A 57671-nucleotide genomic window follows, 5' to 3' on the forward strand; every position below is an offset into this window, starting at 1 on the left:
TCAGCAGCAACACATACCCCGTAGCAGCTGGCGAAGCCTGCGTCCGGCTGCGCAGCAGTCGTAAATCCTGAGGGCGCGGTGAGTCTGACGCACCGCATTGTCTGACTTTACGACTGCTGCGCAGCCGGACGCAGGCTTCGCCAGCTGCTACGGATCGCGTCACGGCTTAACTGACTGGCATTAGCCCTTTGAGGCGCCTTTTTTATGCTGGATACCTGCAGTCCGGGCTGACGTCTTCGCGAGCCTGCTCCGGGCGGCGTTCCGACGAAGGGGGCCTAAAACTTGTAACCCAGGCCGACCATGTAGATGAACGGGTCCACGTTCACATCAACCTTGGCACGGGTGCCTGGCGCTACCGCATTGTTTTCCACGGTCGCGGTGGTATCGATGTCGATGTAACGCACTTGGGCATTGAGCATGATGTTGTCGGTGATCATGTAATCGGCACCGACTTGAAACGCCATGCCCCAAGAGTTATCGGCCTTGAAGTTGCTGAAGCCGTTGGACTGGGCCTCGCTGCTGAGCTGTTCGTCGTAGATCCAAGTGTAGTTGATACCGGCACCGAGATATGGCTGGAACACGGATTTATGGTCGAGCGGGTAGTACACAACGCTGAGGGTTGGCGGCAGGTGTTTCAGGGTACCGAGTCTGCCGTTGGCCGCGGCCAGGGATGTGTCTTTGAGATTCACGTTATGCTCGAACGGCGTGGCTGCGAGTAGCTCGATTCCCCAGTTGTTGTTGAGCATGTAAGCGAAGTTCAAACCCAGTTGCGTATCGCTGTTCATGGTGGCCTTGCCACCCAGGTTGGCTCCCGCCAACGGGCCTTGGTCGACCTTGACGCTGGAGCTGTCGGCTTTCGGGTTGACGGTGATTGCACCGGCCCGAACGATGATGTCGCCGGCTTCGTGGGCGTGTGCGAGCGGGGCTGCGAGCGCGAGGGCAAACAGCGAAGCGCTGAGCAATGACTTGTGCATGAGGGCTCCAAAAGGACGTTAAAAATGGTTGATGTCCAATGGTACGGAGCCGTCTGATACGGCCTTTTGACTCAGCTCAATGAAAGGGTGTTGGCCTTGGTTTTTGTGGTGGCCTTGAGGGACTATTCGCGAGCAGGCTCGCTCCCACAGGGGGTCGCATTTCAACTGTGGGAGCGAGCCTGCTCGCGAAGACTATCTTGCAAACACCCTTTGACTCGCGGATTCACTCCGGCAATTCATACACATAAATCTTCTGTGCCTCCATCTGATACCCGGCATCCGCCAACTCGCTGGTCGACGCCTTGACCTGCAACGCACCCTCGACCCAGTACGGCTGATACAGCTCATCCAGCTTCACGCCGACTGGGCTTTTCACATGCACGATCTGGTTGGACGGCGGTGGCGGTACGTGGATGCAGGCACCGAAGTACGGCACCAGCAGAAAGTCGGTGGTGCGGCCCTCTTCACTGACTTCCAGCGGCACGATGTAGCCCGGCAAGCGAATGTGCTGGCCGTCGAGGGCTTTCACCACCGGAGCATTCGGCAGGGCTTGCCTGGCCGCTGGCGCCGACTCTGCAGACAGCGCGCTGCTCATCTGCGACAGGTCGTGTAGCGGCGTCATGTTCGGTACTTCTGCCGGTGCGTCCGGCGGGATCATTTCCGACCAGGTCAGGTCTTTTGGCTGGGCCGCCCACGAGGGCAGGGCGACCAGCATCAACAGCGCAAGCAGAGCGCAGGGCATCATTAGCGTCCTCATAGTCGGATCGACAGGCCGTCGGCCAGGGATTGGCGATAGGCGCGCCAGGCCGGCACGCTGCCCATCAACAGCGCGGCGATCAGGATGCCGCCGAGCAGCGTCCATTCATATTCACTTGGCCACGCCAGCGGCAAGTACAAGCCGTAATTGGCCTGTACGTAACCCTGTGCCGCGGCGATGCACAGGTAGAGCAACCCCACACCGGCAATCACGCCAGACAAGGCCAGGGCAAATGCTTCCAGCACCAGCAGTGTCGCAATGTGCCACGGCCGGGCGCCTACCGAACGCAGAATCGCCATCTCGCGGCGTCGTTCGTTGAGGCTGGTGAGGATCGCCGTGAGCATACCGATCAACCCGGTCAGCACTACGAACAGCGACACCACAAACAAGGCCTTTTCCGCCGTGCTCATTAAACTCCACAGCTCTTGCAGTGCCACGCCCGGCAGGATCGCCAGCATCGGTTCACCGCGGAATTCGTTGATCTCGCGTTGCACCGCGAAGGTCGAAATCTTGTTGTTGAGGCCAAGCATGAACGCCGTGATCGCTTGCGGCGTCAGGTCCATGTTGCGCGCCTGATCGGCACTGATCCGACCTTCGCCCCGGGCCGGCACGCCGTTGTGCCAATCGATGTGAATGGCCTCCATGCCGCCGAGGCTGATGTGCAGCGTGCGGTCCACCGGGGTGCCGGTGCGTTTGAGAATGCCCACCACGGTGAACGGTTTGTCGTCGTGCTTGACCAGGCTAATCGCTGCGACGCCGTGGGCCAGCACCAACTTGTCGCCAAGCTTGTAGTGCAACGCGTCCGCCACTTCGGCGCCAAGCACCACTTCGAACGGGTCGGTGGCGAAGGCACGGCCGTCGGCCAGCTCCAAGTGTTGCTGATGTCCGTACTGATAGTGCTCGAAGTACGCCTCGGTGGTGCCCATCACTCGATAACCGCGATGTGAATCGCCGAGGGACATCGGGATCGCCCACTTCACTTTCGGGTTGTTGGCAAAGTGTTCGAAGCTGTCCCAGCGAATGTTGTTGGTGGCGTTGCCGATGCGGAACACCGAGTACAGCAACAGGTTGACCGAGCCGGAGCGTGCGCCAACGATCAAGTCGGTGCCGCTGATGGTGCTGGCGAAACTGGCTTTGGCTTCGGTGCGCACCCGCTCAACGGCCAGCAGCAGACAGACCGACAGGGCGATGGCGAACGCGGTGAGGATCGCGGTGAAGCGGCGGTTAGCCAGGCTGGCCAGGGCTAGTCGAAACAAATACATCTCAAACCTCGGACGGGGTGGCGGCGCGATTGAGTTCGGCCAGCGACAGGTTGCGATCGAACAGCGGCGCGAGGCTCTGGTCATGGCTGACAAACAACAGACTCGATCCGGCTTCGCGGCATTCGGCGAACAGCAAGCGAATGAAATTTTCGCGGGCGTCGTAATCCAGGGCTGAGGTCGGTTCGTCGGCGATCACCAGTTCAGGCTGTCCGATCAACGCGCGGGCAGCGGCCACCCGTTGCTGCTGGCCGATGGACAGCGAGTCGGCGCGACGGCTGAGGATGCTTTCATCCTTCAAGCCCAGGTGCGCGAGCAGGGTCGCCGCCGCCTGATCGACGCTGCCGTGGCGCTGGATCGCCCGCTCAGCGCGCAATTTGGAGAAGTGGCAGGGCAGCTCGACGTTTTCGCGCACCGAAAGAAACGGCAGCAAGTTGAACTGCTGAAAGATGTAGCCGGTGTGGTCGACGCGGAAGCGGTCGCGGGCACCGGCACCGAGTTCGGTCAGTTCCTGGCCGAGCAGCCGAATGCTGCCGCGATCGGGTTTCTGCACGCCACCGAGCAGGCCGAGCAGGGTGGTCTTGCCGCTGCCGCTGGGACCTTTGAGGAACAGGGTTTCACCCGGTTCCAGGCGAAACGCCGGGATGTCCAGCAGCGGAGGGTGACCGGGCCAACTGAAGCCCAGGTCGGACAGTTCGATGAGTGCTTGGGTCATGTGAAACCGGTCAGGTTGGTGATTAACCCTGTGGGAGCGAGCCTGCTCGCGAAGGGGATGCCAGCCTCAACATCTATGTCGACTGTCGGACCGCTTTCGCGAGCAGGCTCGCTCCCACAGTGGATCTTCAGTGAATTCAGAATTTCAGGGCGGCAGCCTTGGCGGTCACTTCGACGCCTTGCTGGCCGCTCGGGCTGATCAGTTGTACCTGAATTTTCTGGGTTGCCGGAAAGGTATTGAAAATCGTCGTCAGATCCAGGGTTTTCAGCGCGCCGGGTGCCGAGCAGCTGAACTGGTAATGCGCGTGAATCTCGCTGTGGTCATGGTGATGTTCGTCCTTGGCATCTTCGTCATGGTCATCATCGGCGTCGGGCTTGTCACCGAACAGCGGGCTATTCAGTTCCTGTGCGGCGACCACGCAACCCGCGGCTTTGGGCAGATTGAACAGGGTCAGCGGTTTTTCCAGCTGGGCACGGGCGGCGGCGACTTTGGCTTTGTCAGGGGCAGTGGTAGCGGCGTGTTCGAAACCGACGAGGTTCATGGCCGGGCTTTCCAGTTCCAGCTCCAGGGTCTGGCCGTCCAGTGCTGCGTTCAAGCGACCGACGCCATGTTCGTGGGCGCCGAGGCTGCCGTGCTCATGATCATGTTCATCGGCAGCGTGGACGATGGCCAGCGGCAACAAGGCGAACGGCAGAGCGAGAAGCAGACGGCGCATGGCAAGTCTCCGGAAGTAAAATGAAGAAATTGTTATGTAATCTTATAACGTAAGTGCGAGGAGTTTGACCGTCTGCTTGGCGTTGCGCAAGTCGCATGGGAGCATGTCAGTCAGAAAAGTGCAGGGGCGGACTCATGTTGCGTATACGCGGAAGCATCGGCGATTGGCCGGTGGATTTGACGCTGGAAATGGATGACGGCGACTGGGCACGGCTCGGCGCACAGTTGCAGGTGGTGAAGGACGAAGCCGTTGCGTCGTCGGCGAAACCGGTGAATCAGGATGATGCGCAGTGGCAGATCGCAAAGGATTTGCTGCGCAAGGCCGGGCAATTGAGTGGGCCGGATTTGCTGGAGCAGCTTGAAGGACTGACCGGCAGCGCGGCGTCGGGCAAACGCTTGCTGGTGCGTTTGCGCCATAGCGCTGATGTGAAAGTGGTAAGTGGCGGAGATACACCGATCTACCGCTGGTTGTAGGAGCGAGCTTGCTCGCGATGGACGTCAGAGCACCGCAGTCTTTCAGACACACCGCGTTATCGTTGACGTTTTTCGCGAGCGAGCTCGCTCCTACAGGGTGGCGATTAGTACAACGCAGCGAACAACTTGCGACGGTACGTGGTCACCAGCGGGTGATCGTTGCCCAGCAACTCGAACACCTGCAGCAAGGTCTTGTGCGGCAGGCCTTCGCTGTAGCTGCGATTGCGGATGAACAGCTTGAGCAACGCATCCAGCGCCGCCTCGTACTGCTGGCGGGCCAACTGCTGAATCGCCAGTTGATACACGGCCTCATCGTCCTGCGGATTTTTCGCCAGGCGTGCTTTCAGGTCCGCTGCATCCGGCAGGTCCTTGGCCTGGCCGAGGAACTGGATCTGCGCCTTGGCGCCGGCAAGTGCAGCTTTGTGTTCGTCACTCTTTACCGCGTCGAGCACGGTTTGCGCCTCACCCAGTTCGCCACGCTCAGTCAGGCAACGGGCGTAGAGGATTAATGCCTTGGCGTTGGTGTTGTCTTCGCCCAGCAGCACTTTGAGCACCGCTTCGGCGTCGGCAAAACGACTGTCGTCGAACAGCGCCTGGGCTTGCTCGAACGGGTCGGCCGCCGACGGTGGCGGCATTTGTACGTGAGGCTCAAGCAGTGCGCGCACGGCCGACTCCGGTTGCGCACCGGCAAAACCATCGACGGGCTGGCCGTCTTTGAACAGCACCACGGTCGGCAGGCTGCGAATACCAAAACGGGCGACGATGTCTTGTTCAAGATCGCAGTTGACCTTGGCCAGCAGCAACTCGCCCTGATAGCTCTCGGCAATGGTCTGCAGCATCGGCATCAGCACTTTGCACGGCGCACACCATTCGGCCCAGAAGTCCACCAGTACCGGTTTGTGGAAAGAGTTCTCGATCACCGACTGGTCGAAATCGGCAGTCGTGGCGTCGAAGATGTACGGCGTTTCCTGACTCATGAGGGATCTCGTAAAAGCGTGAATGGGGCAACTATACGGCTTGGTGGGGGGCTGCTGAAAGCGGGTGTCTATCGGGACATGCGTAGTAGGCGGGGACGCTTTCGCGGGCAAGCCTCGCTCCTACAGGGTGGGTGTCGATTTCGAAATCAACGCGGACCTGTAGGAGCGAGGCTTGCCCGCGAAGCTTTTAGCCGCGCCGGGCATGGTAGAAACTCACATGCCGAAACTCGTCGGGCTCGGCCAGATCCGGCAGGGTCATCGCTTCCAGCATCTCGATGCGTTGATACAACGGATGGCGAAAATCCCTCACCCGTGAATCAGCCACCAGGGCCTCTCGACCGCGATTCAAAAACTCATCGAGTAATGGCAGATTCGCCCGGTCATAGAGCACATCAGCCACCAGAATCAGGTCAAACCGATTCGCTTCGGCAAAGAAATCCGTCGAGTAGCTGAGGTCTACGCCATTGAGTTGTGCATTGGCCCGACAGGCGGCAATCGCCAGCGGGTCCAGGTCGCAGGCCACCACTTCCAGCGCCCCTGCCTTCACCGCTGCAATCCCCGCGACCCCGGAACCGGCGCCAAAATCCAGCACGCGTTTGCCTTGGACCCACTCGGGAAATGCCGCCAGATAACGGGCAACCGCCAAACCGCTGGCCCAGCAGAAACTCCAGTACGGCGGTTCATGCAGAATCCGCCGGGTTTCCTCGGGACTGAACGCGCGGTCCATATTGTCGCCGTCGATCAGCCACAGCTTCAGATCGGTATCGGGCAATGCAACGGGGACAAGCTGCGCATCACCGAGCAGTTCACTTAACGCCTGTTGCAGGTCGAGCGGTGCCGTCATGGTGCTTTGACGAATTGCAGTTGGCCCAGCGCCTGCGTGGTTGGCTGGGAGATGGTCCGCGACGGCAGATGCAAGATCAACTGACCGGACTGGCTGGCGCGACCACGCAATTCAACACGGCTGCCTACCGGGAACGAATCCGGGTTAAAGCGCAGATGGAACGGCAGGATTTGATTGGTGCCGATCAGGCTGGAGCTGGCCAGCAATTGTTGCGGGCGACCCTTTTCGTCGATCACCAGCAGCGCCAGCTCGACTTCGGCGCCGGTCGGTACGCCTTGCAGGGTGCCGCTCAACTCACGCTGATAGGCGGGCAGCGGACCGAGGTCGGCCGCCTCCCTGGCTTTCTTCTGTGCCTGTTGTGACGCGGGGCCTGGCGTTGGCGGCTGGGGCTTGGGCGCGCTGCTGCCACAGGCCACCAGCAGGCTGAAAACACTGAGCAAAACGAGCGGTCTTAGGGGCATTTGCGGCTCCAGCGAGGAGAAATCCATGATCAGGCTTAATATAGCGCGTCTGTATACCGCAAACCCTATAGCTTGTCTTGCCACCGGGATGCGCTACCATGGCCCTCCCTTTTTTTGTTGCCTGCCACCATGCACTGTCCCTTCTGCGGTGCCAACGACACCAAGGTCATTGACTCGCGTCTGGTCGCCGAGGGCGAACAGGTGCGCCGCCGGCGTGAATGCCTGGCCTGCGGCGAGCGTTTTACGACGTTCGAGACTGCTGAACTGGTGTTGCCGCGCCTGATAAAAACCGACGGCAGCCGTCAGCCGTTCGACGAAGAAAAACTCCGCGCCGGCATGCAGCGTGCGCTGGAGAAGCGCCCGGTGAGTGTCGAGCGCCTCGAATCGTCGCTGGTGCACATCAAACACAAGCTGCGCGCCACCGGCGAGCGTGAGGTCAAATCCCTCGTGGTCGGTGAACTGGTGATGGCCGAGTTGCAAAAGCTCGACGAAGTCGCCTATATCCGTTTCGCTTCGGTGTATCGCCGCTTCCAGGACCTCAATGAGTTCCGCGAAGAGATCGATCGCCTGGCCCGTGAACCGGTGAAAGAATGACCACGTCCCCAGAACAAGCGATCCTCGACGCCCATTACATGGCCCACGCCCTGGAACTGGCGCGCAAAGGTCATTACACGACGCACCCCAACCCTCGGGTGGGCTGCGTGATCGTGCGTGACGGGCAGATTGTCGGCGAGGGCTGGCATGTGCGTACCGGTGAACCCCACGCCGAAGTCCATGCCCTGCGCGCCGCTGGCGACAAGGCCCGGGGTGCCACCGCTTACGTCACCCTCGAACCTTGCAGCCACCACGGCCGCACGCCGCCTTGCGCCGATGCGCTGGTGAATGCCGGTGTGGCACGCGTGGTTGCCGCCATGCAGGACCCGAACCCTTCGGTTGCCGGTCGTGGCATGCAGCGTCTGGCCCAGGCCGGCATCGCCATTGAAAGCGGTGTGCTGGAAGGCGAGGCGCGCAAGTTGAACGAAGGCTTCCTCAAACGCATGGAACACGGTTTGCCGTTCGTACGGGTCAAGCTGGCCATGAGCCTTGACGGTCGCACGGCGATGGAAAGCGGTGAGAGCCAATGGATCACCGGCCCGGCTGCGCGCTCGGCGGTACAACGCCTGCGCGCCCAGGCCAGCGTGGTGCTGACGGGCGCCGACACGGTGTTGGCGGACAATGCCCGGCTGACCGTGCGCGCCGATGAGCTTGGCCTGGATGCCGAGCAAACGGCGTTGGCCATGAGCCGTCCGCCGCTACGCGTGCTGATCGATGGCCGCTTGCGAGTGCCATTGGATGCTCCGTTCTTCAAGGCCGGCCCGGCGTTGGTCGCCACTTGCATGGCGATCGAAGAGCAATACGCCAACGGCCCGGAATGCCTGATCGTGGCCGGCGACGATGGCTTGGTTGACCTGCGCAAGTTGCTGGTCGAACTGGCCAGTCGCGGGGTCAACGAAGTGCTGGTCGAGGCCGGTCCGCGACTGGCGGGCGCGTTTGCCCAGCAAGGTCTGGTGGATGAATTCCAGATTTTCATCGCGGGCAAGTTCCTCGGTTCTACAGCACGGCCGCTGCTGGACTGGCCGCTCGCGCAAATGAAGGACGCACCCGAGCTCAAAATCATCGAAATTCGCGCGGTTGGCGATGATTGGCGAGTCATTGCCATTCCTGTGCCATCAGCGAGCGTATAATTCCTGGCCGCAGCCTAGCGACGGCTTTGTTCTCGAGGAGGACTCCATGTTTACCGGCATCATCGAATCCATCGGCAGTATTCGTGCATTGACCCCCAAAGGCGGAGATGTGCGGGTACACGTAGAAACCGGCAAGCTCGATTTGAGCGACGTCAAGCTGGGCGACAGCATCGCGGTCAACGGCGTCTGCCTGACGGCGGTTGAACTGCCGGGCAACGGCTTTGCGGCGGACGTCAGTCGCGAAACACTCGATTGCACCGCGATGAATGACCTGAAAAGCGGCAGCCCGGTGAATCTGGAAAAAGCCCTGACCCCGACCACTCGTCTCGGCGGGCATCTGGTCAGCGGTCACGTCGACGGCGTAGGCGAAGTGGTTGCCCGTACCGAAAACGCGCGTGCCGTGGAATTCCGCATCCGCGCACCGAAAGAGCTGGCCAAATACATCGCCCATAAAGGCTCGATCACCGTCGACGGTACCAGCCTGACCGTGAACGTCGTTGATGGCGCCGAATTCTTGCTGACGATCATTCCGCACACCTTGAGCGAAACCATCATGGCGTCGTACCAGCCAGGTCGCCGGGTGAATCTGGAAGTCGACTTGCTGGCCCGTTATCTGGAGCGCCTGTTGCTGGGCGACAAGGCGGCCGAGTCCACGGCCGGCAGCACCATTACCGAAAGCTTTCTGGCCCAAAACGGCTACCTCAAATCCTGAAGCTCAAATTTCGAAAGAAGGGGGGTGCCTTGTGGCGCTCAATAGCATCGAAGAACTGGTTGAAGACATCCGCCAAGGCAAGATGGTCATCCTCATGGATGACGAAGACCGCGAGAACGAAGGCGACCTGATCATGGCCGCCGAGTGCTGCCAGCCTGAACACATCAACTTCATGGCCAAGCACGCCCGTGGCCTGATCTGCATGCCGATGAGCCGCGAGCGCTGCGAACTGCTGAAGCTGCCATTGATGGCGCCACGCAACGGTTCCGGTTTCGGCACCAAGTTCACCGTGTCCATCGAAGCCGCTACCGGCGTGACCACCGGCATCTCTGCCGCCGACCGTGCGCGCACCGTGCAGGCGGCTGCGGCAAAAGACGCCAAGGCTGAAGACATCGTCAGCCCCGGCCACATCTTCCCGCTGATGGCACAGGCTGGCGGCACTCTGGCGCGGGCCGGCCACACCGAAGCGGCGTGCGACCTGGCGCGCATGGCCGGTTTCGAGCCAAGTGGCGTGATCTGCGAAGTGATGAACGACGACGGCACCATGTCCCGTCGCGCGGAATTGGAAACTTTCGCGGCCGAACACAACATCAAGATCGGCACCATCGCCGACCTGATTCACTACCGGATGATCCACGAACGTACCGTTCAGCGGATTGCCGAGCAGCCACTGGACAGCGAACTGGGCCAATTCAACCTGGTGACCTATCGTGATTCCGTGGAAGGCGACGTGCACATGGCCCTGACCCTGGGCACCGTGTGCGCCGAAGAACCGACGCTGGTTCGGGTGCATAACATGGACCCGCTGCGTGACCTGCTGATGGTCAAGCAACCGGGTCGCTGGAGCCTGCGGGCCGCCATGGCCGCGGTTGCCGAGGCCGGCAGCGGTGTGGTGCTGTTACTCGGTCATCCGCTCGATGGCGACGTGTTGTTGGCACACATCCGTGAAACCGCCGACCAGGCTACCGTGAAAAAACCGACCACCTACAGCATCGTCGGTGCCGGTTCGCAGATCCTACGGGACCTGGGCGTACGCAAAATGCGCTTGATGAGTGCGCCAATGAAATTTAATGCGATATCCGGTTTCGATCTGGAAGTTGTAGAATACGTGCCCTCCGAATAAGGCCTAAGCAGTCCGGTCCTTGATTCGCGGCTAACAAATCACTGAGGGACGCGTAGAAAATGCGTCCCGGCTCTTTAAGAGATCTAACGAATGACCCTGAAGACCATCGAAGGTACCTTCATCGCCCCTAAAGGCCGCTACGCTTTGGTAGTAGGCCGTTTCAACAGCTTCGTCGTTGAAAGCCTGGTCAGCGGTGCAGTTGATGCCCTGGTTCGCCATGGCGTGAGCGAAAGCGACATCACCATCATCCGTGCGCCTGGCGCCTTCGAAATCCCGCTGGTTGCGCAAAAAGTCGCTCAGAAGGGCGAGTACGCGGCAATCATCGCGTTGGGCGCGGTCATTCGTGGCGGTACTCCGCACTTCGAATACGTGGCTGGCGAGTGCACCAAGGGCCTGGCCCAGGTGTCCATGGAGTTTGGCGTACCGGTCGCTTTCGGCGTCCTGACCGTTGACTCCATCGAGCAAGCCATCGAACGTTCCGGCACCAAGGCCGGTAACAAAGGTGCTGAAGCTGCCCTGTCCGCTCTGGAAATGGTCAGCCTGCTGGCGCAGTTGGAGGCCAAGTGATTAGCGACGATAGCGATCGTTTCAACCCGCGCGATCCGAAACCTGCGGACGCTGGCAAGCCATCCAAGAGCGTCAAGCGTCGCGAAGCGCGTCAGCTCGCGACTCAGGCGCTGTACCAATGGCACATGGCCAAAACTTCGCTGAACGAGATCGAAGCGCAGTTCCGGGTCGATAACGATTTCAGTGATGTCGATGCCGCCTACTTCCACGACATCCTGCACGGTGTACCCGCGCACAAGACCGAGATCGATACTGCGCTCGCTCCGTGCCTGGACATCACCATTGATGAGCTCGATCCGGTTGAGCTGGCCGTTCTGCGCCTGTCCACCTGGGAGCTGATCAAGCGGGTCGATGTGCCGTACCGCGTTGTGATCAACGAAGGGATCGAGCTGGCCAAGGTCTACGGTTCCACCGATGGCCACAAGTTCGTCAACGGCGTACTCGACAAGCTGGCCCCGCGCCTGCGTGAAGCTGAAGTGAAGGCGTTCAAGCGCTAACCTGCGCTTGAATTTGCGATGGGCGAGTTTGAGCTGATCCGCAACTTCTTCGCCGCCGCGCCTTGTGCGCAAGGCGGCGAGGGCGTTGCCCTGGGGATCGGCGACGACTGCGCCTTGCTGGCTGTTCCCACTGGGGAGCAGTTGGCAATTTCCACCGACACCCTCGTGGCCGGTGTGCATTTCGCAGATCCCTGCGACCCGTTTCTGCTCGGTCAGCGTTCGCTGGCCGTGGCCGTCAGCGATTTGGCTGCGATGGGCGCCACCCCCGTTGCCTTTACCCTTGCCCTGACCTTGCCGACGGTGACCGCCGATTGGCTGGACGCCTACGCCCGTGGTTTGAATGTCATGGCGCGCAGTTGTGGCGTGGCACTGGTCGGCGGCGACACCACCCGCGGGCCGTTGAGCCTGACGATGACGGTGTTCGGACGCGTGCCGGCCGGTCAGGCATTGAGGCGAAGTGGCGCGCAGCCGGGCGATTTACTGTGTGTCGGTGGCGAACTGGGCAATGCCGCCGGCGCCTTGCCGCTGGTACTGGGTCAACGGACCGCTGATGACGCCATCGGCGATCCGCTGCTGCGCCATTACTGGTCGCCACAACCGCAACTGGCCCTCGGTCAGGCGTTGCGCGGCAAGGCCACCTCAGCACTCGATATTTCCGACGGGCTACTGGCCGATTGCGGGCATATTGCGCTCGCGTCGAAGGTCGGCATTCAGGTCGAGCGGAGTAAGCTACCAATATCGCGGGCATTAGTGGCCTTCCTCGGTCAGGCAGGCGCCGAAGACGCCGCCCTGAGCGGTGGCGACGATTACGTGCTGGCCTTCACCTTGCCGCCCGTCGAATTGCCCCGGTTTCTGGCGGATGGCTGGCCGATCCATGTGGTCGGTCGTGTGGTGACGGGGCAGGGTGTTGTGCTACTGGATGCCGACGGACAAGACATCACCCCGCAAACCCGGGGCTACCAACATTTTCGGGAGACACCGTGACAGATCATCCCAAACAGGTTCCGGCGGAATTCGTACCGCCGTCGGTCTGGCGCAATCCATGGCATTTCCTGGCGTTCGGCTTCGGCTCGGGCACCTTGCCAAAAGCACCCGGCACCTGGGGGTCGCTGGTGGCGCTACCCTTTATCCCGTTGTGGCAGATGTTGCCCGACTGGGGCTATTGGCTGATGCTCGGCATCACCATGCTGTTTGGTTTCTGGTTGTGCGGCAAAGTCGCTGACGATTTGAAGGTGCACGATCACGAAGGCATCGTCTGGGATGAAATGGTCGGAATGTGGATCACCCTGTGGCTGGTGCCGGAAGGATGGTACTGGTTGCTGGTGGGGTTCCTGATGTTCCGTTTCTTTGACATCCTCAAGCCGTGGCCGATTCGCTGGATCGACCGGCATGTGCATGGCGGCGTCGGGATCATGCTCGATGACGTATTGGCCGGGGTGTTTGCGTGGTTGGCGATGCAAGGGCTGGTCAGGCTCTTCGCCTGAGGCTGAGCAGAGAGGACGAGGGATGGCTCGGCGCTGGTCTGCGGAGATGGTTTTCGCGATGCTTTGCGCCCCGCAAACCCTGGGTATCTATCGACTGGCCTGGGTTCGCGGCTATAAGTACCAGGCTTATCTGCCCAACGTGCACCGCTACAACGAAGTTGTACGGCATACGGGAATTCTGTCGATGCTGACCCACAACCACGCCGACTACTACATCGATGCACTGACTGAAGTGGATTACATCGTCAGCCGGGCCAAGGCTCGCGCGCTGGAAGCAACCGTATCCGTTCGATTCGAACTGAACACGAGCCTTGTAGCAGCTGGCGAAGCCTGCGTTCGGCGGCGGAGCCGTCGTAAATTCCAGACCCTGTGGTATATCAAACTGACCGGGTCGGCAGGTTTCACGACGGCTTCGCCGCCGAACGCAGGCTTCGCCAGTTGCTACACGGCGTGCGTAGACTGGGGGTTGGGCAACAGTGATCTAACTTTTTGATCGTTATGCCCCATAATTCAGCCTAAGCGTCTGTAGGAACGTGCTGTTACAATGCCGCGTCTGCGAATCTCCAGTACTTATTGATCAGGAGCACACCGGTGCCTGTCGTTTTTGTCGCCGCTTCCAAGCTGCCAACGCCTTTTGCGCAATTCACCATGCACGGCTTTCTCGATGAAGAAAACGGGCGTGAGCACGTTGTACTGAGCCTGGGTGAGTTCGGCGATGGTGCTCCGGTGCTCGGCCGGTTGCATTCCGAATGCCTGACCGGCGACGCCTTGTTCAGTCAGCGTTGCGACTGCGGCTCGCAACTTGAGGCCGCCTTGCAGGCCATCGCCCGCGAAGGTCGTGGCGTGTTGCTCTACCTGCGTCAGGAAGGCCGTGGCATTGGCCTGCTGAACAAGATCCGCGCCTATGAATTGCAGGACGGCGGCGCCGACACCGTTGAAGCCAACGAGCGTCTGGGCTTTGCCGCCGATCAGCGCGACTACGCCATGTGCCTGCCGATGCTTGAGCATCTGGGCGTGAAATCCCTGCGCCTGATGACCAACAACCCACGCAAGGTCAAAGCCTTGACCGACATGGGCATCGTGGTCGCCGAGCGCGTGCCGCTGCACACCGGCCACAACCCGCACAACAAACTCTATCTGGCGACCAAGGCCAGCAAGCTCGACCACATGATGGGTAACGAGCACCAGGGCGAGGTAGACCGGGCGTGACCCGCGGTCAAGTGCGGCGACGACTGTCGGTCAACTGGTGGCAATACCTGGCGCTGGCCTTGTTGCCGCTGTTTGTGATCAACGGCGTATTTGGCCAGAGCGAGGCGTTTCTGCCGGTGCTGGCGATGCCGTTGTTCATCGCGGGTGTGGCCTCAATGTTTGTCAGCCTGAAATTTTTTGGCGGCTACAAACACGCGCTGATCGCCACCCAGAAAGCGCTTGATACCCCTGAAGAACCCGCCGCCTGGATTACGCTGGCCAGTAAGCGTCGCACCGCGTTCCTCGCTGCCGCGTTGCCAGCCTGGATCGGGGCATTGGCAGTCTTTGTCGGTCTTGAAGCCGTGCCACTGGTGCTGCTGTCGCTGTCGACTACTGTGCTGTTCTACCTCTACCGTATCCCGCGTCAACTCGGCTGATGCGCCCCGTTTGGCTGGCGGGTTTGCTGCTGGCCGTCAGCGGCTCGGCCTTGGCGGTTGAACGTGTCGTCAGCCTCGCGCCGTCTCTGTCTGAAATCGTTGTCGAACTGGGTTCAGCCGACCTGCTGGTGGGCGTGCTGGATGCCGGTGAGCGTCCTGCCGCGCTCAGTGAGCTTCCCTCGGTTGGCCGCTACGGTCAGTTGGACATGGAACGGTTGCTCAGCTTGAAGCCCGATTTACTGCTGCTCTGGCCCGGCAGCGTTGGCCCGGCGCAACGTGACCAGCTCAAGCGATTGAACATTCCCACCTACGTTGCCGAACCCGGCAACCTCGAACAACTCACTGTGCAGATTGAGGCCATTGCCACGCAGCTCGGGCGACCCGAACGTGGCGTGTCATTGGCAGCGCAGCTGCGGCATCGACTCGAATCACTGCGCCAGCGCTATCGTCGGGATGAGCCGGTACGGGTGTTTTATCAGGTTTGGGATCGGCCGCTGTACACCGTCGGTGGCGGACAGATCATCAGCGACGCGCTCGACGTGTGCGGCGCGCGCAATGTATTTGCCGACCTGACGTTGCCGGCGCCGCAGGTCAGCGTTGAGGCGGTCTTGCAGCGCAATCCCGAGCTCATCCTGGCCAGTGATCAGGCGCAGCTTGATGCCTGGAAGGCCTGGCCGCAGGTCACTGCGGTGGCGCAAGGGCAATTGTTGTTGGTGACAGACAAAGGCCTGGAGCGGCCGAGTGGGCAGATGATCGAAGCCACGGCCACGTTGTGCCACGTCATCGCGCCCAGTCGTTGAGACCGAGGTGTGGCCATCGCGAGCAAGCTCGCTCCCACAGGGTATTCGTGCCGCTCATAGATCCAATGTGGGAGCGAGCTTGCTCGCGATGAGGCCGTCCCAAACACTACAAATCTCAGGTCAGAGCTCCGGCGTCCAGGTCACCCCAAACATCCACGCCCGACCTTCCTCTCGATATCCATACTGACTGCCTTCATGGCTATACAACGCCCGGCTGTAGCCTTTATCCAACAGGTTGTCGAGCTTCAGCTCAAGCTTGATTTCACGGTTGAGCTCCCAGCTACTGCGCAACCCCAACAAGGCGTAGCCAGCCAATGACTGTTGATTGTTCAAGTCGTCATAACTGCTGCTGACCGCTTGCCAACTGGCGCCGAGGCCCAGGCGATCAAACTGTCGATCCAGATCCAGGCTTAGTGTCCGCCGTGCACGACGGGCGAGGGTATGGCCGGTATCGAGATCACGCGGGTCGATGATCGCTATGCCAAGGTTACTCTGCCAGCCGAACAACTCCTGCTTCAACGCTGCTTCGAAACCATTGATGCGTGCCGACGCCACGTTCTGCGGGCGGGAGTTGCTGCCGAAAATAATCGCGTCTTCCAGGTTCGTGCGATACAGCGACGTTTCCAGTCGGCTGCTGTCAGTCAACTGACTGCGCCATTGCAGCTCGTAGCTTTTCGAGGTTTCAGGCTTGAGGTCCGGGTTACTGAAATCCGGGTAGTACAGGTCGTTGAAAATCGGCGCTCGGAAGCCTTCGCTGTACGTCAGCAATACATCGTTGTCCGGGTTCAACGGCAGGGTAAAGGTGCCGCTCCAGCTGTTCTGGCCGCCAAACTGCTGGTTCTGGTCGCGGCGCAGGCCCAGTTCTGTGGAGAAGCTGTCCGCCTGGTAGCGATGCTGAACAAACACCGCGCGGTTCCAGCGACTGTCCTCGTCAAACGGCGTGCTGCTGTTGATTCGGTCTTCGTACCAATCGCCGCCAAGCAGCAGGCTATTGCGCGCATTGAGCGTCAGGTCGTTCTGCCAGTTCACCGAGTCGCGGTACGTGTTGAACACGCTGCGTTCGTCGCTGAGTTTGTCGAGGGTCTTTTCGCGGTTTTCGCTGTGGCCGAATTCGACACGGGTTTTCCAGAGGTCATTCACCCGTGCATCGACGTAGCTGCTGGCGCTGCTCACATCGAATTCGCTGTAAGGCTGTTGCTGGACCGACTCGAACGTGTCTGGGTCGAAGCGGCCGAACGGATTGTCGAACGCGCTTTTGCCGCGGTTATCCAGTAGGTTGGCGCCGATTTCGATGTCATCGGTGAGGGCGTGGCTCAGGCTGACACTCAACGATTTGTTGCGGTACTCGTCGTGATCGCCGTCGCTTGGGTACGACTCATGAGTGCGATTGATGCCAGCGGTTTCATCGAGGCTGGTGCCGAGGTTGAAGCGGGTTTTATCGTCGCCACCGGACAATCCGAGGCTGCGCTCCCAGGTCTGATTGCTGCCAAAACCCACGTGCATTCGCGAATGCAGGCCTGCCTCGTCGCCACGTCGGGTGAAGATCTGGATCACCCCGCCAATTGCATCGCTGCCATAAATCACCGAGCGGGAGCCGCGCAGCACTTCTACGCGCTCGACCTGTTCGATGTTGATGTGTTGCAGGTTGCTGTCGCCGGAGGTCGAGTTGCCGATCCGTTGACCGTCCACCAGCACCAGGCTCTGCGCCGAATTGGTGCCGCGAATATAAATCCCGGGCAGGCTGCCGCGCCCGCCGGTTTGTGCGACTTGCACGCCCGGCACCCGCCGCAACAAATCCGTGACGCTGTTCGGTTGCAGGCGATCGATGTCGTTGCGGGTGAACACGGTGTTGGCGGCGCTGCTGTCATTGCGTGCTTCGACCTGGCGGTTGGCGCTGATCAGCACGTCGGGCAGTTTCAGGGCCTGGTCGCGTTCGAAGGTGTCGGCCAGGAGCTGACCGGCTGGCAGCAGGGTCAGCGTCAGGGCGAGAGGGGAGAGTTTCATCGGGCAGTCCGCGAACACAATTTGAAGGGCACAAAAACTACTGTGGGAGCGAGCCTGCTCGCGAAGACGGTGTGTCAGTCAACGACGATGTTGACTGTCAGTCCGCTATCGCGAGCAGGCTCGCTCCCACAGGGTGTTGCGTTTAGATGTTCAGCAGTTGCAGGCGTTGGCGAACCGAAGCCTCGATCCCGGCCTCGTCCAGTCCACACTCGGCGAGCATTTGCGCAGGCTTGGCGTGCTCGACGTAAATATCCGGCAAGCCCAGGTGCATCACCGACTTGAGGATGTTCTCGCGGGCGAGGAACTCGCTGACCGCGCCACCGGCGCCGCCCATGATTGCGTTCTCTTCGATGGTCACCAATAGCTCGTGGTTGCCGGCGATTTCACGAACCAGTGCTTCATCAAGCGGTTTGACGAAGCGCATGTCGACCACGGTGGCATCCAGCGTCTCGGCGACTTTCAGCGCCTCGGCCAGTTGCACACCGAATACCAGCAGGGCGACTTTGCTGCCCTGGCGGCGAATCACGCCTTTACCTATTTCGATCGGTTGCAGGTCTTTCTCGATCGTTGCGTTCGGGCCGGTGCCGCGCGGATAGCGCACTGCCGCCGGGCCGTTATACAGGTGACCGGTGGTGAGCATCTTGCGCAGTTCGTTTTCGTCGCTCGGGGTCATCACCAGCATGCCGGGGATGCACCGCAGGAAGGACAGGTCGAAGCTGCCCGCGTGCGTCGGGCCGTCTTCGCCCACCAGACCGGCGCGGTCGATGGCGAACAGCACGTCGAGGTTTTGCACCGCCACATCATGCACAAGCTGGTCGTAACCGCGTTGCAGGAACGTCGAGTAGATCGCCACCACCGGTTTCGCGCCTTCGCAGGCCATGCCGGCAGCGAAGGTCACCGCGTGTTGCTCGGCAATCGCTACGTCAAAATAGCGCAGCGGGAAACGCTCGCTGAAGGCCACCAGATCGGAGCCTTCTTTCATCGCCGGAGTGATCCCGACCAGGCGCGGATCAGCGGCGGCCATGTCACACAACCATTCGCCGAACACACCGGAATACTTTGGCCCACCGGCTTTCTTCGGCGCGGCGGCCGGAGCGTCCAGCGGTTCGAGTTTGGTGATGGCGTGGTAACCGATCGGGTCGACTTCCGCCGGGGCGAAGCCTTTGCCTTTCTTGGTGACGATATGCAGGAACTGCGGGCCTTTCAGATCGCGCATGTTGCGCAGGGTGGCGATCAGCGTCGGTAAGTCATGGCCATCGATCGGGCCGATGTAATTCCAGCCCAACTCTTCGAACAGCGTGCCGGGAACCAGCATGCCTTTTGCGTATTCTTCGGTGCGACGGGCAATTTCCCAGGCGCCTGGCAGGCGCGACAGGACCTTTTTGCTGCCTTCGCGCATGCTCGCGTAGGTGCGGCTGGAAAGGATTTTCGCCAGGTAGTTCGACAGCCCGCCGACGTTGTGCGAGATCGACATGTCATTGTCGTTGAGGATCACCAGCATGTTGGCGTTCACTTCCGGCGCGTGGTTCAGCGCCTCGAACGCCATGCCGGCGGTCAGCGCGCCGTCGCCAATCACCGCGATGGCCTTGCGATCACTGTTCTGCAGGCGGGAGGCAATCGCCATGCCCAGCGCGGCGCTGATCGATGTGCTGGAATGACCGACGCCAAAGGTGTCGTACTCGCTCTCGGAACGACGCGGGAAGGCAGCAACGCCGTCCTTCTGGCGCAGGGTGCTCATGCGCGCGCGACGGCCGGTGAGGATTTTGTGCGGATAGGCCTGATGACCCACGTCCCACACCAGCCGGTCGTCCGGGGTGTCGAAGACGTAATGCAACGCGATGGTCAGCTCGATGACGCCCAGGCCGGCACCGAAATGCCCGCCGGTCTGACCGACCGTGTAGAGCAACTCCAGGCGCAACTCATCGGCCAGGGTTTCCAGCTCGGCTTCGCCTAACCGGCGCAGGCCGTCCGGCGTGTTGGCACGGTCGAGCAGGGGCGTGGTCGGGCGCTTGCGGGGAATCTCATGAAACGTCGTGGGCATCAGGCGAATCGTTATAGGTATAAAAGATGCGGCAGTTTACCTGATGCATCGCCCCCTGCCCACGCGTTGGTTTTAAGTTGGCTGATACGCCGTCAGCTACGGCGTTCGACGATATAACGGGCGAGATCGCGCAAGGGCTCCGCTGCCGCGTCAAACGGTCGCAGCGCATGCAGGGCCTGATCGCGCAGTTCCAAAGCGTAAGCCTTGGCCGCGTCGAGGCCGAGCAGGGCCGGGTAAGTCGGCTTGTCGCGAGCGATATCGGCGCCCTGGCGCTTACCGAGCGTCTCGGTATCGCTCTCAACGTCGAGAATATCGTCCTGCACCTGAAACGCCAGACCAATGGCCTGTGCATACATCTGCAAAGACTTCAGCTCGTCTTTGTCGGCACGGCCGCTGGCCAATGCGCCGAGTTTGACGCTGACCTCAATCAGCGCGCCGGTCTTGTGCCGATGCATGGTTTCCAGGGCTTTCTGATCGAGCTTCAGCCCCACGGAGCCAAGGTCAATGGCTTGCCCGCCGACCATGCCGGCCGGCCCCGCCGCCAACGCCAGCGCGCTAACCATCTGCAGACGGATTTCAGCGTCCGACAAACTGAAGCGCGGGTCGAGGAGGGCGCTGAAAGCCAGGCTCTGCAAGCCGTCACCGGCCAGAATTGCGCAGGCTTCATCGTATTTCTTGTGCGTTGTCGGCTGGCCGCGACGCAGATCGTCATCGTCCATCGCTGGCAAATCGTCGTGCACCAGGGAGTAAGCGTGAATCAGCTCCACCGCGCAGGCGGCGCCGTTAGCTTGTTCAGCCTTGCCACCCAGCGCTTCGCACGCCGCATAGGCCAGCAGCGGGCGCACACGCTTGCCGCCGTTCATCACGCTGTAGCGCATGGCTTCATACAGCCGCGCCAGCTCAGGGCTCGGTGCGTTGAACAGGGTTTCCAGGGCCGCGTTGACCCGGGCCTGGCTGATCGCCGAATACGCTGCAATCATTCTGGCTGATCCGCGTCGAAGGGTTCCTCGGCCAGCTCGCCATCACGCTCAAGCAGCACTTGAACCTTCTGCTCGGCCTGGGCCAGCGCCGCCTGGCAATCGCGGGTCAGACCGATGCCTTGCTCGAAAGCCGTCAGCGAGTCTTCCAGCGACAATTCGCCGTTCTCCAGTCGCTCCACCAGCGTTTGCAGGTCAGCGAGAGATTGTTCGAAATCCAGTGCAGCTTTTTTGCGGGCCATGGCGGCTATTTCCGGTTGACGTTAAACCGGCGCGACACTAGCAGACATAGGGGGGTGGGGCAAATGGAGGGGGCTTGTTTCCATCGGGTCAGGTCCCGTTGCTGTCCAAATAATTGACCTGATATCGGGTGCTGCGGTCAGCTCCAGACAGCCAGGCGGTATCCGGCTCTTTTTGTCGGCCGAATGTGTGAGCTATTCGGCTCACCGTCCAGTAACTCGTCAGTGCGCCCAGCGATTCAGAAGAAACGGCCGGCCATCCATCAGTCACTCTGATCCGCTGTGGACAGCACCTCATTGATCTTCCAGCAGTCATTGTTCTTGACCAGCAGCACATCAACGATCTGCGTCGTATCGGGTGTATTGCCCAACGTGACCTGCTCCCTGGCAGAGGCTCCCTGCGTAAGCGGCTCACTTACCTTGATTTGGGTGAGCCATTCTTCCATATAGTCTTGAGCCTTGATGAAATAGTCCTCTTCCAGCCCATCCGGGCTGGCTATCTGCTTTTTGATCTTGCCGATCAGATCGTCCGAAACGTACTGCTTCATCTGCGCAATATCATCGGTCAGCGGGTCTTTTTCATCGCTGAAGCTTTGCAGGTACCAGTTATAGAACGCTTCGGCCGCGGGTTTGGGAGAGCTGGCGCAGTCGGCGAAAGCAGCGGTGTGATGAAAAACCACGGCGGCGAGCAGCAGGGGGAGCAATTTTTTCATGGTTGTGACCTTGCAGAGGCGATGGTTTCGGGCGATGCGCAGGGCAGCCGTCGAGCCTGTTCAGGCACCCGATAGGTTGGGCGTTTTGGGGACGGGCGGTCAAGGGACCGCTCATGGACTGACACGGGGACAATCCACTGCCGCGTGTTGACATTGGGCTGACTTTTCGATCGTCAATAAAATGGCGCAATATTAAATATTACCGTTTGTCCGCAATGTTGGGTTTTGGCGATAACAAATTATTGACACTGGCAGTCCGACATCATCACAATTGCGCGCCGTTGCCGAGGTCGTAAGAGAGTCTGGGAATGGTGATCGGCGGAGAAAGTAATGTCTGGTCTTTTTCCCGCTGGTCAATATTGCTTTGAAAGGCCGCTCCCTCAGCATCACAGGGGCTGCCTGGCAGTGCGACATCCTGTTTTTGCTGACTAAGTCTGACACTGAGCCTGGCTCCGAGTGTTTGTATCAGTCGTCAACAATATGACTCCCTTGCAAGGCTATACCAGAGGGGAGGTGTTGATCGTGCCGCATCCGGTTCGCAGGGAAGGGAGCTACATTTGAGTCAGGTCACCTTAGCCATCCGCCATTTGCGTGATGAGCAGGTTCTGTTGCGTGAAGGCGGGCTTTATTGGGTGGCCGTGGATCAGGCGAGCGATTCTGCCGCGCTGGTGGTCCAGTGTCTGGCAGCGATGCCGGCCAATGCGCGAGCGACGTTGGTGTGCTGCGGGCATTCGAGTCAGGACCTGGCCCAGAAACTGGCGGCAGATACCGGTCCCGGTCACCTGAAGCTGTTCGATGTCGAGAGCGCCGACATCGGCCTGACCCTCAAATCGCTGGTCGGCGAGCTGACCCGTGCTGCTCCGATTGCCGGCAGCACCATTGTGCTGATGCTACCGGACAGCGCATGGCAGAGCGACGTCGCGCCAGCGCTGCGGCATTGCTGCCAGTCCCTCCGGCAATGGCTGGGCGGGCGCCGATGCACCCTGTTGGTGGTCAGCCATGGCCAGACGCCTCAACTGCATGAGCATTTGTTGCGGCTCAACGATACGCTCTCCGGGCTTGCTCAACTCTATCGCCGTGATGGTGGTATTCGCTATCAATTGCACTACTGGCACAGCGAACTGGGTGTGTGCAGCGGGCAGGAGTTCGAGCTTGAGTTGCGGGCGGACGGTTTTGCGCTCTCGGTCAATGAACAGGCCAATGTGCAACTGACTCACACCGATGACCAGCGTATCTACCTGACCCAGCGTTCGGTGCTTGAAGGCTCGCCGCCATTATCGGATCAGTGGCGGTTGTTCGAGAACCGCGAGGATTTGCTCCAGCAAGCCAGCGGCGCTCGTGCAGCCAGCATCATCATGGCCATCGACACCAACCTGCAGGTCGAAGAGCTGGCCCGTCAGATTCACGCCCTGCGCGAGCGCTGCGGCATTGCGCTGAAGATCATCGTGCGCGAGATGGAGCCCTGCCTGCGTTATCGGGACGAGCGTTTGCTGGTGTCCTGCGGTGCCAACATCACCGTGCCCTATGGGACGACGCTGGCGCACTTCTTCAGCATCATCGACAGTGCTCAGGGCCAGACCTGGCGCCGGAGCCGCACCACCGACTTCCAATCGCTATTCGAACGACTGCGGCCGCCCACCGAACGTGGTCTGTTAACGCCCCGGGAATTCATCAGCACGGTGGAGCGCGTCTACAATGGTGCCTCTGGCGAAATCAGCCACCAACTGCTCAAACTGATCCCGCGCGGTGGTCTGGAAATCGAGCAGTACCTGAATCAAATCGGCTTACGTCGTTTCGGTGACGTTGCCTGCGTGGTCAACGGTGCTTTTTATCTGTTCCTGTTTGCCTGTCGCGCGGACGGGCTGGAACCCGCATTGGGGAATATATGCCGGCTGGCCTGGCGGGATCTCTTCAGCAACTTCGAGATTTTCCCCGGTGTTGACGCGTTGCCGCGCGAGGACTTCCTCACGGCGGCCTTGCTGCCTCCCACGTTCGTTCTGGCAGAAGAACGCATGGCCGGTAGCTCCTCCGAAGCTGCCGGGCGCGCCGCCTATTCGCCTCGACGCACCACACTACCCGTTACGGACCCCTGTTCATGAGTTATTCCGAGCTGATCCAGGTGATTGGCCTCAGTAGCCTGCTGACCCTGGCACTGGTCGTGGTACTGATCAGGTTTGGTCGCCATTTTCTTTCCGTCGTGCAGGGCCTCTTGCCTCCGCGTTACCTCAAATCCCGTGGTGTGCGTCGTCGCGCTCCTGACCAAGGCGAGCCCCATGAGCCGGTATGAAGTCATTAGCCCGGCGTCAGTACGCGTCTGGCCGGGCCTGGGTCCCTGGAATCTGTATTTCATCCTCAAGTTCGCACTGTTGTGGGCGGGTTACCTTAACCTGCAGATAGTGCCTAACCTGGTGTTCGCTGCGGCGTTGCTGCTGCCGTTGCCGCATCGTTATCTGCGTATCCTGCGCACAGTCATCGCGATCCCCGTGGGTGCTGCGCTGTTTTATCAGGACACCTGGTTCCCCCCCTTCAGCCGCTTGCTGGCCCAGCCGGGTGTGCTGGATTTCTCCGGCGCATACGTGGTCGAGCTGGTGGGTCGTTTCATCGACTGGAACCTGTGTGCGCTGCTGGCTGTGCTGGTGGTGGTTTATGCCTTCGTCCGGCACTGGCTGCGCCTGACCACCCTGAGCGTGTTGGGTTTGGCCTGGCTGGCCAGCGCCAATGTGCTGTCCCTGCACTCTGACAGCGAGCCGGTTGCGGCGCCAGCCAGTAGCACCTCCGTGGCTGCGGTGAGCACGGCCGTCCCGGACAGCGCGACACTGGAAGCCTACCTGCAAAAATTCTATAGCACTGAGGCCGGGCGTCAGGTGGAGTTCAAGCCTGCGACTTCTGCTGCGCAGCCTTTCGACCTGTTGCTGATCAATATCTGTTCCATGGCCTGGGATGATCTGGAAGCCGTGGGCCTGCGTGATAACGCGCTGTTCCAGCAGATGGACGTGGTTTTTGACAGCTTCAACTCGGCCACTTCCTACAGCGGCCCCGCGGCCATCCGCCTGTTGCGCGCCAGTTGTGGGCAGGTTCCGCACAGCAAGCTCTACGGCACAGCCCCGGAGCAGTGCATGTTGATGGACGATCTGAGCAAGCTGGGCTTTTCCAGCGAAGTGATGCTCAACCACACCGGGAAGTTCGAAGGCTTCCTTGACGAAGTCCGCGCCCAAGGTTCATTGCCGGGCCCTGCTGTGAGTACCAGCAAGTTGCCGCGTGCATTGGTGGGCTTCGACGGTTCGCCGATCCTGCGCGATGCTCAGGTGCTGGACACCTGGTGGAAGCACCGCGAAGAAGAAAAGAGCGATCGCGTGGCGCTGTTCTACAACACCACCACGCTGCATGACGGCAACCGTGTGCTGACCGCTGATGGCGGTACCAAAAGCAGCGATTACAAACCGCTTGCCCAGGGGCTGATCGATGATCTCAGTGGCTTCATAAAACAACTGGAGCTCAGTAACCGTCGGGTGGTGGTGGTGATCGTGCCGGAGCATGGCGCGGCGCTGCATGGCGACCGCATGCAGATATCCGGCATGCGCGAGATCCCGAGTCAGTCCATCACTCACGTGCCGGTCGGTATCAAGTTGGTGGGCATGGGGCACAACCCCAATGCCGCCCCCCTGCACGTTACCGAACCGAGCAGTTTTCTGGCCCTGTCGGAGCTCATCAGTCGCCTGTACAGCGCCCAACCCGAGGCGGATGGCCAGGGTCCCAGCTGGCCGGCCCTGCTGAGCAACCTGCCGCAGACGGCGGCAGTCTCTGAAAACTCTGGCACCGTGGTCGTTGACTACGGCGGAAAACCTTACATTCGAATCAAGGAGAAAGCAGGATGGCTGCCCTACCCACAGCGCTTCAAGTGAAGGCCAGGGTGCAGTCGCGTGCGGATCGTGCCGATGACATCGCCCGCCTGAAACTGGAGCTTGAGCTGCCCGAACTGGACTACGTGGACACGTCTGCGCAGATTGAATTGCAAAAGGCCCTGCATCGCTGGCCGCTGCTGGCGGAGATGGAGCGCCTGCAACCGGCGGTCCAGCCGATGACGCATAAGTCCGAAGTGGAGACGCTGCCGTGACCTCCCTTAGTCTGCGTGGTCTGCGTGGCGGTGTCGGCACTAGCTCGCTGCTGGCAGCCACGGGCCATGCATTGCACAGTCTTGGCGAGCGCGTGTTGCTGGTCGACATGTGCCCGGAGAACCTGCTTCGCCTGCACTTCAACGTCAGCGTCAGCGAACCCGGTGGTTGGGCGCGCGCCATGATCGACGGGGAGGGTTGGAACACCCAGGCCTGGACCGTGGAGCCGGGATTAAGCGTGTTGCCTTACGGCCGCCTGAAACTGCAAGAGCAGGATCAAATCGAGCAGCGCCTGCTAAACGAGCCGAGTCTATGGCGCCGTCGACAGGTGAGCCTGGCCGAACACTTTGACTGGATTCTGTTCGATGTGCCCTTGCGACTGCCCGGTCATGCTCGTGTCGGCCCTTGCACGTTGCGCCTGCAGATTGTCGAGGCGGATGCCGCCTGCCATGTGCTGTTGCAGCAGGAAGAAGCCCCCAGCGAGCATCTGCTGATCAACCGCTTCGACCCGGTCAGCCAATTGCAGCGCGACCTGCTGCTGATCTGGCGCAAACAGTATGGTGCCCGCCTGCTGCCACTCAACGTGCATCAGGATGAAGCCATGCGCGAGGCCCAGGCGTTCAAGAAGCCGGTGGGTGCTTATGCCGAAGGCAGTCTGGTTGCCCAGGATGTGCTGAGCCTGGCCACCTGGTGCCTGACCCGACGCTTGGGGACGGTATGATCGCTCGCGTTTTCCCTTATGCTCACCTGCGTCAGCGCTATGACTGTGCGCCGCCCGTTGCGCTGCTGCTGGCGACAATGAGCGCCCTGGCATGGCTGCTGTTGCGTCTGGAGTCACCGAACTGGCGCGCTGTGCTCGATCAGCCAAAGCGCTGGTATCCACAACTGGCCAACAAGGCTCCGAGCCTGGGCGACCCGTTGCGCTATGCGGTGCAAAGCTTCTGGCTGCTGCTGGTTTGCCCGGCCAGGCCGCGGGCGCGGACGCTGTCGACCCCGACCTGGCTCAAAGCCGTCGGGGCGCTGTACCTGCGGCTGTGGGCGTGGATTGGCAAGGTGCTGGAAGAATTACCCCGGCGCGCGGAGGCCAGCGAGCAGATTCGCCAGAGCAGCCATTGGTGGAAAGGCCTGGACCGTCACAACCAACGATTGGTCAACGCGGCCATCGGTGTCGTCGCCTTCATTTTTACGATGCTGTGCATCACCGAGCCCTTCGGCTACGTCGCCCAGCTGGTATTCGTCTTGCTGCTGTGGGGCCTGGCCATGCTGGTGCGGCGGGTTCCGGGACGCTTCCCGACGTTGTTGATGGTGGTGTTGTCGATCATCGTCTCGTGCCGTTACCTGTGGTGGCGCTACACCTCGACCCTGAACTGGAACCAGCCTCTGGACCTGGTGTGCGGGATGATCCTGCTGGTGGCCGAAACTTATTCCTGGGTGGTGCTGATCCTGGGCTACATCCAGACGTGCTGGCCCCTGGGCCGCAAACCGGCGCCGCTGCCGCGCGACACGCGCAAGTGGCCCAGCGTCGACCTGTTGATTCCGACCTACAACGAAGACCTGTCAATCGTGCGGGGTACCGTGTACGCGGCCATGGGCATCGATTGGCCGGCTGACAAGCTGAACATCTGCATTCTCGACGACGGCAGACGCGAGAGTTTCCGCGAGTTCGCCGCCGAAGTAGGGGTGGGCTACATCACTCGCAGCGACAATCGTCACGCCAAGGCCGGTAACCTCAATCACGCGCTGAAGCAACTGAGCGGAGAGCTGGTCGCCATTTTCGACTGTGACCACATACCGGTGCGCTCATTCCTGCAACTGACCACCGGAGGCTTTTTGCGTGATCCAAAACTGGCGCTGGTGCAGACCCCGCACCATTTCCTGTCACCGGACCCCTTCGAGCGCAACCTCAATGTATTCCGCGAGCACCCTAACGAAGGTGAACTGTTCTACGGGTTGATTCAGGACGGCAACGACATGTGGAACGCCGCGTTTTTCTGCGGCTCATGCGCGGTGCTGCGGCGCAGCGCGCTGGACGAGATCGGCGGCTTTGCTGTCGAAACGGTTACTGAAGACGCCCACACGGCACTACGCCTGCACCGCAACGGCTGGAACTCGGCCTATATCAAGGTGCCGCAAGCGGCCGGCCTGGCAACGGAGAGCCTGTCAGCGCACATCGGCCAGCGCATTCGCTGGGCCCGTGGCATGGCGCAGATCTTCCGCACCGACAACCCCTTGCTCGGAAAAGGCCTGACCTTCTTCCAGCGCATCTGCTACGCCAACGCGATGATGCACTTTTTGGCCGGACTGCCGCGCCTGGTGTTTCTGATGGCGCCACTGGCGTTTTTGTTTTTGCATGCCTATATCATCTACGCCCCGGCGCTGATGATCCTGCTGTACGTGCTGCCGCACATGATCCACGCAAGCCTCACCAACTCGCGGATGCAGGGTGCCTATCGTCGGACGTTCTGGGGTGAGGTGTACGAGACCGTACTGGCCTGGTACATCGCGCGCCCCACCACCGTGGCTCTGTTCAACCCCAAGAAAGGCAAGTTCAACGTCACCGCCAAGGGTGGCCTGATGGAGCAGAACCAGTTTGACTGGAAAATCGCCCAGCCGTACTTGCTACTGGCGTTGCTGAACATTGCCGGCCTGGGTTTTGCCGTCTGGCGTCTGATCTGCGGCCCCCGCGACGAGATCGTCACCGTTGTGGTGAGCATTCTCTGGGTGGCCTACAACCTGCTGATCATCGGGGGCGCCATGGCGGTCGCCGCGGAAGTGCGCCAGGTACGCCAGACTCACCGTGTATACGTCAAGTTACCCGCTGCGGTGCGTCTTGAGAGTGGTCACTGTTACCCAGGCATGTTGCAGGACTATTCCGACGGTGGCGCAGGCATCCAGCTCGACACCCCGCTGTCGTTAGCGGTGGGCGGGAGCATCTCGCTGATGATGCAGCGCGGCACCCGTGAATTCCTGTTCCCGGGCTATATCAGTCGCAGCCACAAGAACTTCATCGGCATCAGCTTCACCCGCCTCAATGCACAACAGAAAATCGACTTTGTGCAGTGCACGTTTGCCCGCGCCGACGCCTGGCTCAACTGGGGCGAGAACTTCAGCCCGGATCGCCCGCTGCACAGTTTTGTGGACATTCTCAAACTTGGAGGCACGGGTTACTACCGCCTCTACGAATACCTGCCAGCCTGGATCCGCCGCATCGCCGGCCCACCTTTGCGAATGTTGCGCTGGTTGGTCAGTTTCCTGCCGCGCATGCCTGCGGCTGCCCCAATTCCCAACTCCCCATCAGTGAGCGCACCATGAGCCGCTACTTCAGCAAATCCCTTGTTGCCAGTCTGGCGCTCCTGGCCGCCGGTTGCGCCTTGGCCGCCACCGCACCTGTTCCTGCTCCTGTGTCTGTCGCGCCGGCCGCGATCAGCAACGTGCCGAGCTGGAGCACCGCGTACAGCTTCGAACAGTTGGGCCGTCCCGCCGACAGCCTGTTGCTGGGCATCCACAATAGCGACCAGATCGAATTCAGCCTGCGCCGCGATCGCATCGCCAGTGACGCGAAACTGCAGCTGGAGTACACGCCGTCGCCGTCGCTGCTGCCACAGGTCTCGCATTTACGTGTGTACCTCAACGACGTACTGATGAGCGTTGTGCCGATCGAGAAGGACCAGTTGGGTAAGAGGGTCAACCAATCGGTAGCCCTGGACCCGCGTCTGATTTCGGACTTCAACCGCGTGCGTCTTGAGTTCGTCGGCCACTACACCGATGTCTGTGAAGATCCGGCCAACAGCACGCTGTGGTTGAACGTGGGGCGCAGTAGTCAGATCCAATTGCAGGAGCAGGCACTGACGCTCAAGAACGACCTGGCCTATTTTCCGATGCCTTTCTTCGACATCCGAGGCCAGGACAAGCCGGTCATCAATTTGGTCTTCGCCGATGCGCCGACCCTGGGCGAGCAGCGTGCAGCCGGTATCCTGGCGTCCTATTTCGGCAGCCAGGCTGCTTGGCGCGGTGCACAGTTCCCCGTTCTGTTCGACCAGCTGCCGCCCGCCGATGAACACCATCGCGCCAAGTCGGTCCTTGTCTTCGCCACCAACGATCATCGCCCGTCCTTCCTGGCTGACAAAAACAAGTTCCCGGCAGTGGAAGCGCCTGTTGTACAGATGATCGACAACCCGCAGGATCCGTACAGCAAGATGTTGCTGGTGTTGGGTCGCAACGACGATGACCTGGCTGTGGCAGCCCGCGCCCTGGCCTTGGGCGCAGGCGCGTTCCGTGGCACGCACGTGACTGTCAACAAGGTCGAGCAGCTCAAACCTAGGGTGCCTTATGACGCGCCGAACTGGATGCGCACGGATCGCTCGGTACGTTTCGCCGAGTTGATCAAGTACCCCGAGCAGCTTCAGGCCAACGGTCTGCAGCCACGGTCCATCACGGTGGACGTGAATCTGCCGCCTGACCTGTTCGTCTGGCGTAATCAGGGGATCCCGCTGCAAACCAAGTTTCGTTATACGCCACCGTCGGTCAACGACGAGTCGCGCTTGACCATCAGCCTGAACAACCAGTTCATCACCAGCCTGCCGCTGCAAACCAAGACCGACAGCCATCTGGAAGAGCTGCGCCTGGCGGTGTTGTCCAACGAGTCGGCTAACCTCAGCGACAAGCTGCTGGTACCAGCGCTGAAGATTGGCGACCGTAATACCCTGCGTTTTGACTTCAACTTCGCCAGCACCTTCAGCAGTTCCCAGCGCGACCGTTGCCAGACTTCGCTGCCGGTGAACAACCAGGCGGTGATCGATGAAGAGTCGACCATTGACCTGTCCGGCTACTATCACTACATCGCCATGCCCGACCTGCGTGCCTTTGCCCGAGGCGGCTTTCCATACAGCCGCATGGCTGACCTGTCGGAAACCCTGGTGATGGTCCCGACCCACAGTCGCCCTGTACAACTGAGTGCTGTGTTCGAGACCATTGCTGGAATCTCTGCGCGCTCAGGCCTGCCAGCGTTTGGCCTGCGGCTGTCGGACAACTGGGACGACGCCAGGGCGGATGTCGATCTGCTGGTGTTCGGCGCCATGGCGCCGGGCGTGGGCGATGGTGCCGATGCCAATCTGGTGCTGGACAAGACGCGTGCCTGGCTACTCAAACCGTCCAATGAGCAGAGCGGCAAGTCGGCCCGCGCCGGCCAGCTCAGCGATGAGCGCGACCTGGGTGCCAACCGCGTCGAAGTCAGCGCCCAGGCACCGATCGCCGCCATCGTCGGCTTGCAGTCGCCGTATCACCAACAGCGCAGCATTGTGGCCTTGCTGGCGAGCGATGACGCCGATTACCAGCTGCTGCGCGACACCATGGGCGACACGGGCAAAATAGACGCCGTAACCGGTTCCGTGGCACTCATCCGCAGCAGTGGCGTAGACAGCAGTTGGGTGGGGCAGCAGTACTTTGTCGGCCACCTTCCGTGGTGGCTGCTGCTTTGGTACCAATTGTCCGAGCACCCGATCCTGCTAGCGGTCATCGCCACCATCAGTGTGCTGTTGACGGCGTTCCTGCTGTGGCGCGCACTCCGTTGGGCCGCCCGTCGTCGCCTGGCTGGTCAGGAGTAGTCGGGTGAAAGCTTTCTTCGCGCTGGCCTTGGCCGCGTTCATCGTAGCGCCTGGCTTTGCCGGTGCTACTGAATGCGCTTGGCCGGCCTGGCAGAATTATCGTCAGGCCATGCTCAGCTCGGACGGACGGGTCATTGACCACTCCTCGGAGCAGTTGATCTCCACGTCTGAAGGACAGAGCTACGGGCTGTTTTTCGCCCTGCTGGGCAATGACCGCGACAGCTTCGCCAAAGTGCTGCGCTGGACCCAGGACAACCTGGCGGGCGGAGACCTTAACCGGCAGCTTCCGGCGTGGCAGTGGGGCCGCGACAAAGCCGGCCGCTGGCAGGTACTGGATAGCAACAACGCCACCGACGCCGATTTGTGGATCGCCTATAGCCTGCTGGAAGCCGGGCGTCTGTGGCATCGACCGGATTACCTGGCCTTGGGCCGCAACCTGCTCTGGCGCAGTGCTGCACAAAGCCTGCGCAAGCTACCTGGCCTGGGCCTGATGCTGTTGCCCGGCGACAGCGGATTCGAAAACGCCGAGGGTTGGCGTCTGAATGCCAGTTATCTGCCGCCGCAATTGCTGGCACGATTCGCCCTGGAAGCACCGATCTGGGCGGAGCTGGCCAGCAACACCGAGCGTCTGCTGATCGAAAGTTCGCCCAAGGGCCTGGCATCCGACTGGCAACTGTGGAAAACCGGGCAGGGTTGGGCCGTGGACAGTCAGAAGGGCGCTGTTGGTAGCTATGACGCCATTCGCGTCTACCTCTGGTTGGGCATGCTGGACAAGGATGCGCGGGGGCGCACCGGGTTGATCGAGCACTTCAAACCCATGTTGGACTTGAGTGCACGGCTGGGCCATGTTCCGGAAAAAGTCGACACAACCACCGGCCTCGACAATGGCATCGGCCCGGTCGGCTTCGGCGCTGCATTGCTGCCCTTGCTGGCCACCAGCCCGGACAGAGCGGGCGCCCTCAAGGCTCAGCGCCAACGCCTGCAACAACAGCCGCCCTTGGCGGATGCCTATTACAACCAGTCGTTGATGCTGTTCGGGCAGGGCTGGGACCAACAACGTTATCGCTTCGATAAAAACGGACGCCTCGTGCCAAACTGGACTGCCGCATGTATAAATTGACCGGTTTCGGCCTGCTGTTGAGTGGCGTTTATGGGGTCGCGCTGGGTCAGCCGCTCAGCCCGCCCGACCAGCAGCAATGGCTGCTGGAGCAGGTCCGCATTGGTGAAGCGCTGTACCGCGAAGACCTGGTGCATGACTCGTTGGCGCGCCTGGAGCTGATCGCCCCGGACAATTCGTCGGTGAAAGTCGCTGAAGTCCGCCAGGCACTGCTGCAAAAAAATCAGCCGGAAGCCGAACGCCTGGTCGCCCAGATGCGCCAGCAGGCGCCAGGCACTGCGGCCCTGCGTCAGGCCGAGAGCTTGTTGAAAATGCACAGCGCCGAGGGTCAGAAGAGCCTGCAGGAGGCGCGTCTGCTGGCCGTCGCCGGTCGATCCGAAGACGCCGCCAAGGCCTATCAACAATTGTTCGGCAATGACATGCCGGACTTTGCCACTGCCCTGGAATACCTGAACGTGCGTAGCGGCATCAAGGCTCAGCGCCCGGTCGTGATAGAGCAGTTACGCGAGTTGGACCGGCAGTACCCCGGCAATGCTTCGCTGCGCCAGAGCTTGGCCGGCCTGTTGTTTGCCGAAAAACGTGATCCGGAGGCGCTGGACGTCTTGCATCAATTGGCTGGCGATCCAAACGCCAGCAACAACGCTGCCGAACGCGAATACAACTATTGGCTCAAGCAGCCGGTAGGGCCCGAAACTGCGCAGGGCTGGCGGGCTTTTCTGAAGTTCTACCCCTACACCAGCTTGCACGCTGACGCGACCAGACAGTTGCGAGAGCAAGAGCAATCCCTGGCTGATCCGGCCTGGCAGGCCGGAGTCAAAGGCAAGGCATTGCTCGAAGCCGGCGACAATGTCGGCGCTGAAGCCAGTTTGCTTCGAGCGATCAAGGGTTATCCGCAAGACTCCAGCCTGCTCGGTTCGCTGGGTGTTTCGCTGATGCGCCAGGGTAAGCACGAAGCGGCCTACAACGCTTTCGTCCAAGCCTCGGCCATCGAGCAGGACACCGACTGGATTGCCAAGTGGCAGGATCTCAAGGCTTCCAACTACCAGTGGATGCTGTTGCAAAAGGGTGATGAAGCCCTTGAGCGAAAGGATTATCCCGCCGCGAAAAAATGGTACCGGCAAGCGGACAAAGCCAAGCCGAACGATCCTGCATCGCTGATCGGCCTGTCCTACGCTGCCCGGGGCGAATCCGATGACATCACCGCAGAAGCGCTGTTGGTGCGGGCGCGCAAGCTCGATCCGAACGACGCAAGCGTGGTGCGTGCCATGGTCCGCCTGTACCAGTCGCAATCACCGGAAAAGGCCGAGCATTACCTCGACAGCCTGACGCCCAAGGAGCAGCAAGAGTTCCAAAGCGTGCGTCGGGGGCTGACGCTGGATCGCCTCAACGCGCAGGCCGATGACGCCACCCGACGCAGCGATTGGGCGCAGGTGGCGTCCACCTTGAGCAAGGCTCGAGTACTGGACCCGGACAATCCCTGGCTGGTGTACCGCTTGGCCAATGCCCAGCGCGAACTGGGCCGCAATGCCGAGGCCGATCAAAGCTTCCGCTTGCTGCTACAACGTCAGGGCCAGAACACCGAGGCGCGCTATGCCCACGGCCTGTTTCTGGCCAATGGTGAACGTGACGACGATGCCATGGGCAGTCTGCAACAGATTCCCCGTGCCGCCTGGAGCGACAACATGAACGAGTTGTGGGCACGTCTGCAGCGTCGCCAGTTGCTCGCGAAGGCCCGGACACTGCGCGACGGCGGCCATGAGTCCCAGGCCGAAGCGCTGCTGATGCGCGCACCGACCACTGACGACTACCTGACCCTTGCCGACTGGGCCCAGCAGCGTGGAGACCTGGCGCAGGCCGAAAGCCGCTACCGCAAGGTGCTGGCCAGCGAACCGAAAAATACCGAGGCCCAACTGGGCCTGAGCGAAGTGCTGATCGCCCGTGGTCAACCGAATGCCGCCAAGGCCAGCCTTTTGGTAGTGACTGCGCCAGTACCGGTCGATGCGTCGTTCCAGCGCCGCTTGGCCAATGCCTGGGCGTCGCTGGGCGACAAGACGCGTGCGAACGCGCTGTTCACGCAATTGCTCAAGACTCCGCAAAGTGATCCTCTGGTCTATCGGGATGCGGCGCGTCTGCTGTCCCGAGAAGAGCCGCAGCGGGCTCTGGATGACTATGCGCGCAGCATGGCCGCGGCAAAGATGATTGAGCCGCAACAGGCCGAACCGCGCGACAACCGTGCCATGACCTTGGCCAGCCGTGCCAAGGACAGCGATGGCTGGATGCCGCGCAGCATCCGCAGCGACGTCGACGAGCTGTACCAAAAGCAGAACCCGACGGTGAACCTTTACCATGACCTCGCCTGGCGCACCGACAACAGCTCATCGGGGGTCTCGGACCTGACCACCCAGACCACCATCCTGCGCATCGACGCGCCGGTGGCGCAAGGACAGGGCTTCGTTCAGGCCGAAGACATCAATCTGGATGTCAGCAATTTTTCCAGCACCGACCAGTTCGGCTTGTGCGCGGTGGTGCAGGGTGGCTGTGCCACCGCTTCGCAAAGCGTGCGCGGCAACATGCTGGGCATGGGCTGGCACGATGATCGCTGGGCCTTCGACCTTGGCCATACGCCACAAGAATTCACGGTGTCCAACTGGGTGGGCGGTGTCACCTATAGCGGTGACTGGAGCAGCCTGGGTTACCGCCTCACAGCATCGCGGCGGCCACTGACCAACTCACTGGTGTCGTATGCCGGCGCAGTCGATCCGGTTACCGGAACCCGGTGGGGCGGTGTTACGGCCAACGGCTTCACCCTGGGCCTGAGCCATGACAATGGCGGTGATGATGGCATGTGGGCAAGCCTGAGCAGTCACTGGTTAATAGGCCAGAACGTTGAAAACAACCAGCGCCGCACGGCCATGGGCGGCTATTACTATCGCCTGATGGAGCGCGCCGACGAACGTCTGCGCACTGGCCTGACCCTGATGTACATGGGATACGACAAGGACTTGAGCGAACTCACCCTTGGCGAGGGCGGCTACTACAGCCCGCAGCAGTACTACTCGGTCAGCGTGCCGGTGAACTATGCCTGGCGTAACGCTGACTGGTCGGCCCTGCTCGAAAGCTCGGTAGGCTGGTCGTTCGCGAAAATTGACAGCTCTGACCTCTACCCCAAAAACAACAGCGAAGCAGAACTGCAAAGCCTGCTGGCGCAATCGAATCGAACCCTGGTGGACAACCCGTCCCTGAACAATAGTGGCAGTAGCAGCAACGGCATCAACGTCCGTATCCAGGGCCTTGTGGAGCGTCGCCTTTCCGACAATCTGGTACTGGGTACCGGTATCACCTGGCAACACAGCGAAGGCTACGCCCCGAGCCGGGCCTTACTTTACTTGCGCTACACGTTTGACCCTTGGCAAGGCAACCTGCCGCTACCGGTGGAGCCGATCTCGCCTTATGCGGATATGCGCTAGAGCGCTACAGCAAGTGTTTACCCGCCAGGGCAAGCGGGTCGGGGAGAGCGATTGCGGTGATGTGTAGCAGCTGGCGAAGCCTGCGTTCGGCTCGGGCCGCGATCGGACGCAGCAGTCGCAGAAACGCTTACCGCGGCGTATAGACGCCTCGGCTTGGGCGAGTCCATTCAATTACAAGGTGTGTTTTGGCTTGACTAAGCGGGGTTTGTTACGAAATCCGAATTATTCGGCTCACTTTATGAGCCGAATAAGGTCGCTATTCGGCTCACGCGCCAAAATGTGCGTGATTCCCGCCGCAAATCATGATGTATCCGATTGTTAATAAACCATTGAATAGCTACCCTTCAAGCCATCTACGACCCACCAGACATGGGTCTTTCTAACGAAACGCAGTTTTTGGATCTGTAACGTGCCCAGGATCAGGCGCAAGGTTTCGTTATGCATGGCAGGAGGCTTACATGCGTTCATTTCTTCTATTGCTGATGGGGCTGGTGTGCGCGACCGCTGCCTGGGCCGAACCGACGGCTGAGCTGTCGGAGCCGGTCGGCGGCTGGCGCTATAACGGCCTGCTGGACCGCAGCGAAAACCCTCAAGTCGCCTATCCCACGCCGCCCATCGACCGCGGCGTACAACGCAATCGCACGATGATCGAAGGCCGGCTCAAGGCCATCGGCATGCAGCGCGGGCCGCACACCTTGGCGGTCAACGGCAATCCCCTGAATTTGTACACCGACGATGAAGGGCGGTTCGCCCGGCCGTATGCCTTTGGTGCCGGCTCCAACAGTGTCGAAGTGCGCAGCGCCGAGGGCCAGTCGCTCAAGCGCGTTCAATTCTATGAAGCCAACAACCTGCGCACCCCGGCGCGGATTCGGGTGGTGCTGGGGTGGGACGATCCGAAGGCCGAACTCGACCTGCACATTATTACGCCTGACGGCCAGCATGCGTTTTTTGCCCACACGGCGTTGACCAATGGCGGCGGTCTGGACCCGGACGGTGTTGATGGCCCTGGCCCGGAAATGTTCACCATGACCGCGCCGATGCACGGCACCTATCTGATTTACGTGAACTATTGGGGCAACTTCGGCAGCGAAGGCTATAACTTCGATGAGTCCAGCAACCAGAACGAGGTGATCACCTCGCAGATCAACCTGGTCCTCAACGAAAACACCGTTGACGAAAAGCGCGAGACCTTCATCGTGCCGCTGCGCGCGATCGGCGACCTGTTGCTGGTCAAGACTTTCAACTATTGAACATCCCGCACCACGGATGAATTGGGTTTTGTGAAATGAGCGATAGCACTATTGATTCCCCGGCCGCCGACGCCCCTGCAGCCAAACCCTCCCGTCGCTGGCCGGCGCTGTTGGGCGGGCTGTGCCTGGTGGCGGTCGTGGCGGGTGGGTTGGGGTGGTTCATGCACAAAACCAAAGCGCCACCCGCGCAGTTGGCCAGCGACAAACTGGGCATGAGCCGACCGGACGGTCTGCTCGAAACCCGCTCCTTGAGCCAATTGCCCAAGGATTTGCTGGCGGTGCCGTTCCTCAAGGAAACCCTGACCGAAGATTTCGTCTTCTATTACGAAGCGCATGTCGATCGACTCGGCTTGATCGGCAGCCTGCGGCGGATCATTTACGAGCATGACTTGAAGTTGCAGGACAGCCTGATCGAGCAACTGTTCGATCAACCGGCAGACGTGGCGCTGTGGCGCGGGGCGGATGGTCGGCTCAAGGATTTTCTGTTGGTGATGGACCGCGGCGGCCTGGCCAAGGTGCTGGAGCCGCTGGCGAAAGTGGCGCTGGATGACTCGCAACTGAGCAAGATCGGCGAAGTGAAAGTCGGCGCCGACGATGTTGCGCTTTATCAACTCACCTACAACGCCAGCAAGGCGCTGCTGTTCGCCTCCCATGGCGACAAACTGGTGGTGCTGTCCAACCCGACCAAACTCTACGATCCGCAAAGCGGCTCATCGGAAGAACCGGGCAGTGTTTCCACCAGCGCCATCGCCGCGTTGCTCAACGGCGACAAACTCTTCCCCGAAGCCTTCGGCTTGCAACCCCGCGCGCCGCAAGTGACACAACGCCTCTCGGTCAACGCCAGTGTTCTGGCCATGGGGTATCAGCGTTTCATCCCGAACTTCGCCGGCCTGCGTTTTGATATGGACGACAAGGGCTGGCACAGCTTCCTCGCCATGGACGAACTGGAGAACCAGCCGGACTTCGATTTCAAACCGATCTGGCAAGCCATGCCGATGGGCGCCAGTGCTTGCGTTGCTTTACCGCTCGCTGCAGAACAACAAAAACCGCTGCTGGTGAAACTCGGCGCGGACGAGAAGGTGGCCCAGGCATTGACCGAACACATGGCCGGTGCCGCCGGTCTGTGTTGGTACGCCGACTCGCGTCTGTACACGCCACTACTAGTGGCGAGCCTGAATGACAAGGACAGCGCCAGTCTCGACGGCGACTTGGGCAATCTGTTCGGCTCGATGGTCGGTGCCTACGAAAGCAAGGTCGATGACCACGCGTTCCCGGTGGTCGCGAAGCAGGATGGTGATACCCACCAGTGGCAGCGTCAGGTCAGTTCCAGCTTCGGCCCTTATGCGGCCAAGGAGGCCGAAGACCCGGACGCGATCACCGGCAACGCGTTCATGAAAGTGAGCCTGGCGCGCCACGGTGCAACGCTGCTGTTCTCCCTCGACGACAAGCTCGTAGACAAAGCCCTCGGCACCCTCGACAAACGCTTCCCGCCGATGGCCGACGTGGTGCCCAAAGACCTGCTGATGCCGGTCTACTTCGGTCCGGATTCCATGGCGCAACTGATGCAACAGGAAACCCTCGACAGTCTGCCGCAGGACATGGAGCCGGTGTTCTACAACGCGGCGCAAACGTACCTGATCCCGAAACTGCGCACGCTCGGCGGTTACGGCAGATATGCGCTGACCTTGCCCAAAGGCAGCGAGCCCAACGGCCACTGGCAGTGGCTGCCGCTGGAATGGAAAGCCCTGTGACCGCACTCATTCGAGGCCTTGGCCTGCTGGCGCTGTTGCTGGGTAGCCGCGTATTCGCCAGTGACGCCGCGCCGCTGGATCCGCAGCAATCCCAGGTCTTCCGCGCCTGGTTCGTGCGCATCGCCCAGGAGCAACTGACCCAAGGGCCGAGCCCGCGCTGGTATCAGCAGGACTGCGCCGGGCTGGTGCGATTCGCCGCCAACGAAGCGCTGAAAGTCCATGACGATAAATGGCTGCGCAGCAACGGCCTGTCCAACCGCTATCTGCCACCCGAACTGCAATTGAGCGAGGCGCAACGCGGTCTCGCCCGGCAATGGCAACAGGGCGGCGGCAAGGTCGGGCCCTACGTCAATGCCATCAAGCTGATCCAGTTCAACAGTCATCTGGTCGCCCGTGATCTGGCGCAAGCCCGGCCCGGCGACCTGATGTTTTTCGATCAGGGCGACGACCAGCACCTGATGATCTGGATGGGCCGCTACATCGCCTATCACACCGGCACCAGTACCCCGACTGACAACGGCATGCGATCCGCGAGCCTGCAGCAACTCATGACATGGAAGGACACCCGATGGATACCCGACGCAGCCAACCCCAACTTCATCGGCGTCTATCGACTGAACTTTCTCTCCCAATGATCGGTGCCCGCATGCTGCGCCTGTGCTCAAAACTGCCGTTGCTGTTGGCCTTGCTGGCCCCCCTGGCCACGGTCAACGCCGAAGACACCGTCGAACCGAGCGGCTACACGCCGGTGGCCGGAGAAAGCTTTTTCCTGCTGGCCGACAGCAGTTTCGCCAGCGACGAACAAGCGATGGTGCGCCTTGAAGCGCCTGGCCGCGACTACCGCCGATTCCGCATGGAGCCTTACGGCGGCGCCGACATTCGCGTGTATCGCATCGATAAACCGCTGGATTTCCTCAAGCGTCAGAAGAACCTGCACCGCGTGGTCAGCGACGGTCAGTTCAAGGGCGAAGGCCTGTCGAACACCCTCGCGTACCTGTGGGACAGCTGGTACCGCAAATCCCGTCGGGTGATGCAGCGGGCGTTTTCCTACGAGTCGCGTAAGCAAGTTACCGAGGAAGTACCGGAGCTGAAGATGGGCACCGCGATCGCTGCGCCAACGCCTTACGACGCTCGGCCGCAATTCGCATTGATACCGGGCTTGCCGGTGGTCAGTCAGTTCCGTTATCCGCTGTGGGAAGCCAAACCGATCCAGCCGCCTGCCGGCGTGAACCTTGCCGGTTCTTCCAGCGAGTTTGTCAGCGTTGCACCGGGCAATGTGTACATTCCGTTGGGCCATCTGAAGCCGGGTCTGTACCTGGTGGAAGCGCTGATCGGCAAGTACCGCGCGACCACCATGGTGTTCGTCTCCAACACTGTAGCGGTGAGCAAGATTGCCGGTGATGAACTGCTGGTGTGGGCTGCGCGCAAACACGAAGGCAGTTCGGTGCCGAAGGTGAATGTGCTGTGGACTGACGGCCTCGGCGTGATGAGCAGTGGCGCCACTGACGCCGAGGGTTTGCTGCGCCTGAAACACGTCAGCCCCGAACGGTCGTTCGTGATCGGCGAGGACGAAGAGGGCGGAGTGTTTGTCTCCGAGAACTTCTATTACGACAGCGAAATCTACGACACCAAACTCTATGCGTTTACCGACCGGCCGCTGTACCGGCCGGGGGATTGGGTGTCGCTGAAAATCGTCGGTCGCGAGTTCAAGAATGCGCGCGATTCGGTATTGCCGACCGCTGCCGACGTCAACGTGACGGTGCTCGATGCCACGGGCACCGCGCTGCAATCGCTGGCGCTGAAACTTGACGCCAAGGCCGGCACTCAAGGCCGTTTCCAGTTGCCGGACAACGCAATGGCGGGCGGTTATGAAGTGCGTTTCAGCTACAAGGATCAGGCCTACAGCAGCGCCTTCCGCGTCGCCGAATACATCAAGCCGCACTTCGAAATTTCGCTGAACCTGGCCAAGCAGGATTACCGCACTGGCGAACCGGTGAAAGGCAGTCTGGTGCTGCTGTACCCCGACGGTAAACCCGTGGCCAACGCCAAGCTGAGCCTGAGTTTGCGTGCCCAGCAACTGTCGATGGTCGACAACGAACTGCAATACCTCGGGCAATTCCCGGTGGAGCTGACCAGCACCGAACTGACCACTGATGCCAAGGGCAACGCGACGCTCGACCTGCCCGCCGCCGACAAACCAAGCCGTTACATGCTCACTGTGTTTGCCAGCGATGGGGCGGCCTATCGGGTCAAGACCACCAAGGAAATCCTCATCGACCGGGGGGCTGCGAGTTTCAGCCTGCGCGCGCCACAGCGGTTCAGTGCGGTGGGCGACAAGGTGGTGTTCACTTACGCCAACGAAGGTGGCAGTGAGCAAAGCAAAACCGTTACGCCAAGCAGCTACAGCTGGGTGCGTCTGGAAGACCAAAGCACCGGCGAAGGCAAACTCGCGGCAACCGATAAAGGTTTCACTTTGGCCTTCGACCGCCCGGGCACTTACAACCTGGCCTTGAAGGATGATCACGGCCGCGTCGTCGGCGCCACCGGCCATTCGGTCACGGGCGATGGCATCAAAGCTGTGCCGGGCACCGTAGAAATCGTCCTCGACAAACCCGAGTACAAGGCCGGTGACGAAGCGTTGGCGCTGATCACTTTTCCTGAACCTGTCAGCGATGCATTTCTGTCGCTGGAGCGGGACAAGGTCGAGGCCACGGCGCTGATGTCCAAGGGCGGCGACTGGCTGAAGATGGAAAAACTCAGCGATACCCAGTACCGCGCGCGCATCCCGGTGAAGGACCATTTCGCCCCGAACCTGACGTTCTCCGTTCTCTATACCAAGGGCGGTCAATACAGCTTCCAGAACGCCGGCATCAAAGTGGTGGCGCCGCAGATCGACGTGGCAATCGCCACCGACAAAGAGGCGTATCAGCCGGGCGATACCGTGTCGGTCGACCTCACCACCCAGTTCGCCGGCAAGCCGATCCCGGCGCACCTGACGGTCAGTGTCGTCGACGAAATGGTCTATGCGCTGCAACCGGAAGTCGCGCCGACCATCGACCAGTTCTTCTACCACCCGCGCCGCAACAACGTGCGCACCAGTGCGAGTCTGTCGTTCATCAGCTACGACGTCGCGTTGCCGGGCAGCCCGGGCGCGCCGGGTAAAGCCAATCGCAGTGAACGGGGTGTGAAGGTGCTGGAGCGACCGCGTCGTGAAGACGTCGACACCGCTGCGTGGCAGCCGGAATTGATCACCGATGCCACCGGTAAAACCCGTTTCACCTTTAAGATGCCGGACTCGCTGACCCGTTGGCGCATCACCGCTCGAGCCATCGCCGATGACGGTCAGGTCGGGCAGAAGAAGCAGTTCGTGCGTTCGGAAAAACCGCTGTACCTGAAGTGGAGCGGCCCGACCCAATTCCGCACGGGCGACAAACCGGATCTCGGGGTGTTCGCCTTCAGCCAGTCCGAGCAACCGGTCAAGGCTGAGCTGGTGATTCATTACTCCGGTGCCGAACAACGCGTACCGGTGACCCTGAACAATGGCATCAACTACATCGCGCTGCCGACATTCGCATTGGCCACTGGCGAATGGACCGCTGAACTGGTGCAGGACGGTAAAACCGCAGATGCACTGGCCGTGCGCCTGACCGCAACCGGCGAAGGTTGGCAGGTCACGCAAAGCCAGAGTCTGGATGTGGCCAGCGGTGATACGCCGCTGACCTTGCCGGCGGACGCGACGGACATTCGTCTGCGTCTGGATGACAGCCCGCAAGCGCTGTTCCGTTCGGCACTCGATGATTTGCTGAGCTATCCGTACGGCGGCGTCGAACAGACGGCCAGTCGTTTGCTGCCGTTGAGCATCGCGTATCCGACCTTGTCGTCGAATCCGCAGATCCGCGATCGCTTGCGTTTGATCATGCAAAACAGCCGTCTGCGTCTGGTGCAAATGGCCGGGCCTTCCGCGAGTTTCACCTGGTGGGGCATGGACGGTGAACCGGACGCGTTCCTCACCGCGTACGCCTATTACGCCGACTGGCACGCCAGCAAAGCGCTGGAGCTGAGCCTGCCGCCGGAGCATTGGCAGCGGGTGCTGGAGGTCTACGCCAAACAGGCGAAAAACACCCCGCTGTTGCAGCGCGCGCTGATTCTGTCGTTCGCCAAACAGATGCAATTGCCGGTGAACACCTTGCTCAGTGGGTTGATGGATGAGCTGGCGAAAGCGGGAGAGGGCAACGCGGCGAACTTGATGGAAGACGGTGAAGACAGCATCGTCATGAGCGATCCGGATTCGGCGCTGGGTCTGGCCGCGGCGCGTGTATTGACTGCCTCTTTGGCGAAGCAGTCAAAGGTGACTCTGCCGGACGCATTCAATCGTCAACTGCCCGATGCGCAACAACGTCTTGCCGTTAGCTCGCAGCCGTTTGCGGAAGCCTTGAACCTGTCGCTGCAAACCTTCGATCAGGCACACGCGCAAGCGTTGTTGCAGCGTCTTTTGCCACAACAATCAACCCTGGAACGCGCCTTGGCGCTGACCTGGTTGCAGCGCAGCATCGAGCAGGCCTCACCCACTGTCGCGCTGGCACCGGGCGAAGGCTGGAAGAAAGAGCACGGTGATACCGGTGAGGTGTATTGGACATGGCAGGGTGCCCCACCCGTACCCGCGGTGTTGTCGCTGGCCGGGGCGCAAGAGCGTCCGTTGCGGGCGGCGTTGAGCTTCCAGACTCGACAACCGCCGGTTGATCCGATGGCCGTGACCATCACCCGTCGCCTGTCGCGTCTGGTGCCGGGGGACGCAGCGTTCACCTTCAAGCTGGAAGCGGTCGGCACTCAGCCGTTATCCAGCGACAGCCTGTACCTGGACGAAGTGATCATCACCAGCAAAGCCGCCAAACCGCTGCGTTACGGGATGATCGAAGTGCCGCTGCCACCGGGTGCCGATGTCGAGCGTACGACGTGGGGCATCAAACTCATGGGCAAGGCCGGCGCCGAGCCGACTGCACTGGAGAAGGCGCGCTTCGAGCCGGGTCAGATGGCCTACGCCATTCCAGTGGACGCCTTGAGTGGCGAGTTGCGTGTGCGCCATTTGGTGCGCTTCTCGCAGAAAGGCCAGTTCAACCTGCCGCCGGTGCGTTTCACCCAGGTCTACGCCCCACAGCATCAGGCTCAGGAGCAGAAGCCGGCGCTTGGTCAGGTCACGGTCCACTGACATGCGGCGGGCTCTGGTCTGGTGGCTGATGTGTTTGATCCCTGCGCTGGCAACAGCGCAGGACGAGCTGCTGCGGCTGGGCTTCAACGGTGAACTGCTGTCGCTGAGCCGGACTCAAGTGATGTCTCGCGAGCCAATGCCTGCTGATGTTCAGACGCCGTTGGGCAGCGTGTGGAAGTTGTTTGTGTATGGCTGGCTGGTGGATACCGGCGCGCGTGAGCCTGCTTACGAGTGTCATGGGCAGTCAAAAGAAGAAGTTTATTGCTGCACGGCGGGCGGCAGGATTGAACGCGATCAAGCGCTGGTGAAATCGTGCGGGTTGTATTTCGAGCCTGCGCGGTTGGGCATCCCTGGCGCTGAGTGGCGCACGTATTGGCAGGCGCGACAGGCGCCGGAGTGGTTGCTGGACTTGCCTTCGTTGAAGCCTTCCACGCGAGTGTCGGTGGTTGAACTGCTTAAGGTGTTAGCCGCGATGCCGGCACAGGATCAGGCGCGACGGGTGTTGCTGGATGTGGTACTGAACGCTGCTGACGGCAATCTCGTGGGCGAACTCGGTGGCCGGTTACGGGTGAAAACCTGGAGCTGGTTGGGCGATCAGGATCCGTCTTCGCGCCAGGGTGGGTTCGCCGGTTGGACGGCGGATGGCACGCCGATCTGGGCCGGTGGGCGCGGGACCAGTCAAAGGGTCCTGCGCAATTACGGTGAGGCGTTGTCTTCTGTGTTGCCGGTTGATTGGCCTTCGGACACGGGGCGTTGCGTTGAAGTCGACCTGTTTTCCCGCTATCCGATCGGGCGTGTACTGGCGGGGGATCGTGTTGCTGAGTCCGGGCCATTGCAGGGCGACTACCGCGTCGAATTCATCAACGGCAACCAACTCGATATCCACAGCGATGGCGAACTGTTTTTGCTCAAGGACAAGCTCGTCGCCCGTCTGGGCCGCGAAGAATACGTCGCCCGCGTCCTCCAGCGCGAAGCCAGACCCGAACCCGTCGAAGCCGCCAAAGCGCTGGCCATCGCCATCCGCACCTACCTGCTGCAAAACGCCACCCGCCACGGCGACTGCCTGAGCATCGACGACAGCAGTAGCCGGCAACGCGTCGCCCCACGTCCCGCGACGTTTGAGTCCCGCCACATTGCGGCCTGGACCAGCGACCTCGTGTTGGCCGGCAGCGCCGTCACCTACCACTCCGACCAACCCGGCCCGGACAAACTCTCCTGGCAGCAAGCCGTCGAACAAGCCAACGCCGGCCAACGCTACGACGCCATCCTGTTGCATGCCTACCCCCGCGCCAGCCTCAGCCGCTGGGACAATCCCGTCGCCGCCTGCGAAGCACTGCCCGCCGCGCAAGACTGGCTGCAAAACCAACGTCGCGGCTGGCGCCAACGCCTCGAAAGCGAAGTCGGCTACAACGAAGTCAGCACCTTCGCCGTCTGCCGGCTCTCTTTCGGCCACCCCTACGTCGACCGCGAACGCCAGCGCATCTACGTGCGCGGTGTGCTGTCACTGCAAGACCGCCTCGACCTGACCCACGAATACCTGCACCTGGCCTTCGACGCACACCCCAACGGCCAGGATGAAACCTACATCGAAGGGCTCGCCCGCCACCTCTTGCTGGAATAGGCCATGAACGTCCGTTATCCACAGGTCTTCCTGTTCCTTTGCGCCTTTGGCGTGTTGCCGACGATTTTTGCCGCGGATAGCGCCGTCAAACTGGACACCCCCGTTGGTGGCTGGCGCACGGGTGCGATCGAGGGCGAAGGCGAGAACTTCCGTCAGACCGTCAACTACCCGGCCTCATCAGTGAACACCCCAATGGGGCAAGCCAACACCGCGCGCATCACAGGCCAGATCAAAACAACACCCAAGTCCACTGACCCCGGCCGGTTGATCGTCAACGGCGTCAGCATGCCGCTGAAGATCGATCCCGCTGGTCACTTTGATCGACCGTTCTCGTTCCCAAATGGCAGCAACAGCGTTGAAGTTCGCAGCCCTGATGGCCAGCACAAGCATCGCACGCAGTTCCTCAGCGCCAGCGGCGGGGCCACCCCAGCCAAGTTGCGAGTGTTGTTGTCATGGGACAGCGACAACACAGACCTGGACCTGCACCTGATCACCCCCGATGGCGCACACATCTGGTATGGCGATCGAGTTGCCCCCAACGGTGCAGCGCTGGATGTTGATGTGACGACGGGTTACGGCCCGGAGATCTTCGCCATGCCCGCGCCGATCAAAGGGCAGTATCTGGTGTATGTGAATTACTTCGGTGGCGGGTATCGCAGTGATGAGGAGGGGCAAGAGGATGCCGTTCAGCCGCTGACGACGGAGCAGGTGACGGTGATTACGGAGGAAGGGACGCCGAACGAGAAGGTGGAAACGTTCCTGGTGCCGATGAGGGCGGTGGGGGAGTTGACGTTGGTTAAGGGGTTTAGTTATCCGTGAGAGCCAATCGGGCAGCAGGCTGCTGCCCATTTGATTAACCGGAATCAGTAGGGGGATGCATGCACATTGATGCTTTAGGGCTACAAGTTTTATGAATTAAGCTTTATGTGTGGCTCTTGGGCTACAAAATTGGCTTCGCCGAAGCGATTGCTAACCTTGTGTCTCTGAGGCTACATTAATCGTCTTGCTGACGATTTTTGATGCTTGAGGGCTACAAATGACCACCCTATTTGATGTGGCTGACATGCTGAAGCAAGCCCGACGCGAGGCTCACTTGAGCCAAGATGCCTTGGCCAGCCGAGCGGGTGTCTCGCGTTCGACGGTGGCACGTATGGAGACCATGGCCAAAGGCGATATGAGTGTCTCTGCCTTTGTTCGCCTATTGGAGGCCGCCGGGTATGACTTGAAACTGGTGAAGTCCGGCCATGAGCGCACGGTTGAGGACATCCTCGCAGAACAGCGTTCCGGAGTTTCGGGCTCATGATCCTGGATGTTCACGTCAGCGGAAAAATGGTTGCCAAGCTCTACCGAGAGCGCGATGAGTACGTTTTGAAATATCTCCCCGGAACGGCGGTAACAGACTTCGTCAGCTTGGCGTTGCCTGTCCGTGAAGAGCCGTGGCGCTGGCCTCGAGATCTTTTCCCGTTTTTTCGCCAGAACTTGCCCGAGGGATATTTACTTGGGGTCATTCGCGAAGAGTTTGGTTCATTGCTTGACGGCACCGATTTATCGCTGCTCGCTGTGATCGGTGGCGCGGGGATTGGTCGGGTGACGGTGACACCTGAAGGCGTTATGCCGGGGGGCGAACTGGAACCTTTGGAAATAGGCCAACTGCTGAGCTCTGAAAACACCACCGAACATTTTGCGACGCTAGTGCGACGTTACGCACGTGCCGCAGTCTCCGGTGTCGTTCCTAAGTTCATTGCAAACGATGTCGAACATGACGATTTACCTTTGGGAAAACCCACGCTGCGTACCGGTTTTCACATCATCAAAGGTTCGGACGATACGACACCCTATCTGGGCTTCAACGAGTTTTACACCATGCAGGTGCTGGAGCGGCTACAGGTCGTACCGGTAGCCACATGCCGGATGTCTGAGGATGGTCGCGTCTTGGTCGTAGATCGTTTTGACGTGGATGAAAACGGCCAGCCGCGCTGCGGGCTGGAAGATGCCTGCGGGCTGTTGGGTCTACCGCCCCACGAGAAATATGCAACCACCACCGAACGTGTGTGGAACGCCACGCGTCCTTACATTCCCGGCGACCGGCTGCGTGAGCAGCGTGAGCACTTCGGTTGGCACATATTGGCGAACTACGTGGTGCGTAACGCTGATTGTCACGCCAAAAACATCGCGCTCTATTACACCTCGCGAGCTGACGTCGCGTTTACGCCGATCTATGACTTGGTTACCACTCAGGCTTACCCCCGTTTCGCTTCGAACCCGCCCGGTTTATCCGTTGGTGGTCGGCAGAGCTGGACGCCGGGGCGCACGCTTGAAATCTTTTTTAACGGTGTGTTGGGGATTCCCCCACGTCAGTACGCCTCAATGGTCGAGCAATTGTGCGAGTCGGCCATCGCCGTGGGAAAGGAAGTGATTGAAGCGGCGAAGAATGAGCCCGCCTGGCGTGATGTGGCCAAACCGATGGTGCATGCCTGGAACCAAGGTATGGAAACATTACGTAGTCCAAGAGCGGCTCCGCATTTTCGAGGATTGGATACCGCCATCACAGAAGCCGGCTTCTCAGGGCCGCGAGCGGCAGAAAGCAGTCTAGTGCAGATTGGCCGTTCCGAGTTGTTGGCGCCGAGAAAACATAAGTAACAGCCCGACAATCCCCCAAATGGAGTTTTCAAACGATGGGTCTACTTTCTTCCAGGCATTAAAAAGCCGGCTTGTGGGCGGCGTTATTGTTTGGCTGTGGCCTTGTTTTGCTGGGGCGCGTGGAGATTCCTGTTTCTGTCCCCCCATTTATCCCCCCACTGCGCCAATGCGTGCGCTTATCCGTTCAGCTCGTGGCTGGTGTCGTCAATGTCTGCGCTCATGCAGTCGAGCTCCCATTGGGCTGTGATTTTGAATACGTGGCAGTTTGCTGGCTAGTAATACGTGATATTACTTCCTGGCTCCATGATAATCCCCTCAGCTCGCATAAAGGGATTCCTCCAAATGGAACTGATCGACAACATCAACACCCTGCTTGGTGAAAACCTGAAAGGTACGCTCAAGCCGGGCTCGAAGCTGAAGATTGCCGCCTCGTGCTTTTCGATCTATGCCTACGTCGCGCTGAAAAAAGAGCTGGAGAGTATCGACTCCCTGGAGTTCATTTTCACCTCGCCGACCTTTGTGCCCAACGAGGTGAGCGATAAGCTCAAGAAGGAACAGCGCGAGTTTCATATTCCCAAGGCTGAGCGTGAGCGCAGCACCACCGGCAGCGAGTTTGAAATCCAGCTGAAGAACCAGCTCACCCAGAAGGCGATAGCCAGGGAATGTGCTGACTGGATTCAACGCAAGGCCAAGTTTCGCTCCAATCGAGGCCAGGCGCCTATGCAGCCCTTCGCGGGCGTGCAAGATAAAGTTGGCGACAGCGTCTACATGCCTTTGCAAGGCTTCACGGCCGTGGATCTGGGTTACCAGCAGGGTAACGCCGTATCGAACTTTGTCACCAAAATAGATGAGCCAAGCGTTACCGCGACTTTTCTCAATCTGTTTGATCAGATCTGGAGCGACCCAAGCAAGCTGGAAGACGTGACCTCACGGCTGTGCGAGCACATCGCCTCTGTTTATCAGGAGAACGCCCCTGAGCGCATTTACTTCTTGATGCTCTACAACATCTTCCGCGAGTTTCTGGAAGACATTAATGAAGACGTGCTGCCCAACGACCGTACCGGCTATCAAGACAGCCTGATCTGGCAGAAGCTGTTCAACTTCCAGCGTGACGCCGCCACCGGCCTGATCAACAAACTGGAGACCTACAGCGGCTGCATTCTTGCCGACAGTGTTGGCCTGGGTAAAACCTTCACTGCGCTGGCAGTGATCAAGTATTACGAGTTGCGTAACAAGTCGGTGCTGGTGCTCTGCCCGAAGAAGCTGGCCGACAACTGGCTGAACTACAATCGGAACCTCAAGACCAACATCTTTGCCAAGGATCGCTTTAACTACGACGTGCTTTGCCACACTGACCTGACCCGCACCCGTGGCGAGTCGTTGGGCATTCCGCTGGATCGCGTCAACTGGGGCAACTACGACCTGGTGGTGATCGATGAGTCGCACAACTTCCGCAACAACGATATCTATAAAGACAAAGAGACCCGTTACCAGCGGCTGATGAATCAGGTCATTCGTCAAGGCGTGAAGACCAAGGTGCTGATGCTCTCGGCCACCCCGGTCAACAACCGTTTCGGCGACTTGCGCAACCAGTTGGCCTTGGCCTACGAGGGCGACAGCGACAACCTCAGCAAGAAGCTGCGCACTGAAAAGGACATTGACGGTATCTTCCGTCGCGCCCAGGCAGCCTTCAATGTATGGACTGGTCTGCCACCGGAAAAACGTACTGCAGCGGCGATTCTCAATACCCTTGATTTCGACTTCTTCGAACTGCTCGACAGCGTCACCATTGCCCGCTCGCGCCGGCATATCGAGACCTTCTACAACACCGCCGACATTGGCAGCTTCCCTGAGCGCCGCAAGCCACTGTCGTTTCATTGCCCGTTGACTCCGCGTGGTGACGTCATCGGCTTCAACGAGATCTTCAACCAGCTGTCGCTGCTTAAGCTCGCCGTGTACGCGCCGGTTAGCTACATCCTGCCCAGCCGGTTGAAAAAGTACGAAGAGATGTACGACACCGAAGTGGAGGGAGGTAAAGGTAAGCTCAAACAGGTCGACCGCGAGAGAAGCCTGCAAGCGTTGATGACCACGAACCTGCTAAAGCGCCTGGAAAGCTCGGTCGAGTCTTTCCGCCTGACCCTGAAAAATCTGCAAAACACGCATCGGAACGCGCTGGATAAAATCGCCACTTTCAAGAAAACCGGCCTTGCCAGTGACTTCGCCGACGTTACCGCTGCCTTTGAAGATGCCGATTTTGACGACGACAACTTACCGTTGCCCGGCGACATTACCATCGGTAAGAAGATTCAGATCAGTTTGGAAGACATGGACGTGACGTCCTGGGAGCAAGACCTGCAAGGCGACCTGATCTTCATTGAAGAGTTGCTGGTTGAAATGGCCAAGGTCACACCAGCCGACGACGCCAAACTGCAGCACCTGAAAACCCAGATCACCAGCAAGCTGGCATCGCCGATCAATCCTGGCAATCGCAAGGTGCTGATTTTTACCGCCTTCGCCGATACCGCCAATTACCTGTACGACAACCTGGCTGAGTACCTGCTGAGCACTCACAAGGTGCATTCCGGTAAGGTCACCGGCAGCGATGCGCCCAAGTCCACCCTCGGCACTATGCCGGGTAGTCGCCAGACTTACGACTTCCAAGGTTTGCTGACGCTGTTCTCGCCGCGCTCGAAAGAAAAAGCGCTGATTTACCCGGACGAGCCGCGTGAAATCGACATCCTCATCGGCACCGACTGCATCTCCGAAGGCCAGAACCTGCAGGACTGCGACTACTTGATCAACTACGACATTCACTGGAACCCGGTGCGCATCATCCAGCGCTTCGGCCGGGTGGATCGTATCGGCTCGCAGAACGCCAGCATCCAGTTGGTTAACTACTGGCCAGACATCAGCCTCGACGAGTACATAAACCTCAAAGAGCGGGTTGAAAACCGCATGATGATCGCTGACGTTACCGCCACTGGCGACGACAACGTGCTCAGCGCCCAGGCCAACGACGTGGCGTACCGCAAAGAGCAACTGCGACGTTTGCAGGATGAAGTGATCGAGATGGAAGACATCAAGACCGGCGTCTCAATCACCGACCTAGGCCTCAATGATTTCCGCATGGATTTGCTCAGCTACATCAAAGCCAATGGTGACCTCGGCAGCATCCCCAATGGCTTGCACGCCGTGGTGCTGGCACGGCAGGAGCTTGGCTTGGTGCCCGGAGTAATCTTCACCTTGCGCAATCGCAAGCACGGCGCCAGCCTCAATCAACAGAACCGCCTGCATCCCTTCTACTTGATCTATATCAGTCTGGAAGGGCAGATCATCAGTGATCAGACAGAAGCCAAGCGTCTGTTGGACCTGGCTCGCAGCGCCTGTAAGGGCTACAGCCAGCCGATCAGTGATGCCTACCAGCGGTTCAATCAGTCCACCCAGGACGGGCGTAACATGCGCGCCTACTCCAACCTACTCGACCAAGCGATTCGCTCGATGATCGATGTGAAGGAAGAGAAAGACATCGACAGTCTGTTCAGCGGCGGTAAGACCACCGCGCTGGTCGACACCATCTCTGGGCTGGATGATTTCGAGTTGATTACTTTCATCGTCATTCAGGGCGTGGCATGAGCCAGGCCGCAGTCACTCCAACAGTTACGCCAGCGCTATTTAGTTTTCCGCCACAGGCCAAGGTTGGCCGCGTGGTGGCGAAGAACAAAATCTACGAGCGGGGTTCTGTCGGCTCGACGCTGCGCGATAAATTTGTTGCCCAGGTCGAGCAAATTACCTGGGCTTACAAGCTGGCCCCGGAAACCATTAACCTGCCGGCGCGGGGCAGTGTCGTAGAAATTCAGATCTTCGACATCGCACTGAAAACCGCCGAACTGGATGAGGAAGTACTGCGAGCCATCGACCGCGCTATCCCACTGCCGATCATCTTTCAGTTGCACCATGAGCAGCGCACCCGCATGGTGGCGACCTTTAAACGCCCGAGCGAAGCCGATGCCAGTAAGTGGGTCATCGATGGCTACTTCGCCGGAGTCTGGTTAGCGGCTGATGCCGAGCGTCAGCCACTGCCGGTGGCGCTGGATCTGCATGGCCTTTACGAACAACTGCTGCGCAGCGTGCTACCGCAGCCGGCGAGACTCGGTGAAAGCCTGCTAGAGCAGCTGCAGCGATTGACTCAGCTGCGCAGCCTGCAAGGCGAACAATGCAAGCTGGAGGCGCGCTTGCGCAAAGAAATACAGTTCAACCGCAAAGTGGAGCTCAACGCTCAATTGCGGGCGCTGAATACCCAAATTGATCAGCTGAGCGCGTAAGCGCCAGTTCGCAACCAAGAATTCAAGAATTACAGGACGTCCCATGGACAAGTTGAAGATGCATTCTCCAAACCTGGCTGAAGCCAATGTCGACAAGCTGGCCGAGTTGTTCCCGAACTGCATCACCGAAGCTAGGAGTGCTACTGGCGAACTGAAAAAGGTCATCGACTTCGATCTGCTTCGTCAAGAGCTTTCCCTTTCCATTGTTGAGGGGCCGCAAGAACGCTATCAGTTGAATTGGCCGGGTAAACGCGAAGCGCTGCTGGCCGCGAATGCACCGATTGCAAAGACTTTGCGTCCTTGCCGGAGTGAAAGTGTCGACTTTGATGTGACGAAAAACTTATTTATCGAGGGTGATAACTTAGAGGCGCTCAAGCTTCTTCAGGAGGCTTATCTTAATAAGGTTAAGCTTATTTATATTGATCCGCCTTATAATACCAAAAGCGATTTCATATATAGCGACAATTTTTCTGAGAATACTCAGGAATATCTGGAGCGATCAAGTCAAAGAGATAGCTTTGGCGGTAAGCTTGTTGCTAATACTGAGGCAAATGGCAGAAGACACTCCGATTGGCTTACGATGATGTACTCTAGGCTAAAGCTCGCACGTAATCTTCTGCGTGAGGACGGCGTCATATTTATTTCTATCGACGATAATGAAGTGGATAGCCTTCAGAAAATTTGCGAAGAAATATTTGGCGAGGCAAATATTTTAGGGCGACTTGTGTGGAAAAATGCTACTGACAATAATCCAACCAATATTGCTGTTGAACATGAATATGTTTTAGTTTGTTGCCGAAATAAATTGCTTGTTTCGCCAGTGTGGAAGTCTAGTATTTCTGATGTTAAGGATATTATTGTAAAGAAAGGAGCTGAATTAATAGCGAAGTACGAAAATGAGCAAGATCTTAAGGAAGCCTACTCTTCTTGGTTTAGAGCGAATAAGGCCCAGCTCTGGCCTCTTGATGGCTATAAGTACATTGATCATGGAGGAGTTTTTGCCGGGATCCGTGGAGTGCATAACCCCGGTAAAGAGGGCTATCGATACGACGTGCTACATCCTGTCACTGGACATGCGTGTGTTGAACCGCTCATGGGATATCGTTTCCCTGCGGAAACCATGAAGAGGCTTTTGGCAAAGGATAAAATTATTTTTGGTGAAGATCATTCAAAGCTTATTGAACTAAAGACATATGCGCATGAGTATCAAGAAAAACTTTCGAGTGTAATTGATATTGATGGTAGGTCGGGTGCTTATGATTTGAGAGGCTTATTTCCTGAGTACAAGACCGTCTTCGAAAATCCGAAACCAATTAAATTTCTACAAAGATTTATTCCTCTGGTTTTGACTGAAGATGACGATATTTTCCTCGATTTTTTTGCTGGTTCTGCATCTACCGCACATGCTTTGCTCGAGCTAAATGCAAAAGAAAATAAAAAGCGTAAATTTATTCTGGTTCAGATGCCCGAGCAATGTAATGAGAAGTCAGAGCCTTACAAAAGTGGGATAAAATTTATATCTGAAATTAGTAAAGAGCGTATTCGACGGGCTGGAGCTCTAATTAAAAAAGACAGCTCTGGTAGGGAAGGCATAGATAATTTAGATGTTGGGTTTCGCGTCCTAAAAGTCGACACGTCCAATATGAAAGAGGTGTACTACACTCCGGATGCGGTGAGTCAGGACCTGCTCTCCGGTCAAGTGGAAAATATCCGCGAAGATCGCACCTCCGAAGACTTGCTGTTTCAGGTACTGCTCGATTGGGGCGTAGATCTGGCCCTTCCTATAAGCCAGCAAGTTATTTTCGACAAGACCGTTTTTTTCATTGACGGCAATGCACTGCTCGCTTGCTTCGATATCGGTATCGACGAAGACTTCGTCAAACAGCTCGCCGGGTATAAGCCGCTACGTGTGGTGTTCCGAGATGCGGGCTTCGCCAGTGATAGTGTAAAAATCAACGTCGAGCAGGTATTTAAATTGCTGTCGCCGGCAACCGAAATCAAGACGCTATAGGGGGCTGATGAATATGAAACTGAAATTTAAAGTTCAGCCCTATCAGACTTATGCGGTAGACGCCTTATCCGACTGCTTTGCTGGTCAGCCAAAATCTTCGGGCGTGAGTTATCGTGTTGACCCTGGAGCTAAGCATTTCGCCCCGGTGGCGCCACAACAGATCGATCTGCTCGATAATAAGCCGATTGACCCTGTTGAGGCTGGCTTCAAAAATGCGGAACTGCTGTTAAACGCAGCGCAGTTGCTGGGAAACATCCAGGCCGTACAGCGCCGGCAGAACCTACCATTATCGACCGCACTAGCTAACGACAAACATACAGGTTGCACCATCAATCTCGATGTTGAAATGGAAACAGGTACTGGTAAGACCTATTGCTACATCAAGAGCATGTTCGAGTTGAACAAACGCTTTGGCTGGAGCAAGTTTATCGTCGTGGTGCCGAGCATTGCTATCCGTGAGGGCGTGTACAAGTCGCTGCAGATCACTGCTGATCACTTTTTTGAGGGATATGGTAAGAAGGCGCGCTTCTTCATTTACAACTCCAAGCAATTGCACAATTTGGAGAGCTTTTCTTCAGATGCCGGCATTAATGTCATGGTTATCAACGTGCAGGCGTTCGCGGCCCGTGGTGCCGATCAGCGCCGTATCTACGACGAGCTGGATGACTTTCAGTCGCGCCGTCCTATCGACGTGATCAAGGCTAACCGACCGATTCTCTTTCTCGATGAACCGCAGAAGATGGAGGGGGTCAAGACGCTGGCGTCCTTCAGCGAGTTCAATCCGCTGATGATTGTGCGCTACTCGGCTACGCACAAAACCGAGTACAACAAAATCCACCGCCTCGACGCGCTGGACGCTTACAACCAGAAACTGGTGAAAAAGATCAGCGTGCGCGGTATTACGGTCAAAGGCCTGACCGGGACCAATGCTTATCTGTTCCTGCAGGACATCGAAGTCTCGACCAAATCGCCTGTTGCTCGGGTCGAGATGGAGATCAAACAGAGCAGTGGTATCAAGCGCGTGATGCGCAAACTTGGCCGCAACGACAATCTGTACGACCTGTCCGGTGGGCTGGATCAGTACAAAGACTATGTGGTTGCCGATATCGACGCCCGTATCGACACGCTGAGCTTTACCAACGGTGTGGCGCTAGTTGCCGGGGAGGCCGTGGGCAACGTGGATGAGGCCGCCATGCGCCGCATCCAAATCCGCGAGGCGGTAAAGGCGCATTTTCAGAAAGAGATGATGCTGTTCAGCAAGGGCATCAAGGTGCTGTCGCTATTCTTCATCGATGAGGTGGCTAAATACCGCCAGTACGACGCAACCGGCGAATTGCCTGGCGAGTACGCGCAGATCTTCGAGGAGGAGTACAACGCCTACCTCACCGACGTGATGACCCTGGAAGACACGCCCTACAACCGCTATCTCAAGGGTATTCAGGTTCGCCAGACCCATAATGGCTACTTCTCTATCGACAAGAAGAGCAAGCGCCTGGTCGATCCCACAGTGGGAAAAAAAGCTACTGAAACCGACGACGTGGATGCCTACGACCTGATCCTCAAGGATAAAGAACTCCTGTTGTCGTTCGACGAGCCGGTGCGATTTATCTTCTCCCACTCGGCTTTGCGCGAAGGCTGGGATAACCCCAACGTCTTCGTAATTTGTACCTTAAAGCACAGCGATAACAGCATCTCGCGGCGCCAGGAGGTGGGTCGTGGCATGCGCCTGGCCGTCAACCAGCAGGGTGACCGTATGGATGACCCGGCCACCGTGCACCAAATTAATGAGCTGACCGTGGTGGCCAGCGAAAGTTACAAGGACTTCGTTGGTGCACTGCAGAGAGACATCAGTGAATCTTTGTCGGCTCGGCCGCGTGAGGCCACCGAGAATTACTTCAAAGGAAAAATTTTACAAACCTCAACTGGCGACGTTGAGGTTTCTGCGCAACTGGCCAAGCAGATTTACAAGTACCTGCTGAAAAACGACTACACCGACGACAACGATCAGATCACTTTGACCTACCATGAGGCCAAAAAACAAGAACAACTGGCAGAGTTGCCGGTTGAACTGCAGCCCTATGCAGCCCAGGTATTCCAGCTGATCGATAGCGTTTTCAGTGCGGCGCAAATGCCGGAGATTGGGGATGACCGCAAGGCCAAGATCAATCCCCTTAACTCGAACTTCGAGAAGAAGGAATTTCAGGCGCTGTGGAACAAGATCAACCGTAAAGCCGCTTACACCGTTCATTTTGAAACCAATGAACTGGTGGGCAAGTGCGTAGCGGCTTTGGACGCAGAGCTGCGGGTAAAACCGATGCAGTACATTATTGAGCGCGGCAGCCAGTTGGAGAATGCCAGCTTCGACGATATGAAGAGTGGCTCGGCCTTTAAGATCGCCGAAAGCTCGACCGAAAAGTACAACCACTCCGTTCATTCGGCGGTGAAATACGATCTGATTGGCAATCTGGCCGAGGACACCCAGCTAACACGCAGCACCATTGCCAGCATCCTCAAAGACATCAACGTGGCAGTCTTCAGCCAGTACAAAACCAACCCGGAAGACTTCATCGCTAAGGCCTCTACGCTGATCAATGAGCAAAAGGCCACAGCTATCGTCGAGCACATCGCTTACAGTCCGGTGGACGAAATCCATAGCTCTAACATCTTCACCGCAGAGAAACCCAAGGACGATTTCAGCAAGGCCTTCGAAGCTAAGCACCACGTCTATGACTACGTGTTCACCGACTCCAGCATCGAGCGTAAATTCGTCGAGGAGCTGGATGCAAGCACTGAAGTGGTGGTGTACGCCAAGCTACCGAAGAGTTTCTTCATACCCACGCCGGTCGGCAACTACAACCCAGATTGGGCTATCGCCTTCCAAGAGAACAAG

General features: G+C 59.4%; 46 protein-coding genes and 1 pseudogene (1 of these 47 running past the window's edge). 34 read left to right on the forward strand and 13 right to left on the reverse strand.

Annotation, left to right across the window (positions count from 1 at the left end):
- Nucleotides 1-275 precede the first annotated feature (275 nt).
- The 5 genes from ACM6IR_RS27105 to ACM6IR_RS27125 all read right to left on the reverse strand — a co-directional run bounded on the left by ACM6IR_RS27105 (nt 276) and on the right by ACM6IR_RS27125 (nt 4420).
- Nucleotides 276-974, reverse strand: a complete 699-nt coding sequence (locus ACM6IR_RS27105; protein WP_414910536.1) for an OmpW/AlkL family protein — start codon at nt 972-974, stop codon at nt 276-278.
- A 223-nt stretch (nt 975-1197) separates the two neighbouring features.
- Nucleotides 1198-1716 carry a DUF3299 domain-containing protein gene (locus ACM6IR_RS27110; protein WP_414910537.1) on the reverse strand — a complete coding sequence of 173 codons (519 nt, stop codon included), beginning with the start codon at nt 1714-1716 and terminating at the stop codon, nt 1198-1200.
- Nucleotides 1717-1727: 11 nt separating this feature from the next.
- The gene (locus ACM6IR_RS27115) at nt 1728-2993 is read right to left on the reverse strand and encodes an ABC transporter permease (RefSeq protein WP_414910538.1); all 1266 of its coding nucleotides are present in this window, start codon (nt 2991-2993) and stop codon (nt 1728-1730) included.
- 1 nt (nt 2994) lies between these two features.
- Entirely contained in the window at nt 2995-3705 is a 711-nt protein-coding gene (locus ACM6IR_RS27120; RefSeq protein WP_201116072.1) for an ABC transporter ATP-binding protein, read from the reverse strand.
- A 136-nt stretch (nt 3706-3841) separates the two neighbouring features.
- Nucleotides 3842-4420, reverse strand: coding sequence for a DUF2796 domain-containing protein (locus tag ACM6IR_RS27125; protein ID WP_414910539.1), 579 nt, complete (start codon nt 4418-4420; stop codon nt 3842-3844).
- Nucleotides 4421-4554: 134 nt separating this feature from the next.
- Here ACM6IR_RS27125 and ACM6IR_RS27130 point away from each other — a divergent pair, with 134 nt between their 5' ends.
- A complete protein-coding gene (locus tag ACM6IR_RS27130) occupies nt 4555-4893 on the forward strand; it encodes a hypothetical protein (RefSeq protein ID WP_414910540.1) in 339 nt (112 codons plus the stop codon).
- 104 nt (nt 4894-4997) lie between these two features.
- Here ACM6IR_RS27130 and trxA read toward each other — a convergent pair whose 3' ends face one another.
- From trxA to ACM6IR_RS27145, 3 genes are all read right to left on the reverse strand, one after another.
- A complete protein-coding gene (gene trxA / locus ACM6IR_RS27135) occupies nt 4998-5870 on the reverse strand; it encodes a thioredoxin (protein WP_414910541.1) in 873 nt (290 codons plus the stop codon).
- 187 nt (nt 5871-6057) lie between these two features.
- Nucleotides 6058-6714, reverse strand: coding sequence for a class I SAM-dependent methyltransferase (locus tag ACM6IR_RS27140; protein ID WP_414910542.1), 657 nt, complete (start codon nt 6712-6714; stop codon nt 6058-6060).
- Nucleotides 6711-7175: a hypothetical protein gene (locus ACM6IR_RS27145; RefSeq protein ID WP_414910543.1), complete on the reverse strand. Its 465-nt coding sequence runs from the start codon at nt 7173-7175 to the stop codon at nt 6711-6713. Before ACM6IR_RS27145 ends, ACM6IR_RS27140 begins: the two co-directional genes overlap by 4 nt.
- 129 nt (nt 7176-7304) lie before the next feature.
- On the opposite strand from ACM6IR_RS27145, the gene nrdR reads away from it, so the two are divergent.
- From nrdR to ACM6IR_RS27205, 12 genes and pseudogenes are all read left to right on the forward strand, one after another.
- Nucleotides 7305-7769: a transcriptional regulator NrdR gene (nrdR, locus tag ACM6IR_RS27150; protein ID WP_003228656.1), complete on the forward strand. Its 465-nt coding sequence runs from the start codon at nt 7305-7307 to the stop codon at nt 7767-7769.
- Nucleotides 7766-8899, forward strand: coding sequence for a bifunctional diaminohydroxyphosphoribosylaminopyrimidine deaminase/5-amino-6-(5-phosphoribosylamino)uracil reductase RibD (gene ribD / locus ACM6IR_RS27155; protein WP_414910544.1), 1134 nt, complete (start codon nt 7766-7768; stop codon nt 8897-8899). The genes nrdR and ribD overlap by 4 nt, the downstream gene beginning before the upstream one ends.
- Before the next feature lie 46 nt (nt 8900-8945).
- Nucleotides 8946-9611, forward strand: a complete 666-nt coding sequence (locus ACM6IR_RS27160) for a riboflavin synthase (protein ID WP_414910545.1) — start codon at nt 8946-8948, stop codon at nt 9609-9611.
- 31 nt (nt 9612-9642) lie between these two features.
- Nucleotides 9643-10734, forward strand: coding sequence for a bifunctional 3,4-dihydroxy-2-butanone-4-phosphate synthase/GTP cyclohydrolase II (gene ribBA / locus ACM6IR_RS27165; RefSeq protein WP_414910546.1), 1092 nt, complete (start codon nt 9643-9645; stop codon nt 10732-10734).
- A 90-nt stretch (nt 10735-10824) separates the two neighbouring features.
- Nucleotides 10825-11301: a 6,7-dimethyl-8-ribityllumazine synthase gene (gene ribE, locus ACM6IR_RS27170; RefSeq protein WP_003185938.1), complete on the forward strand. Its 477-nt coding sequence runs from the start codon at nt 10825-10827 to the stop codon at nt 11299-11301.
- Entirely contained in the window at nt 11298-11798 is a 501-nt protein-coding gene (nusB, locus tag ACM6IR_RS27175; RefSeq protein WP_414910547.1) for a transcription antitermination factor NusB, read from the forward strand. The genes ribE and nusB overlap by 4 nt, the downstream gene beginning before the upstream one ends.
- 18 nt (nt 11799-11816) lie before the next feature.
- Nucleotides 11817-12782: a thiamine-phosphate kinase gene (thiL, locus tag ACM6IR_RS27180; RefSeq protein WP_414910548.1), complete on the forward strand. Its 966-nt coding sequence runs from the start codon at nt 11817-11819 to the stop codon at nt 12780-12782.
- On the forward strand, nt 12779-13282 hold the full coding sequence (locus tag ACM6IR_RS27185) for a phosphatidylglycerophosphatase A (RefSeq protein ID WP_414910549.1): 504 nt from the start codon (nt 12779-12781) through the stop codon (nt 13280-13282). Before thiL ends, ACM6IR_RS27185 begins: the two co-directional genes overlap by 4 nt.
- 70 nt (nt 13283-13352) lie before the next feature.
- Nucleotides 13353-13541 (forward strand): annotated as a pseudogene (locus ACM6IR_RS27190) (ABC transporter substrate-binding protein); the annotation flags it as partial.
- Between the two features lie 332 nt (nt 13542-13873).
- Nucleotides 13874-14491 (forward strand): GTP cyclohydrolase II, encoded by a 618-nt coding sequence (gene ribA / locus ACM6IR_RS27195; protein WP_150630340.1) that lies wholly within the window; start codon nt 13874-13876, stop codon nt 14489-14491.
- Nucleotides 14488-14907 carry an MFS transporter gene (locus ACM6IR_RS27200; protein ID WP_414910550.1) on the forward strand — a complete coding sequence of 140 codons (420 nt, stop codon included), beginning with the start codon at nt 14488-14490 and terminating at the stop codon, nt 14905-14907. The genes ribA and ACM6IR_RS27200 overlap by 4 nt, the downstream gene beginning before the upstream one ends.
- Complete coding sequence (locus ACM6IR_RS27205) at nt 14907-15707, forward strand: cobalamin-binding protein (RefSeq protein ID WP_414910551.1); 801 nt, start codon at nt 14907-14909, stop codon at nt 15705-15707. The genes ACM6IR_RS27200 and ACM6IR_RS27205 overlap by 1 nt, the downstream gene beginning before the upstream one ends.
- A gap of 120 nt (nt 15708-15827) precedes the next feature.
- On the opposite strand, the gene ACM6IR_RS27210 is transcribed toward ACM6IR_RS27205, so the two are convergent.
- The 5 genes from ACM6IR_RS27210 to ACM6IR_RS27230 all read right to left on the reverse strand — a co-directional run bounded on the left by ACM6IR_RS27210 (nt 15828) and on the right by ACM6IR_RS27230 (nt 21681).
- Entirely contained in the window at nt 15828-17711 is a 1884-nt protein-coding gene (locus ACM6IR_RS27210; RefSeq protein WP_414910552.1) for a TonB-dependent receptor domain-containing protein, read from the reverse strand.
- Between the two features lie 142 nt (nt 17712-17853).
- The gene (gene dxs / locus ACM6IR_RS27215) at nt 17854-19752 is read right to left on the reverse strand and encodes a 1-deoxy-D-xylulose-5-phosphate synthase (RefSeq protein ID WP_414910553.1); all 1899 of its coding nucleotides are present in this window, start codon (nt 19750-19752) and stop codon (nt 17854-17856) included.
- Between the two features lie 92 nt (nt 19753-19844).
- Nucleotides 19845-20732, reverse strand: a complete 888-nt coding sequence (locus tag ACM6IR_RS27220) for a polyprenyl synthetase family protein (RefSeq protein ID WP_414910554.1) — start codon at nt 20730-20732, stop codon at nt 19845-19847.
- A complete protein-coding gene (locus ACM6IR_RS27225; protein ID WP_007894317.1) occupies nt 20729-20971 on the reverse strand; it encodes an exodeoxyribonuclease VII small subunit in 243 nt (80 codons plus the stop codon). The genes ACM6IR_RS27220 and ACM6IR_RS27225 overlap by 4 nt, the downstream gene beginning before the upstream one ends.
- A 260-nt stretch (nt 20972-21231) precedes the next feature.
- The gene (locus ACM6IR_RS27230) at nt 21232-21681 is read right to left on the reverse strand and encodes a DUF3828 domain-containing protein (protein ID WP_414910555.1); all 450 of its coding nucleotides are present in this window, start codon (nt 21679-21681) and stop codon (nt 21232-21234) included.
- 557 nt (nt 21682-22238) lie between these two features.
- On the opposite strand from ACM6IR_RS27230, the gene bcsE reads away from it, so the two are divergent.
- The 21 genes from bcsE to ACM6IR_RS27335 all read left to right on the forward strand — a co-directional run.
- On the forward strand, nt 22239-23780 hold the full coding sequence (gene bcsE / locus ACM6IR_RS27235) for a cellulose biosynthesis protein BcsE (protein WP_414910556.1): 1542 nt from the start codon (nt 22239-22241) through the stop codon (nt 23778-23780).
- Nucleotides 23777-23968, forward strand: a complete 192-nt coding sequence (bcsF, locus tag ACM6IR_RS27240) for a cellulose biosynthesis protein BcsF (protein ID WP_414910557.1) — start codon at nt 23777-23779, stop codon at nt 23966-23968. Before bcsE ends, bcsF begins: the two co-directional genes overlap by 4 nt.
- The gene (bcsG, locus tag ACM6IR_RS27245) at nt 23955-25583 is read left to right on the forward strand and encodes a cellulose biosynthesis protein BcsG (RefSeq protein WP_414910558.1); all 1629 of its coding nucleotides are present in this window, start codon (nt 23955-23957) and stop codon (nt 25581-25583) included. The genes bcsF and bcsG overlap by 14 nt, the downstream gene beginning before the upstream one ends.
- Nucleotides 25553-25795, forward strand: a complete 243-nt coding sequence (gene bcsR / locus ACM6IR_RS27250) for a cellulose biosynthesis protein BcsR (protein WP_414910559.1) — start codon at nt 25553-25555, stop codon at nt 25793-25795. Before bcsG ends, bcsR begins: the two co-directional genes overlap by 31 nt.
- Nucleotides 25792-26514 (forward strand): cellulose biosynthesis protein BcsQ, encoded by a 723-nt coding sequence (bcsQ, locus tag ACM6IR_RS27255; RefSeq protein WP_414910560.1) that lies wholly within the window; start codon nt 25792-25794, stop codon nt 26512-26514. Before bcsR ends, bcsQ begins: the two co-directional genes overlap by 4 nt.
- On the forward strand, nt 26511-29105 hold the full coding sequence (gene bcsA / locus ACM6IR_RS27260; RefSeq protein ID WP_414910561.1) for a UDP-forming cellulose synthase catalytic subunit: 2595 nt from the start codon (nt 26511-26513) through the stop codon (nt 29103-29105). Before bcsQ ends, bcsA begins: the two co-directional genes overlap by 4 nt.
- Nucleotides 29102-31396 carry a cellulose biosynthesis cyclic di-GMP-binding regulatory protein BcsB gene (gene bcsB / locus ACM6IR_RS27265; protein WP_414910562.1) on the forward strand — a complete coding sequence of 765 codons (2295 nt, stop codon included), beginning with the start codon at nt 29102-29104 and terminating at the stop codon, nt 31394-31396. The genes bcsA and bcsB overlap by 4 nt, the downstream gene beginning before the upstream one ends.
- Before the next feature lie 4 nt (nt 31397-31400).
- On the forward strand, nt 31401-32516 hold the full coding sequence (bcsZ, locus tag ACM6IR_RS27270; RefSeq protein WP_414910563.1) for a cellulose synthase complex periplasmic endoglucanase BcsZ: 1116 nt from the start codon (nt 31401-31403) through the stop codon (nt 32514-32516).
- The gene (gene bcsC, locus ACM6IR_RS27275) at nt 32504-35980 is read left to right on the forward strand and encodes a cellulose synthase complex outer membrane protein BcsC (RefSeq protein WP_414910564.1); all 3477 of its coding nucleotides are present in this window, start codon (nt 32504-32506) and stop codon (nt 35978-35980) included. Before bcsZ ends, bcsC begins: the two co-directional genes overlap by 13 nt.
- Nucleotides 35981-36438: 458 nt before the next feature.
- Complete coding sequence (locus ACM6IR_RS27280) at nt 36439-37230, forward strand: YfaP family protein (protein ID WP_414910565.1); 792 nt, start codon at nt 36439-36441, stop codon at nt 37228-37230.
- Between the two features lie 35 nt (nt 37231-37265).
- Nucleotides 37266-38981: a DUF2138 domain-containing protein gene (locus ACM6IR_RS27285; RefSeq protein WP_414910566.1), complete on the forward strand. Its 1716-nt coding sequence runs from the start codon at nt 37266-37268 to the stop codon at nt 38979-38981.
- Entirely contained in the window at nt 38966-39616 is a 651-nt protein-coding gene (locus ACM6IR_RS27290) for a DUF1175 domain-containing protein (protein ID WP_414910567.1), read from the forward strand. The genes ACM6IR_RS27285 and ACM6IR_RS27290 overlap by 16 nt, the downstream gene beginning before the upstream one ends.
- Entirely contained in the window at nt 39613-44187 is a 4575-nt protein-coding gene (locus ACM6IR_RS27295; RefSeq protein ID WP_414910685.1) for an alpha-2-macroglobulin family protein, read from the forward strand. The genes ACM6IR_RS27290 and ACM6IR_RS27295 overlap by 4 nt, the downstream gene beginning before the upstream one ends.
- A gap of 1 nt (nt 44188) precedes the next feature.
- Nucleotides 44189-45808, forward strand: coding sequence for a DUF2300 domain-containing protein (locus ACM6IR_RS27300; RefSeq protein ID WP_414910568.1), 1620 nt, complete (start codon nt 44189-44191; stop codon nt 45806-45808).
- A gap of 3 nt (nt 45809-45811) precedes the next feature.
- Nucleotides 45812-46627: a YfaP family protein gene (locus tag ACM6IR_RS27305; RefSeq protein WP_414910569.1), complete on the forward strand. Its 816-nt coding sequence runs from the start codon at nt 45812-45814 to the stop codon at nt 46625-46627.
- A gap of 217 nt (nt 46628-46844) precedes the next feature.
- Nucleotides 46845-47111, forward strand: coding sequence for a helix-turn-helix domain-containing protein (locus ACM6IR_RS27310; protein ID WP_414910570.1), 267 nt, complete (start codon nt 46845-46847; stop codon nt 47109-47111).
- Nucleotides 47108-48448 (forward strand): type II toxin-antitoxin system HipA family toxin, encoded by a 1341-nt coding sequence (locus ACM6IR_RS27315; protein WP_414910571.1) that lies wholly within the window; start codon nt 47108-47110, stop codon nt 48446-48448. The genes ACM6IR_RS27310 and ACM6IR_RS27315 overlap by 4 nt, the downstream gene beginning before the upstream one ends.
- A gap of 342 nt (nt 48449-48790) precedes the next feature.
- Complete coding sequence (locus tag ACM6IR_RS27320) at nt 48791-52081, forward strand: helicase-related protein (RefSeq protein WP_414910572.1); 3291 nt, start codon at nt 48791-48793, stop codon at nt 52079-52081.
- Entirely contained in the window at nt 52078-52770 is a 693-nt protein-coding gene (locus tag ACM6IR_RS27325; RefSeq protein ID WP_414910573.1) for a DUF4391 domain-containing protein, read from the forward strand. Before ACM6IR_RS27320 ends, ACM6IR_RS27325 begins: the two co-directional genes overlap by 4 nt.
- A 43-nt stretch (nt 52771-52813) precedes the next feature.
- Complete coding sequence (locus ACM6IR_RS27330; RefSeq protein ID WP_414910574.1) at nt 52814-54781, forward strand: site-specific DNA-methyltransferase; 1968 nt, start codon at nt 52814-52816, stop codon at nt 54779-54781.
- A 13-nt stretch (nt 54782-54794) separates the two neighbouring features.
- On the forward strand, nt 54795-57671 hold the 5' portion of the coding sequence (locus ACM6IR_RS27335; protein ID WP_414910686.1) for a type III restriction-modification system endonuclease. It continues 177 nt past the right edge of the window; only the first 2877 of its 3054 coding nucleotides appear in the window; the start codon lies at nt 54795-54797; its stop codon lies off the right edge, out of view.

It is taken from the genome of Pseudomonas sp. IT-P253 (assembly GCF_949768125.1).
GTDB lineage: Bacteria > Pseudomonadota > Gammaproteobacteria > Pseudomonadales > Pseudomonadaceae > Aquipseudomonas.

Bases quoted from the DNA above. Each gene is read 5' to 3' on its own strand.
- ACM6IR_RS27105 (WP_414910536.1), bottom strand. From the start codon at position 974: ATGCACAAGTCATTGCTCAGCGCTTCGCTGTTTGCCCTCGCGCTCGCA.
- ACM6IR_RS27110 (WP_414910537.1), bottom strand. From the start codon at position 1,716: ATGCCCTGCGCTCTGCTTGCGCTGTTGATGCTGGTCGCCCTGCCCTCG.
- ACM6IR_RS27115 (WP_414910538.1), bottom strand. From the start codon at position 2,993: ATGTATTTGTTTCGACTAGCCCTGGCCAGCCTGGCTAACCGCCGCTTC.
- ACM6IR_RS27120 (WP_201116072.1), bottom strand. From the start codon at position 3,705: ATGACCCAAGCACTCATCGAACTGTCCGACCTGGGCTTCAGTTGGCCC.
- ACM6IR_RS27125 (WP_414910539.1), bottom strand. From the start codon at position 4,420: ATGCGCCGTCTGCTTCTCGCTCTGCCGTTCGCCTTGTTGCCGCTGGCC.
- ACM6IR_RS27130 (WP_414910540.1), top strand. From the start codon at position 4,555: ATGTTGCGTATACGCGGAAGCATCGGCGATTGGCCGGTGGATTTGACG.
- trxA (WP_414910541.1), bottom strand. From the start codon at position 5,870: ATGAGTCAGGAAACGCCGTACATCTTCGACGCCACGACTGCCGATTTC.
- ACM6IR_RS27140 (WP_414910542.1), bottom strand. From the start codon at position 6,714: ATGACGGCACCGCTCGACCTGCAACAGGCGTTAAGTGAACTGCTCGGT.
- ACM6IR_RS27145 (WP_414910543.1), bottom strand. From the start codon at position 7,175: ATGCCCCTAAGACCGCTCGTTTTGCTCAGTGTTTTCAGCCTGCTGGTG.
- nrdR (WP_003228656.1), top strand. From the start codon at position 7,305: ATGCACTGTCCCTTCTGCGGTGCCAACGACACCAAGGTCATTGACTCG.
- ribD (WP_414910544.1), top strand. From the start codon at position 7,766: ATGACCACGTCCCCAGAACAAGCGATCCTCGACGCCCATTACATGGCC.
- ACM6IR_RS27160 (WP_414910545.1), top strand. From the start codon at position 8,946: ATGTTTACCGGCATCATCGAATCCATCGGCAGTATTCGTGCATTGACC.
- ribE (WP_003185938.1), top strand. From the start codon at position 10,825: ATGACCCTGAAGACCATCGAAGGTACCTTCATCGCCCCTAAAGGCCGC.
- thiL (WP_414910548.1), top strand. From the start codon at position 11,817: ATGGGCGAGTTTGAGCTGATCCGCAACTTCTTCGCCGCCGCGCCTTGT.
- ACM6IR_RS27205 (WP_414910551.1), top strand. From the start codon at position 14,907: ATGCGCCCCGTTTGGCTGGCGGGTTTGCTGCTGGCCGTCAGCGGCTCG.
- ACM6IR_RS27210 (WP_414910552.1), bottom strand. From the start codon at position 17,711: ATGAAACTCTCCCCTCTCGCCCTGACGCTGACCCTGCTGCCAGCCGGT.
- dxs (WP_414910553.1), bottom strand. From the start codon at position 19,752: ATGCCCACGACGTTTCATGAGATTCCCCGCAAGCGCCCGACCACGCCC.
- ACM6IR_RS27220 (WP_414910554.1), bottom strand. From the start codon at position 20,732: ATGATTGCAGCGTATTCGGCGATCAGCCAGGCCCGGGTCAACGCGGCC.
- ACM6IR_RS27225 (WP_007894317.1), bottom strand. From the start codon at position 20,971: ATGGCCCGCAAAAAAGCTGCACTGGATTTCGAACAATCTCTCGCTGAC.
- ACM6IR_RS27230 (WP_414910555.1), bottom strand. From the start codon at position 21,681: ATGAAAAAATTGCTCCCCCTGCTGCTCGCCGCCGTGGTTTTTCATCAC.
- bcsF (WP_414910557.1), top strand. From the start codon at position 23,777: ATGAGTTATTCCGAGCTGATCCAGGTGATTGGCCTCAGTAGCCTGCTG.
- bcsG (WP_414910558.1), top strand. From the start codon at position 23,955: ATGAGCCGGTATGAAGTCATTAGCCCGGCGTCAGTACGCGTCTGGCCG.
- bcsR (WP_414910559.1), top strand. From the start codon at position 25,553: ATGGCTGCCCTACCCACAGCGCTTCAAGTGAAGGCCAGGGTGCAGTCG.
- bcsA (WP_414910561.1), top strand. From the start codon at position 26,511: ATGATCGCTCGCGTTTTCCCTTATGCTCACCTGCGTCAGCGCTATGAC.
- bcsB (WP_414910562.1), top strand. From the start codon at position 29,102: ATGAGCCGCTACTTCAGCAAATCCCTTGTTGCCAGTCTGGCGCTCCTG.
- bcsC (WP_414910564.1), top strand. From the start codon at position 32,504: ATGTATAAATTGACCGGTTTCGGCCTGCTGTTGAGTGGCGTTTATGGG.
- ACM6IR_RS27280 (WP_414910565.1), top strand. From the start codon at position 36,439: ATGCGTTCATTTCTTCTATTGCTGATGGGGCTGGTGTGCGCGACCGCT.
- ACM6IR_RS27285 (WP_414910566.1), top strand. From the start codon at position 37,266: ATGAGCGATAGCACTATTGATTCCCCGGCCGCCGACGCCCCTGCAGCC.
- ACM6IR_RS27290 (WP_414910567.1), top strand. From the start codon at position 38,966: ATGGAAAGCCCTGTGACCGCACTCATTCGAGGCCTTGGCCTGCTGGCG.
- ACM6IR_RS27295 (WP_414910685.1), top strand. From the start codon at position 39,613: ATGATCGGTGCCCGCATGCTGCGCCTGTGCTCAAAACTGCCGTTGCTG.
- ACM6IR_RS27300 (WP_414910568.1), top strand. From the start codon at position 44,189: ATGCGGCGGGCTCTGGTCTGGTGGCTGATGTGTTTGATCCCTGCGCTG.
- ACM6IR_RS27305 (WP_414910569.1), top strand. From the start codon at position 45,812: ATGAACGTCCGTTATCCACAGGTCTTCCTGTTCCTTTGCGCCTTTGGC.
- ACM6IR_RS27310 (WP_414910570.1), top strand. From the start codon at position 46,845: ATGACCACCCTATTTGATGTGGCTGACATGCTGAAGCAAGCCCGACGC.
- ACM6IR_RS27315 (WP_414910571.1), top strand. From the start codon at position 47,108: ATGATCCTGGATGTTCACGTCAGCGGAAAAATGGTTGCCAAGCTCTAC.
- ACM6IR_RS27320 (WP_414910572.1), top strand. From the start codon at position 48,791: ATGGAACTGATCGACAACATCAACACCCTGCTTGGTGAAAACCTGAAA.
- ACM6IR_RS27325 (WP_414910573.1), top strand. From the start codon at position 52,078: ATGAGCCAGGCCGCAGTCACTCCAACAGTTACGCCAGCGCTATTTAGT.
- ACM6IR_RS27330 (WP_414910574.1), top strand. From the start codon at position 52,814: ATGGACAAGTTGAAGATGCATTCTCCAAACCTGGCTGAAGCCAATGTC.